Consider the following 57,671-nt stretch of genomic DNA (forward strand, 5'->3'; position numbering starts at 1 on the left):
CACTCGATGACGCCGTCGTCCTCGACCTGCGCGGGGTCACCGACAAGACCGCCTTCATGGACCGCTGCGTCCGGACCCTGCCGTTGCCCGTCCGCTTCGGGCGCAACTGGGACGCCCTCGCCGACTCCCTCGCCGATCTGCGCGAACCCATGGCGATCGTGGTGACCGGCTGGCACGCTTATGCCGAGGCCGAACCGGACGACTGGGCCGTCGCGCAGGAGGTCTTCTCCGCGGCTGCCGCCACCAGCCGTCAGGGTCTCGCGGTCCTCCTCTCGCTCGGTGGTTGGGAGGATCGCACAAGCGACACCACGCAAGGCTCGGACGATCCGACCGCACCGTCCCACGCCTCCGACGTGGGAGAATGAACTACGTGCTTTTTCCCCTGGCTGAAATGCCTAGGGGCCGATCCGAACGACTGGGATGTCAGCACGTGCGTTTCCTCAATGACGTCAAGCCGCCGTACGACCTCACGTACGACGATGTGTTCATGGTGCCGAGCCGGTCGGCCGTCGGCTCCCGACAGGCCGTGGACCTCTCCGCGCCGGACGGCACCGGCACGACGATCCCGCTGGTCGTCGCCAACATGACCGCGATCGCCGGCCGCCGCATGGCCGAGACCGTCGCCCGCCGGGGCGGCCTCGTCGTCATCCCCCAGGACATCCCGATCGAGGTCGTCACCGAGGTCATCTCCTGGGTGAAGGGCCGCCACCTGGTCCTCGACACCCCCATCGTGCTGGAGCCCCACCAGACCGTCGCCGACGCCCTCGCCCTGCTGCCCAAGCGGGCCCACGACGCCGGTGTCGTCGTCGACGAGCACCGCCGTCCCGTCGGCGTCGTCACCGACGCCGACCTCAGCGGCGTCGACCGCTTCACCCAGCTCTCCGAGGTCATGTCCAAGGACCTCCTCCTGCTGGACGCGGACATCGACCCCCGCGAGGCCTTCAATACCCTCGACGGCGCCAACCGCCGCTACGCCCCCGCGGTCGACGCGGACGGCAAGCTGGTCGGCATCCTCACCCGCAAGGGCGCCCTGCGCGCCACCCTGTACACCCCGGCCGTGGACGCGAACGGCCGGCTGCGGATCGCCGCCGCCGTCGGCATCAACGGCGACGTGGCCGGCAAGGCCAAGCAGCTGCTCGACGCGGGCGTCGACACCCTCGTCATCGACACCGCCCACGGGCACCAGGAGTCGATGATCTCCGCCATCCGGACCGTCCGGGCGCTCGACCCGCAGGTCCCGATCGTCGCCGGCAACATCGTCGCCGCCGAGGGCGTCAAGGACCTCATCGAGGCCGGCGCCGACATCATCAAGGTCGGCGTGGGCCCCGGCGCCATGTGCACCACCCGCATGATGACCGGTGTCGGCCGCCCGCAGTTCTCGGCCGTCCTGGAGTGCGCCGCCGAGGCGAAGAAGTACGGCAAGCACGTCTGGGCCGACGGCGGCGTCCGGCACCCGCGCGACGTCGCCATGGCGCTCGCCGCCGGCGCGTCCAACGTGATGATCGGCTCCTGGTTCGCCGGGACGTACGAGTCCCCCGGCGACCTCCACGAGGACGCCCAGGGCCGCGCCTACAAGGAGTCCTTCGGCATGGCGTCCGCCCGTGCCGTGCGCAACCGCACCTCGGACGAGTCCTCCTACGACCGCGCCCGCAAGGCGCTCTTCGAGGAGGGCATCTCGACTTCGCGGATGTTCCTCGACCCGCAGCGCCCCGGCGTCGAGGACCTGATTGACTCGATCATCGCCGGTGTCCGCTCCTCCTGCACCTACGCCGGTGCGGGCTCGCTCGCCGAGTTCGAGGAGAAGGCCGTCGTGGGCATCCAGTCCGCCGCCGGCTACGCCGAGGGCAAGCCGCTGCACGCCAGCTGGAGCTGACCCCTCGCCGCACGCGTGAGAGAGAGCCCCCGGGAGCGCCGCTCCCGGGGGCTCTCGGCGTCTCCCGGCGGGGCCGTGGGGTCAGGCGCGCGGCACTGCCCGCGCGGCCCCCAGCGCCGCCGCCACCGCCCCCGCCATCCGGGCGTGCCCCTCGTCGTTCGGATGGAGGCCGTCGGCCAGGTGCTCCGGGCCGAGCAGCGGACGCCCGGGGAGCAGCAGGAGGCGGGGATCGGCCGCCGCGAGGTCGCGGACCGCGCACTCCATGGCCCGCCGCAGCTCGGTGAGGGTCGCGCCGAGGGCGTTGCGGGTGTGCTCGGCGGCGGGACGGAGCACCGGGGAGACGAGGAGCAGCGGCGTACGGGGGTGGCCCCGCCGGATCAGGCCCACATAGGCCCGCACGGTGGCGTGCAGCCACTCCGGGGTGGCCGGCGCCCGGTCCCAGCAGTTGGTGCCGAACGCGAGAGTGATCAGCTCGCCCGGGAGCCGGGACAGCTGCTCCGCCAGGGGGAGCTCGCCGCGCGCCCCGCCGGCGTAGCCGAGGTTGACGGGATCGAGGCCCAGCGCGCGGCCCGCGACGGAGGGCCAGGAGCGGGCGGGCCGGGTGGACCACCAGCCCTCGGTGATCGAGTCGCCCTGGACCAGCCAGCGGGGCCGCGGCGGGGCGGGGGAGAGGGCCCCGTCCACGGCGCGCAGGGCGCGCACGACGGGCGCCTGGCCCTCCGGCAGGTGGACGGTGAACTCTCCGCCGCCCGGCGGGAGCCGGAGCCGCACCACGGCCTCCGCCGCCGGCTCCGCGAAGACCTCGGCGATCCACCGCCGGCCCCGCCAGAGCTCGAACGCGTGCCGCAGCGACCGCAGTTCGTCGTCGGCCGGCGGCACGGCCGCCCGGTAGCGCAGCTCCACCGCCGTCGTGCCGGGCGCGGCGCGGAACTCGACCCGCACCCCGATCGGCAGCGCCGCCCGCTCCGCGATGTCCCACGGCAGGCGTGCCAGGTCGGCGGGGTCGGCCCGGACCGGCCGGTCGCCGTCCCGCCAGGCCGTGCCGCGCAGAAAGGGTTCGGGCTCCAGCCAGCTCACTGTGCACCTCCGGTCGGCCGCGTGCAGGGTGGTCCACGGGGATCGAGGAGTCAAGGCACGCGCACCGCACTCCTCACCGCCCCCGATGTGTCGATTCATGCGGGGGCGCGCAATGTTTCCCCGTCCGCGCCCCAAGTGCGCAATGATCATCTGCCACTGCGCAACAACACTGCATTACGGATGCGAATCGGGGCGCTAGGCTCATCCCTCGTACCAGGAGTGGCGGGGACCGCCTGCTCGGCGGACTTCCTGCCCCCGTGGGCTGCTTCGGCATGCCCGCGGACCCGGCACGCGGCCGTCGCGGTCCCCGTCGTACCGACAGGCAGCGATAAGGAGCCCCCCGCAGTGCTGGACCACGGCGCAGCCCCACCGGTCGAGTCCCCGACCGCCCGCAAGACCACCCTCCTGACCTCCCTCACCCGCCGCAAGCCGGTGGAACGCCTGGTCGCGGAGGGTGGGCAGGGCGAGGGCGGCACCCTCCGCCGCTCGCTCTCCATGTGGCAGCTGACCATGATCAGCATCGGCGCCACCCTCGGTACCGGCATCTTCGTCGTCCTCGGCGAGGCCGTCCCCGAGGCCGGCCCGGCTGTGACGCTGGCCTTCGTCTTCGCCGGTCTCACCGCGCTCTTCTCGGCCCTCTCGTACGCCGAGCTGGCCGGCACCATCCCGGTCGCGGGCTCCTCCTATTCGTATGCGTACGCAACGCTGGGCGAGCTCGTCGCCTGGGTGTGCGGCTGGTGCCTGATGCTGGAGTACGGCGTCTCGGTCGCCGCCGTGGCCGTCGGCTGGGGCGAGTACCTGAACGAACTGCTTGACGGCACGATCGGCGTCACGCTCCCGGACGCGCTCAGCGCGCCGCCCGGTGACGGCGGCTACTTCAACCTGCCGGCGCTGATAGTCGTCGTCCTCGCCATGCTCTTCCTGCTCGGCGGTGCCAAGGAGTCGGCCCGCGCGAACACGATCATGGTCGTGGTGAAGATCGCCGCCCTGGTGCTCTTCTGCGCCGTCGGCTTCATGGGCTTCAAGTCCGGCAACTACTCCGACTTCATGCCGCTCGGCATCGGGAGCGTCGGCGCCGCCGGGGCCATCCTCTTCTTCTCGTACATCGGCTTCGACGCCGCCTCCACGGCCGGCGAGGAGGCCAAGAACCCCAAGCGCGACCTGCCCCGGGCGATCATGCTCTCGCTCGTCATCGTGACCGCGCTGTACGTCCTCGTCGCGGCCGTCGCCGTCGGCGCCTGGGACTGGAAGAAGTTCGCGGGCACCGACGCCACCCTCGCCGCGATCATGAACGACGTCACCGGCCAGAGCTTCTGGGGCACCCTGCTCGCCGCCGGCGCCGTCATCTCCATCGCCAGCGTCGTCCTCACCGTCCTCTACGGCCAGACCCGCATCCTCTTCGCGATGTCCCGCGACGGCCTCGTCCCCAAGGTCTTCGGCAAGGTCGACGCGAAGACCGGCACCCCGCGCACCAACACCCTCATCGTCTCGCTGCTCTGCGGCGGCCTCGCGGCCGTCGTCCCGCTCGGCGAGCTGGTCAACGCCACCAGCATCGGCACGCTCTTCGCGTTCGCCCTGGTCAACGTCGCCGTCGTGGTGCTCCGCTTCACCCGCCCCGACATGGAGCGCTCCTTCAAGGTCCCCTTCGGTCCGGTCTTCGCCGTCCTCGGCTTCCTCTGCTGCGGATACAGCATGTACAGCCTCGACCTGATCACCTGGGCGTACTTCGGTGCCTGGATGGCCGTGGGCCTCGTGTTCTACTTCCTGTACGGCATGCACCGCTCCCGACTGGCCACCGACGCAGAGAAGTGATCCACCCGTAGTGCGACTCAACGACCTCGACGAACGCATCGTCCACGCCCTCGCGGAGGACGCCCGCCGCAGCTACGCCGACATCGGCGCTCTCGTCGGGCTCTCCGCGCCCGCCGTGAAGCGGCGCGTGGACCGGCTCCGGGCCGAGGGCGCCATCACCGGCTTCACCGTACGGGTGGATCCGGCGGCGCTCGGCTGGGAGACGGAGGGGTTCGTCGAGATCTACTGCCGCCACAACACCTCGCCGGACGACATCCGGCGAGGTCTGGAGCGGTATCCGGAGGTGGTGTCCGCGTCGACCGTCACCGGTGACGCGGACGCCGTCGTCCAGGTCTTCGCCTCCGACATGCGCCACTTCGAGCGCGTGCTGGAGCGGATCGCGGGCGAGCCCTTCGTCGAGCGCACCAAGTCCGTCCTGGTGCTCTCGCCGCTGCTGCGGCGCTTCTCCTCGGGCTCGCCCGCCTGACGGGCTAGTCCGCCATGCCGTCGTAGACCCACGGCAGCACCCGGAAGTCCCCGCCGCCCCGCACGACCTTCTCGTGCGGGGCGGCGGCGTTGCACGGCGGCACGTCGTCCGTCTGCGGCGTGGAGGCCAGCCAGCTGTAGCCCAGCCGGTCGCGCTTCCCGTCGTCGAGCACCGACACCCCGACGCGCTTCCCGTCGAGCCCCGGCACGTTCGTCTCCCGGACGATCCCGGTGACGGTCGCCACGGGGCCGCCGGTGGCGAGGCAGTCGACCTCCACCACGGCGGTGAAGGTCTCGTCGCCGACGGAGTGCTCGTACCGGAAGGTCCCGGTCGCGGCGAGCGGATCGTTGCGGTCGGCCCGGGCCAGGTGCGCGTCGAAGGCGAAGCGCACCTTCTGCCGGGTGGCCGGGTCGCGGTCCAGCCAGGCGGACCCGGTCAGTGCCGCGGCCTCGCGCGGCACCCCGCCCCGGCCCTCCCCGGCGGTGGCGAGGGTGGCGGCCGGGGAGCCCGAGGCCCCGGCGGAGGCGGTCGCGGAGCCGGCGGCCCCGGCGGTGACGAGCAGGGCGGCGGCGACGGCGACGATCTTCGTACGGCGGTTCACGGCGGTCCTTCCGGCAGGTCGATCGGACGTCCCCCACTCTTCCGCCCGGGCCCCGCCGGGTCGTCGCGCCGGCGGACGATCCGGGGGTACGCCGCCGGTCGCGCGGCGCGTACGACCACGGTCGGATGGCCGCGCAACGAATCGCCGCCAGGGTCGTACATCGCGCAACGGTTCGACGGTCGGTCCGCAACGGTCCCGTCTTGTCCGTGGAGCGCCCGGAACCGTACCGTTTTGAACGTCTCCCCGAGACCCCCTCCCTCCCCTCCGCCCCCACGAGGACTCACCATGCCCGCGTTGCGCACCGCCCTGCTCCAGAGCTCCGGCCGGCTCGGTGACGTGACCGCCAACCTGCGGATCCTGGACGAGGCGGCCGGCCGCGCCGCCGCCGCCGGGGCGGGCGTGCTGCTCGCCCCCGAGCTCTTCCTCACCGGCTACGCGATCGGCGCCGACATCGCCCGCCTGGCCGAGCCGGCCGACGGCCCCTCCGCCCGCGAGGTCGCCGCCATCGCCGCCCGTCACGGCCTGGCCGTCGGCTACGGCTACCCGGAGCGCGACGCCGAGCGGCACGGCGTGATCTACAACGCCGCCGCGCTCTTCGGCGCCGACGGCGAGCCGCTCGCGCACTACCGCAAGACCCACCTCTTCGGCGACTTCGAGCTGAAGTGGTTCACCCCGGGCGACGAGCCCCTGGTCCAGGCCCGCATCGGCGACCTCACCGTCGGCCTGATGATCTGCTACGACGTCGAGTTCCCCGAGAACGTCCGGGCGCAGGCGCTGGCCGGCACGGACCTCCTCCTCGTGCCGACCGCGCTGATGCACCCCGCCGAGATCGTGCCGCTGTCCGTGGTCCCGGTCCGCGCCTTCGAGAACCAGCTGTACATCGCCTACGCCAACCGGGCCGGCGCCGAGGGCGACTTCGAGTTCGTCGGCCTCTCGGTGCTCGCGGGCCCCGACGGCACCGCACGGACCCGCGCCGGGCGGAGCGCCGACCTCGTCCTCGGCGACGTCGACCCCGACGTCCTGGCGGCGTCCCGCGCGGAGAACCCGTACCTCCGCGACCGCAGGCCGGGCCTGTACGGCTCGCTCGTCTGAGCCGTCCCCGCCGCGCCCCCTCGATCTTCCCGCCCCACCCCCGTGCAAGGAGTCCGTACCCCATGACGTCCACCGTGCCCAACGCCGTCGAGCACGCCGACGAGCAGCAGCCGCCGATCACCATGTTCGGCCCGGACTTCCCGTACGCCTACGACGACTTCCTGGCGCACCCGGCCGGCCTCGGCCAGATACCCGCGACCGAGCACGGCACCGAGGTCGCGGTCGTCGGCGGCGGCCTGTCCGGCATCATCGCCGCGTACGAGCTGATGAAGATGGGCCTCAAGCCCGTCGTCTACGAGGCCGACCAGATCGGCGGCCGGCTGCGCACGGTCGGTTTCGAGGGGCCGGAGACCGAGGGCCTGACGGCGGAGATGGGCGCCATGCGCTTCCCGCCCTCCTCCACCGCCCTCCAGCACTACATCGACCTCGTCGGCCTGACGACCTCGCCGTTCCCGAACCCGCTGGCCGAGGCCACCCCCTCGACCGTCGTCGACCTCAAGGGCGAGTCGCACTACGCCGAGACCGTCGACGACCTGCCGCAGGTCTACCGCGACGTCGCCGCCGCCTGGAACAAGTGCCTCGACGAGGGCGCCGACTTCTCCGACATGAACCGGGCGATGCGCGAGCGCGACGTCCCCCGGATCCGCGAGATCTGGGCGAAGCTGGTCGAGAAGCTCGACAACCAGACCTTCTACGGCTTCCTCTGCGAGTCCGAGGCGTTCAAGTCCTTCCGGCACCGCGAGATCTTCGGCCAGGTCGGCTTCGGCACCGGCGGCTGGGACACCGACTTCCCCAACTCCATCCTGGAGATCCTCCGGGTCGTCTACACCGAGGCCGACGACCACCACCGCGGCATCGTCGGCGGCTCGCAGCAGCTGCCGCTGCGCCTGTGGGAGCGCGAGCCGGAGAAGATCATCCACTGGGCGCAGGGCACCTCGCTGGCCTCCCTGCACGACGGCGGCCTGCCGAAGCCGGCCGTCACCCGGCTGAACCGCACGGCGGGCAACCGGATCACCGTCACCGACTCCTCCGGCGACATCCGCACCTACCAGGCGGCGATCTTCACCGCCCAGTCGTGGATGCTGCTCTCCAAGATCGCCTGTGACGACTCGCTCTTCCCGATCGACCACTGGACGGCGATCGAGCGCACCCACTACATGGAGTCCTCGAAGCTCTTCGTCCCCGTGGACCGGCCGTTCTGGCTGGACAAGGACGAGGAGACCGGCCGGGACGTCATGTCGATGACGCTGACCGACCGGATGACCCGCGGCACCTACCTCCTGGACGACGGCCCGGACAAGCCGGCCACCATCTGCCTCTCGTACACGTGGTGCGACGACAGCCTGAAGTGGCTGCCGCTCTCCGCGAAGGAGCGGATGGAGGTCATGCTGAAGTCGCTCGGCGAGATCTACCCCAAGGTCGACATCCGGAAGCACATCATCGGCAACCCGGTGACGGTCTCCTGGGAGAACGAGCCCTACTTCATGGGCGCCTTCAAGGCCAACCTGCCGGGCCACTACCGCTACCAGCGGCGCCTCTTCACCCACTTCATGCAGGACCGCCTGCCCGAGGACAAGCGGGGCATCTTCCTCGCGGGCGACGACATCTCGTGGACGGCCGGCTGGGCCGAGGGCGCGGTGCAGACGGCGCTCAACGCGGTGTGGGGCGTGATGCACCACTTCGGTGGCGCGACCGACGGCACCAACCCGGGCCCGGGCGACGTCTACGACGAGATCGCCCCGGTCGAGCTGCCGGAGGACTGAGTCCGTACGGCGCTCAGGGCCTGGCCAGGGGCGTGAGCAGCATCCGTCCCACCAGGCCCACCGAGCGGTCGAGCCGCTCGGTGAACTCGCCCGCGAGTCCGGGCATCGCCCGCAGCTGCCACAGCGAGCGGGCGGCCAGCCAGGCCCCGTCGCGGGCCCGGTCCAGGCTCCAGCAGCCGAGCAGATGCGTCAGCGGGTCCGCGATCTCCAGGAGGTCCGGGCCCGGCATCAGTTCCTCGCGGATCCGCTCCTCCAGCAGGACGAGGACGTCGCCGACCCGGTCGAACTCGTCCTCCAGGTCCGCGGGACCGCACTCCAGCGTGGAGCAGGCGTCCACCACGGCGAGCGCCAGGTCGTGCCCGATGTGGGCGTTGATCCCGGCGAGCGCGAACTGCAGCGGGGTCACTCCGGGGTGGCGGCGGTAGTGGAAGAGGGGCCGCCAGCAGGCCGGCCCGGGGACGCCGGAGGTGTGGGCGTCGACGGCGGCGAGATACCGCTCGGCGAACCGCACGTCCAGGGTGGCGGCCGCGCGCCGGTCCTCGAAGGCGCCCGCCGCGAGGGCGTGGCCGATCTCCTCGGTGACGGTGAGGTACACCCGGTTGAAGACGGCGACGCCGTCGGCCGGGTGCCAGGCCGCCCGCAGCGACCGCATCCGGTCCACGACGGGGTCGACCGCCACGAACTGCCCGATCCGTTCATCCGTCCACTGGGTCTGCGCCATGGGGGCAGACTCCCAGGCGCGGGGCCCGGGAGGGAGCCTCCCGGGCCCGGCTTCGCCGGAACGGGCGAATACCTCGGCTCTTCGCCGTGTCGCCGGGGTCCTTCTCGTACGGTCGATTCTCGGGCGGCTGTTTCTCGTACGATCGTCTCTCGTACGGCCCTCTCTCCGTACGGCGGCGGTCAGCGGGACCGGACACCGCGCAGCGCGTGCTCGAGGAGCTCCCAGGGGTCGGCGGGGTCGAGCTCGCCCCGGGCCGCCCGGTCCAGGAGCCCGGCGAAGCAGGCCAGGTAGACGGCCTGCCGGTCCTGGACGCCGGTCTCCTTCTCCAGACGCCGCGCCACACCGTCCTGGAGGCCGCCGCCGTGGTGGACGGCGATCTTCTTGCGCCACGCGATCGGCTCGGAGACACGGCGGCCCATCGCGGTGCGCAGGTGGTACTTCTCCCGGCCTTCGCGGACCTTGCACTCGGGGGTGGTCTCCAGCGCGACCCGCATCACCGGCCAGGACCAGAAGGGGTGATGGGTGGTCGTGCCGTACGCCAGCGGCATCCGGTTGGACAGCTCGTTGCTGCGCCGGGTGCGGTCGACGGCCGAGAGGACCTGCTCGATCAGGTCGTCGCGGTGGTCGAAGGGCCGGTAGAGGCCGGCGTTGACGAGGTCGCTGCCGTAGCCGGTCAGCAGGACCTCGTCCGCGGGGACGGCGCCGAGCCGCTGCACCGTCGTGGCGGTCAGCGCGACCTCGACGACCTCGGAGTCGGCGAGCCCCAGCCAGCGGACCGTCTCCGGTATGGAGGCGATGATCTGGTCCTCGGTCAGATGGACGGGCTCCAGACCGATGCCGAGTTCCGCGCAGAGCTCGGCCGCGTCGTCGAGCTCGTCGCCCCACGGGCTCGCCACGCTGTACGGGGTGACGGGGAGGCCGGCGCGGGCCGCCAGGTACGTCACGGTCCCGGAGTCGATGCCCCCGGACAGGAGCGTGGCGTAGCCGGTGCCCTCCGGAGCGGTCGCGTCGACGCGTGCGATCTCCGAGGCGAGCGCCTCCAGTTGAGCCTCGCCGGCGGCCAGCGGGTCGTCCCGGTGCGGAGTGCGGAAGTCGCCCAGGACGTCGTGCTCGTCGCCCGCCTCCGTGAGCCAGCGCCCGCCGGTACGACGGGTCCGCCGCACGGTGGCGTGCCGCAGCCGGCTCACGTCGGCCACCAGCGTGCCGGACTCGTGGCCCGGGGCGCTGCCCTGGAAGCGGACGGCCAGGCCGAGGGCGGGGAGCACCAGCGGGGCGAGGAGCAGGTCCGTGAAGTAGGCGAAGAGACCCCGCGAACGGTTGACCGCGTAGTAGACGGGGTTCTCGTTGAGCGCCGAGACCCGGGCGGTGACGCCGTCCGGCTCGATGCGCAGGGTCGAGGCGGCACCGCCGGGGGAGGGCGGGGCCAGCGTGGCGACGTCGACGGTGAACGGGGGGTTCTCGGGCAGGCGTACCCCCTCCGGACCGCGGTAGTGGACCTTCAGGTCGCCGAGGTCGGCGGTCTGGGTGGCGAGGTGTCCCAGGTCGGGCAGGGAGGCGTTGGTGACGACGCACCACTTGCTGACGGGAGTCATGTTCGGGCCTTTCCGGTGAGGCGGCGGGGGGCGGGGCGGCGGCGAGGGGGCCGGCGGCCCGCCCCGGTCGTGTGGGCGGCGCGAGGGGCGCGGGTGCGGGGGAGCTCGGGGGAGCGGAGGCCCGGGCCGAGGGCGCGGCCGTGGGAGTCGACGGGGGCCTCTCGTGGGCCTTGTGGTGAGCCGGTCTGCGGCCCCGGGACGAGCCGGTCACGGGGCCTGGGGTGCGGGGTCCGCGGGTGAGCCGGTCCGCCCCCCGGGCGTCGGCTCGCGGCTCAGTGCCCCGGCGGGCCGGGGGTGGTCTCAGCCGTCCAGGCGACGACGCCGCCCTGGAGGTGCACGGCGTCGGTGAAGCCCGCCTCGTGGACGGCGGCCAGGACCGCTCGCGTACGCACGCCCGTCCGGCAGTAGAAGACGGGCAGGCGGTCCGCCCGCAGGGTCGGCAGCGCCGAGCCGTCGAGCCAGGAAGCCTGGGGCACCAGCCGGGCCCCGGGAATGCGGACGAGCTCCCACTCGTGGGGTTCCCGGACGTCGATGAGATCGAGTGGGGCCCGGCGGTCGAGCAGTTCCCTGAGCGCCGCGGGGGTGAGGGCGGCGGAGTCCCCGGGCTCCGGCGGGCCGTCGCTCATACCTCGCCCCGGGCCGGGTACTCGTTCTCGTTGATCCACCGGACGGTCTCGACCACCTCGTCCAGGTGGGGGCGGAGGAACGGCATGGACGTGCGCACCGCCGCGTACAGGGTGCCGTCGGGGCGGACGAGGAAGAGGCCGGGCTCGCCGAACTCGTCCGGGTTGCCTTCGTTGATGGCCTTCGAGACGTACAGGCCCCACTCCCGCATCGACTCCAGGCTCAGCCCGTACCCGACGGGCACCCGGGTGAGGTCCCACTCCTCGACGGCCCGCCGGGCGCGGTCGATCCCGTCGCCGCTCACCGCCACCACCGAGGTCACCCCGACCTCGGCCAGTGCGGGCACGAGGGAGTCGAGGTGCGTCACGTGGGTGCGGCACAGCGGGCAGTGCACGCCCCGGTAGAAGACCACGAGGGTGAAGCTCTCGGGGCGCTGGTCGGCGAGGACCCAGCGTCCGCCGCCGACCAGCGGGACGTCGAGGGCGGGCACGGGCTGTCTGGGCTTGAGCATCGCGGACTCCTGTACGGGACGGGTGGGAAGGGACGGCGTCTTCGGCGGTGTGCCGGCGCGGGAGGCCGGTTCAGGGCGCGGTCCGGCCGGGCGGACGGGACGGGGCGGGGACGGGGGAGGCGGCGGGCAGGGAGACGGCCGTGAGCAGCAGGCCCCGCCGCACGGTCCACAGCCCCCGGAAACCGTTCGGGAGCGGCGGACCCGCCGGCGGACCCGGCCGTGCCGGGTCCGCCGTGAAGGACCGGGAGGGCACGTCGAAGGTCACCGTGACGTCCTCGAACCCGAGCCAGCCGCCGGTGAGGGGATGCCACGCCTTGTAGACGCTCTCCTTCGCGCTGAACAACAGCCGGTCCCAGCAGACGCCGAGGTGGAGGGCGGACAACTCGGCGAGATGGCAGCGCTCCTGACGGTTCGTGATCATCCTGAGGGCTCCGCCGCCGCCGATCGGGAGGTTCGGCTCCGCGTCCAGGCCGACGGCTCGCACCGCCTCGGAGCGGGCCACCACGGCGGCCCGGTAGCCGGCGCAGTGCGTCATGCTGCCGACCGTCGACGGCGGCCACACCGGGGCTCCCCGGGGTCCGCGCGGTATCGGCCCGGGAACCTCGCCGAGCCCCGCCAGGGCGGCCCGCGCACAGGCGCGAGTGGTGGCGAACTCGCGGCGCCTCCCGGGTACGGCCCCGGCCACGCACCGCTCCTCCTCCTCGAAGAGCGGCACAGGGCGGGCCGGGTCGCCGAAGGACTCGGCGACCCGGTGCGGCGCGGGCAGCAGTTCCCCGATCAGCGCCACGCCCCCGGGCGCCCCGCCGCCCGGTCCGGGCGCGTTCGCGGTCTGATCCACGGGACGGCCGGTCGCTAGGCCGCGTCGGACAGCGTCAGCTGGCCGCGGAAGAGCACCCGGGTGCCGCCCTCCCCGATGGCGGTGCGCCCGTGCAGCGTGCGCTGGTTGTCGATGACCAGCAGGTCACCGACCTGCCAGCGGTGGGTGTAGGCGTAGCGCTCGGAGCGCAGGAAGGCGTCGAGCTCCGCGAAGAAGCGGTCGGAGTCGGCCGGTGCCATGCCCTTCACCCGGATCTCCCAGGACCGCTGCTCCACGTCGCGGGGGAAGGCGGTCGTGAGGTTCAGGGACCTCACCCGGCCGTAGTCACGGGTCGTCGGGATCGTGTACCAGTCGACGGGGACGGTCGGGAAGTAGCCCCGCTCCCTCACCAGGTACTCGAACTCGTGCTCGTCGAGGACGCGGCGGAGGTGCTCGGGCATCTCCCGCCAGGCCGTCAGCTGATCGCTGACGTAGGTCTCGCCGGAACCCGGGGCGTCCGAGAACTCCGCCGCGTACAGCACGATCAGGTCGACCTGCTCGCCGACGAGGAGGCCGTCCGTGTGCAGCGGCAGCGGGCCGCGGCCCGTCACCACCTTCCCCTTCTCGCGGGAGGCGTCCAGCTTGAGGAGGTCGGCCTGCCCCTCGCCGAACTTGTGGTCGACCGTGTCGCCGAGGGAGCGCACGAAGAGCCTGAAGGCGTCCTCGTCCAGCTCGACGCCCCGGACCAGGACGCAGCCGCTCGTCAGCGCGGCCTTCCTGGCGCGGGCCGCCAGGTCGCCGACGGCGCCGCCGGAGGTCCAGGGGACGAGCGCGCCCATCCCCGAAGGGGTCAGCCGCTGGTAGTCATCGGTCGAGGGCATCGTGGGTTCCTTCCGTGGATGTGGTGCCGGCCGTTCCGGCGGCGCGCGTGATCTCCGCCTCCAGGCGGGACACCGTGACCGGGGCGGCGAACAGCGCCTCCAGGTCCAGGTCGACGTCGAACCGGTCCTCCAGCGCGGACAGGATCTGGATCAGGGCGGCGGAATTGACGCCGTGGCCGACCAGATCCGTGCCGGGCCCGGCGAGCGGGGGGTAGCCGTGGGCGTCCAGCTCCGCGAGGACGGCCGTGCGGACGTCAGAACCGGTCATCGCTCTTCACTCCTTCGATCGCGTTCCGTACCTGCCGGGTGTTGGCGCCGTCGAACACGGCGAAGTGGCCGCCGGCCAGCACCCGGCTCTCCTCGCGCCGGGCGAACCGGCCCCAGGCGCCGGGGTCGACCTCGGCGGGCCCGTCCTGGGCGCGGAACTCCACCAGGGGGACGGAGACGGGCGTCGGGGTCCAGCGGCGCAGCAGGGTCATGTTCCGCCGGTAGACCGCGAACCTGGTGGCGAGCACCGGGTCCGTGGACACCTGCCCGGCGTCGAGCCGTACGCCGCCGGTCTCCCGGATGTCCCTGAGGAACCCGTCGAGGAGCGCCTCCTCAGGCCCGGCGGCCGTTCCGGCGCCGCGTGACCCGGGGGAGACGGGCGTGTCGACGACGACCACGCGCGCCACGGGCGTCTCGGAGACCCGCGCCGCCTCATGGGCCAGCGCGCCGCCGAACGACCATCCCGCGAACACCAGGGGCACCGCGTCGGACGGCACCCGGCCGTCGAGCTGCGCGAGACAGCGCCGGGCGAGCCGGGACAGCGCCTCGCCGCCGGCGGCCTCCTCGTCCATCGGCGCGTCGAGGCCCACCAGGTGCACGTCGATGTCGTCGGAGAGCTCCCGGACCAGGCCCGCGTAGCAGGACACCCCGCCTCCCACCGGCGGGAAGAGGACCAGCCGCAGACGCGGCGCGGCGCTGGACCGGGGCTGGTACGCCCAGATCCCGGAGCCCCCCGAGGCGCGGGGCCGGCGGCAGAGGGCGGCGAGGCCCGTGACGGTCGGGGCGGTCATGAACTCCCCGAACGGCACGTCGTGGCCGTACCGGCTCCGCAGGACCGAGAGGAGACGGATCGCGTCGTACGAGCTCCCGCCGGCGGCGAAGAACGACGCTCCGCGCGGAGCCTCGCCCAGCACCTCCTCCCAGCAGGCCGAGACCTCCTGGCACAGCACGTCCCGCTCCGCCGCCGGAGCGTCGGCCGCCGCGGTGTTCTCCCAGGGGAGCCCTTCGAGCCGGCGCCGGTCCAGCTTCCCGTTGCCGTTCAGCGGCAGTTCGTCCAGCCGCAGCAGCGCCTCGGGGATCATGTAGGACGGTACGGCGTTCCCGAGCGCCGCGAGCACGTCCCGCTTCCAGCCGGCCGACGCCCCCTCGGTGAGGGTGACGCAGGCGACGAGCTGCTTGCGCCGGCCGCTGTCCCGGACGGCCACGGCGCACCTGCCGACACCGGGCACCTTCTCGATCAGGTGCTCGATCTCGCCGAGTTCCACGCGGTGCCCGTTGAGCTTCACCTGGCTGTCGGTGCGTCCCAGGAACTCCACGACCCCGCCCGGGTGCCGGCGGCCGCGGTCACCGGTGCGGTAGAGCCGCCCGTACACGGGGTCGTCGTGGAACGCGGCGGCGGTCTTCACCGGATCGTTCGCGTAGCCGTCGGCCACGCCGAGGCCGGCGATGTGGATCTCACCGATCTGCCAGTCCGGGCAGGCGTCGCGCTCGGCGTCGAGGACGAGGATCTCCTGACCGGGCAGAGCCCTGCCGTACGGGATCGACCGCCCGGCGCCGTCCGCTTCCCCGACGCGGTGGAAGACGGACCAGATCGACCCCTCGGTCGCACCGCCGAGGGAGACGACCCCGGCCTCCGGCGCCAGGCCGCGCAGGACCGCCGGCAGCGTCAGGGGGATCCAGTCGCCGCTGAGCAGGAAGGCCCGTACCGACGGGACGGCGGTCCGCTCCTCCGCCAGCAGGGACGCCAGCGCCGGGGCGGAGTTCCACAGGGTCACTCCGTGGCGGCCGATCAGCTCCGCCCACCGGGCGGGGCTCTTGGCGCTCTCCTCCGAGAGCATCACCACGGACCCGCCGCACACCAGCGGGCCGAAGACGTCGTACACGGAGAGGTCGAAGCCGATCGAGGAGACGGAGAGCACCCGGTCCGCCTCGGTGACACCGAACTCCGCGTTCACCGCGTCGATCGTGTTGAGGACCGCCGTGTGGGAGATCACCACGCCCTTCGGCTCACCGGTCGAGCCCGAGGTGAAGATGACGTAGGCGGTGGGGTCCGCCGCGACGGCGGGGCGCGGGGCCTCGGGTCCCGGCCCGTGGGCGGGCAGCGTCAGCGGGCGCACCCCGCGCTCCGACCAGCGCGCGTCCGCCGCGGGCAGGCCCGCGGTGACCGCGAAGCGCACGGCTCCCCGGCGGGCGATGCTGTCGAGGCGCCCGTCCGGGGTGCCGTGGTCCAGCGGGACGTACGTACAGCCGGCGAGCAGGCCGCCGAGCATCGCGACGACCTGGCCGCGTCCCCGGGGCAGGTGGACGGCGACCCGGTCGCCGGTGCGCGCCCCGGCGTCCAGGAGCGACTCCGCCACGGCGCGGGCCTGGCCGACCAGCTCCGCGTAGCTGAGGGTGCCCTCCTCGTCGTGGACGGCGGGGGCCTCGGGACGGTCGGCCGCGCACCGCAGCACACGCTGGTGGAGGGTGTCGGCGGAGGAGGACCCGGCGGGGGTGCGCGGTGACGGGGGTGCGGGGGAGCGGGCCGGTCGGCGGGTCCAGTGCTCGGCCGACGCGGCGAGTTCGCGGACGAACTCCTCGCACCGGGCCACGAAGTCCTCGGCGAAGCCGGCGTCGAAGGCGTCCGTCCGCCAGTCGAAGCCCAGCCGCACGGTGCCGTCGGACTCCTTGACGACCTGGTGGTCCATCAGGACCTGCGGTACGCGGAGCTGGACGTCGTCCCAGCGGCGGCGCAGCCCCAGGGCGGCCTCGCGCACGCTGTCCACGTCGAGTGCCGTGAACGCGAAGGGGTGGGCGAGCCGCCGCAGGTCGGCGGCGGGGTCGGCGAGCCGGGCGATCTCGGCGCCGCTCAGCGAGCCGTGCATGGCCTGGGCGAGGTACCGGCTCTGGACCGTCCGGGCGAGGTCGGCGAAGCTCTGTCCGGTCGTCCCCGGTATCTCCAGCGGCATGGTGCTGCCCCGGTTGCCGAGGGCGGTGGGGGCCACGGGGACGGTGTGCCGGCTGTGCAGGACGGTGACGGTGTGGGCCGCGCCGCCGCCGAGGCGGCCGAGGACGGCGCCGTAGGCCGCGAGGTAGACCATCGAGGGGGTGAGCGCGTGGCTGCTCGCGAGCGCGTCGATCCGGGCCGCCGTGGCCGGGGCGAGGGTCACCATGCGATGGGAGACCGCCGGGCCGGCGGACCGCCACTCGGGCCGCAGCGGCAACTCGGCGGCGTCGGGAAGCGCCGCCGCCCGCGCGCGCCAGAACCGCTCGTCGCGTGCGGAACGGTCACGGCGGGGCGCGGCGGGCACACCGGCCGGGACCCGGCGCGCGGGGTCCGCCTCCCCGCCGTCCCGGTCCGCCACCAGTTCGGCGAGGAAGACACCCAGCGACGCCGCGTCCATCAGCCACAGGGCGTAGACCAGATGCAGCCGGGCACGGTCGGCCGAGCGCACCACCGTCACCTCGAACTGCGGCCAGTCGCCGAACGCGAAGGAGTCGGAGGTACAGGCACGGCGCACCTCGTCGTCGGCCGCGTCGAAGTCGGCGTCGTCGACCCAGCGGAGGCCGGCGTCCACGCCGCGCGCGACGTCCTCGCCCAGCGTCGTGAGGGAGAGGTCGGCGGCCTTGCGCAGGCGCAGGACGCTGTTGTCCCGGACCAGCCGGCGCAGCCGGGCCCCGATCCCGGCCGCCTTGTCGGGGCTCAGGTCGCAGCTCAGGTGGTAGCGGGCCGGACCGTTGAGTTCGAGGCCGTCCTGGCCGCCGACCAGATAGGCCCGCTGGATCGGGCTCAGGGGCTCCCGCGCGCGGCCGCCGGGTTCCCGCGGAGTGGTGTCGGTCATGTCAGAAAACGATCTCTCTCACCTTGTCGCGGCTCAGGAAGCCACCGGGGCTGAAGCTCGGTCCGTACGCGCCCACGCCGGCGAACAGCAGAAGGTCGCCGGGCTCCACCTCGGGCAGCTCGATGTCCTCGGCCAGCACGTCGAGCTGGGAGCAGAGCGGACCCGTCACGTGGACGCGGGGGACCGTCGGGCGGCCCGCCCCGCCCACCACCCGGACCCTGAGCTCCCCCCGGTCGCCCCCGGACAGCAGACGGCTGGCGAGGAGGACGTCGTTCATCCCGGCGTCGACGACGACGTACTTGCGGTCGCCGATCGTCTTGGTGTCGAGGACGGTGGTCAGCAGGCTGCCCGCCGGTCCCGCGACGGACCGGCCGTACTCGCAGACGAGCGGCAGCCGGCCGCCCTCCGCCGGGAGGGCGTCCGCGGCCTCGGACAGCCGGGCCCAGTCGACGGAGGGGTCGCGGTCGCGCCACGGCATCGCGATGCCGCCGCCGATCGAGACGAGCCCGAGGGACAGCCCGAACCGTTCCGCACACTCCCTCGCCCGCTCCGTCACCTCCTTCCGCGTGGCCAGGACGACCTCGGGATCGCTGTACTGGGAGCCCCAGAACAGCTGGAGTCCGTGGACCGACAGCGGGGAGGCGCGCAGGACGCCGATCACCTCGGCCAGGTCCTCCTCGGCCACGCCGAACTGGTTCGGCGAGGGGGCGGCGCCCGGAGTCCGGGCCGGATAGGCCATGTTGAGCCGGATCACGCCGAGCCCGGTCACCCCGAGTCCGCGGGCCACCTCGGCGAACAGGACGGCCTGGCGGGGCGATTCGACCGTCACCGCGACCCCGGTGGCCAGGGCCGCCGCCGCCTCCGTACGGGACTTCGCCGGACCGGTGAACAGCACCTTCTCCGGCGGTGTGCCCGCGTTCAGCGCGGTCTCCATCTCGGCGGGCGAGCAGACGTCGAAGCCGTCGACCAGCGGAGCCAGCGCGTTGACGACCCCGGGATACGGATTGGCCTTCAGCGAGTAGTAGAGGCCGGCGTCCGCGGGTGAGGCCGCGCGGACCCGCGCGACCGCGTCGCGCAGCGCCGACCTGCTGTACGCGTACACCGGCGTCCGGCCCGCCCGGTGGACGAGGAGCCGGGCCTCGGCGTCGGTGGGTACGGCCGTCTCATCGCTCATGCGTGTCTCCCCCTGCTTCGCGCAGTGCCGCGAGGACGTCCGCGTGGACCCGGTCGATCACATCGGGCCGGGCCACGGCGATCCCCCGCCGGTAGTAGTAGGTCAGCGCCATCTCGCCCGCCGACATCTGGAGTTCGCCCTGGAGCTGGTAGCGCAGGGACCTGCCCAGCGACCGGGGCCGCCAGGCCCCGAGGTCGCGGGCACGCAGCCCCCGGGGCCCGGGGTGCTGGTTGAAGAGCACGGTCGACAGGGGGAAGCACTCCGCGTCGGCGAGACCCAGCTCCTCGGCCCGCTGGTCGAACTCCCAGGCGCTGTGGCCGGCGCCCGCCTCCAGCTGCCGGGCGAACCCGCCCGCGCGCTCCGCGAGGTCCCCCGTGCCCCGGCCGCGGACGACGAGCTGGCTCGTGAACATCCCGGCGGTGCCGCTCCGCACGCCCTCCCGTACCTGGACGGGGACGACGAGGGTCAGCGGGCCGAGTCCGAAGGTCGTGGACACGGCCTGCTCGAAGGCGGCCAGCACCACCGCGAAGACCGAGACGCCGTGGGCCTCCGCGATCCGGTGGGCGGCCCGCGTACCGGTGACGCCGAAGGGGCGCGAGACCAGCTCGCCGGCGCGCGCCTCCTCGCCGGCGGCCTCCGGCAGCTCGATCTGGCCGGTGCCCGCGAGGAGCTCCCTCCAGTAGGCGGCCTCGGGGCCCCGCGCGTCCGCGACGCGCTCGGTCGCCCGGCAGTAGTCCCGGAAGCCGTGGGGCGCCGGGGCGGGGCCGAGGGGTTCCGACGAGAGCAGGGAGCGGATCTCGGCGGTGATCAGGTCCAGACTCAGTCCGTCGACGAAGAGGTGGTGGGCGACGACGAGGACGGAGGCCGTGTCGTCCCCCGGGACGACGACCACCCTGAGCGGCGGGGGCGCGGTGGGGTCGATCAGCTCCGACACCGCCCGGACGCGGGCCTCCTGGACCCGTGCGCGATGCCCGCCCCCGGCGGGGTCGCCGCCGGCACCGGTGGGCTCGTGGACCGTGACGGGGCAGCGCACCTCGGCCGCCTCGCGGTGGAGCTGGTGGCGCCCGTCCGCCGTGAGCGAGAGCCTGAGGACGTCGTGGCGGGCGACGACGGCCTCGACCGCCTTCTCCACGTCCGCGCGGGACACGGTCGCCGCGACCCGGATCTCCCGGGAGATGTTGCACCAGTCGGCGTTGCCGTCCGCCATGCAGAGCGCCATGTAGGCCCGCTGACGGGTCGACAGCGGAAGGATGCCGGATCCGTCGGGGGCGTCGGGGCGGGGTTCCGGTTCCGCCGCTACGGCGGGTACGACCGGACCGCGGGCACGCTCGATCGCCCGGCTCAGGGAGTCGACGTCCCGGTGGGCGAAGCAGTCGCGGACCGAGAGGTCCACGCCGAACCGCCGGTTGACCTCCAGGACGAACTCCATCATGTCGAGCGAGGTCAGCCCCGCGTCGACGAAGGAGACAGGGGAGGCGGGGGAGGAGGCGGAGTCGGCGTCGAGGCGCAGGAGTTCGCGCAGCGTCCGGGCGACGTCCTCGTCTCCGCCCGAGGCCGGACTGCCGGTGCCCGGGGCGGTGGTGCCCGGAGCGCCCGTGTCCGGAGCGGCGGACACCGACGCGGCCAGCGCCATCCGGTCGACCTTCCCGCTCCGCAACAGCGGGAAGGCGCCGCGCAGATGGACGGCGGGCCGGGGGAGTCGCAGCCTCCGGGCCGTCTCCTCCACCGTGGCGCGCAGCGCCTCGGTCCCGGGGGCCGTGGGGTCGTCGACGGCGAGGAAGGCGATCGGGCCCTGCCGGTCGACCACCACGCACTGCCGTACGCCGGGCAGTTCCTCGACCTCGTCGGCGAAGCGGTGGTACGAGACCCTTCTGCCCGAGACCTTCAGGTCGTTCCCGAGCCGGCCGGTCACCACCAACCGGCCGCGAGCGGTGAGGTATCCGCTGTCGCCGGTGCGCAGCACCGGTTCCATCGGGGCGACCCGGAAGGTCCCCGGCTCCCCGCCGGGGCCCTCGGCGAGGGTGCCCAGCGCCGGAGCCGCCGAGGTGATGAGCACCTCGCCGCGTCCGTCGGTGTCGGGCCGGTCGATGGTGACGGAGACGCCCGGTCGGGCGGATCCGACCGGCACGCCTTCCTGGGTCGTGTCCCCCGCGGCCCGGACGCCCCGCAGGAACAGCTGCGCGAGGGTGCCCTCGGTCAGCCCGTACAGGTTCACGAACTCGGCCCCGGGGGCGAGCGCGCTCCACTCCCGGGCCACCCGCCCCGGCAGCACCTCGCCGGCGAAGAACCCCAGGCGCAGCCGGTCGAGGCCCGCGGACCTCGCCGCCAGGACGCCGGCGATCCGCCGCGCGAGCGAGGGGACGAGGAAGCAGACGGTGGCGCGGCTGTTCACCAGATGGTCCGCGAGCGCACCCAGGTCCAGCTGGGCGTCCGCCTCGGGCAGCGCGAGCCGGCCGCCGACGGCGAGGACGGCCAGCAGTTCGCGCAGCGAGGGGTCGAAGTTCACCCGGGTCACGGCGGCGCAGACGTCCGTGCTCCGGAGGCCGAACTCCGTCACGAACCACGACAGGAAGGCGCCGAGCCCGGCGCGGCTGCCCACGACCGCCTTCGGGGCGCCGGTGGAACCGGAGGTGGGGACCAGGTAGCCGGCGTCGCGGTCCGCGTGGCGCCGGACGGGCCCGGTGCGGCCCCGGGCGGGGAGGTCGAGGAGGACACGGCCGGTGGACGCCTCCAGCACCCACTCGTCCGGGGCGCCGGCGCCCCGGTAGTGGGACGCGGGGGAGACGTCGCTGCTCAGGACGGCGGAGGGCGCCGCGATCCGCTCGACCCACGCGTACTGGCCGGCCTCCATGCCGGCGTCGACCGGGACCGGGACGGCGCCGCTGCGCAGCGCCGCCAGGAGCCCGACGACGTAGGCCGGGCTCAGCGGGCCGAGCACCAGCACATGGGTGCCCGCCGCGCCGCGCTCCCCGAGGGCGCGCGCCAGGACGTCGACGGCGGCGGCGAGCTCGGCGTACGTCAGCCGCTCCCCGCACCAGTCGACGGCGATCCGGTCGCTCGCGGGGAGGGCGAGCAGCCGGCCGAGCCGGTCCCCGCCGCTCATGAGACCGGACGATCCGGACCGTGGGTGGGCGGGGTGAGGGTCAGCCGCGCCAGTTCGTGGCGGGCGCTGTCGTCGGCGGCCCGCAGCGCGTCGGCCAGGCTCTCCCCGCCGCCCTTGCCCTGGTTCAGCCGGAAGCACGAGGTGAGGCGGAGGTCGAGCAGGCGGTAGCCGACGATGTGCTTCAGGTACTCCTCGGAGAGGTGCGCCGGGATCTCGTCCAGGGTCCAGGTCGAGCCCTCGACCGTGCGCTTCTGGAGCCGGTCGATCAGCACCTCGACGTCGGCGCGCTTGCGGGTGTCGTCGCTGAGTTCGAGCCGGCCGGAGATCTCGACCGCGCAGTAGAGCCAGGTGGGGATGCGGCTGCGGGTGCCGAACCACTCGGCCGGGACGTAGGTGTCCGGGCCGAGCACGGTGATCGTGGCGGGGGCCCCGGTCCCGAAGACGTCCGACATGCCGTTGGCCCGGGCCACGTGGCCCGCGACGAAGAGCTCGCCGTCCTCGGTCTCGCGCAGGTCGATCGGGAGCGGCGAGGTGAAGATCTCGCCGGCGTGGTGGGTGGCCAGCACTCCGAACGAGCGGGCACGGACGAAGTCGCGCATGGCCGCCGGGGGGAGGCTGAACTGCTCTTTGGTGTACACGGTCAGTCGCGGTCCTTCACGTCGGGGTGCAGGGACTCCAGGCCGATGCCGTCGCGGGCGCCGCGCTGCGGCGGGTGGAACGCGAGGGCGTTCAGACCGCCGGCGAGGAGGGTGTGGAAGGAGGTGCGGGCGAAGGCCGCGCCGCCCGCGGCCCGCAGCAGCAGGCCGCCGATGCCGCCGATCGCGTCCTCGACCCGGTCGCGTGCCGCCACGGCCAGGTTGAGCCGCTGCTCGGCCGGGGCCCCGTCGTCGGTCGCGCGGGCCGCTTCGAGCAGGACGGACTCCAGGGCGCGGAGCTCCGCCGTCGCTCCGGTCCAGCGGCGCGAGCCGAGTCGCCGGCCCTCGGGCGTGGCCTCCGCCAGGCAGTGGGCGACCCCGAGGTACGAGGCGCTGATCAGCAGCTGGAACCAGCTGTAGCAGTCGGTGGCGAAGCGCCGGCCGGTCTCGCCCCGCAGCGGGAAGACCCGCTCCCCGGGCACCCGCACGTCCGACAGGTGCACCGCGTGGCTCTCCGCCGCGAGGAACAGGGGGCTCTGCCAGAACGGCTCGCGCTCCAGTCCCTCGGCGTCGGCGTCCACGAACGCCTGGGCGAAGCCGTCGGGCGTTCCGTCCTCCGCGCGCAGCTCGACCATCAGCGACAGCACGTCCATGCCGGAGGACAGGGAGCAGGGCCGCTTGAGTCCGCTGACGCGGTAGCCGTCGGCGTCGCGCACCGCCCGGCTGCCGAGGTTCCCGAGGTCGCGGCCGGGGGTCGACTCGGCGCCGCCGGAGGCGACGAGCCGGGCGTCACGGGCGATGCCCCGGAGGATGGTCCGGGCGCCCTCGTCGCCGGTGGCGGCCACCTGGCCGAGCGCGGCGATCTTGTAGTGGTGCATGGTCGTCGCGAGGGCGGCGGAGGGGGCCGACCGGCCGAGCGCGACCTGGAAGCGGACCGCCGCCTCGGCCGTGATCCCCTTGCCGCCGCAGTCCTCGGGGACGAGCATCGTCGTGGCGCGGGTCCGCTTCAGGAGGGCGAACACCGGTCCCGCGTCCCGCTCGTGCTCCTCCGCCGGGCCGGCCGTCAGCGCGGCGTGGAGTCCCTCCGCCACGGCGTCGAGCCGTTCCCGCGCGTCCGGGAGGACGCTCTCCTCGATCAGGCCGGTGGTCATTCGGCGTTCCTCTCCTCGGTGCGCATGAGCTCCCTCACGGCGGCGTAGTCGGTCTTGCCGAGCGGTGTACGGGGCAGCGCGGCGGCGCGTTCGTACCGCTGCGGCAGCTGGTGGGGGAGCAGCCGCCGGCCGAGCTGGCGTCGTACCGCGTCCAGGTCGGCGTCACGGTCGACGACGAGCAGGGCCGCGATCCGCTCGGTGGTCCGGGGATCGGGGACGCCGACCACCGCGCTCTCCAGCACCCCGGGGCACTCGCGCAGCGCGGCCTCGACCTCCAGCGGGCCGACCTTGTGCCCGGCGACGTTGATGAAGCCCGACCGGCGGCCGAGGACGTACCAGCCGTCCTCGTCGGCCCGGACGAGGTCGTGGGTCCGCAGCCAGCCGTCCTCGAACATCTCGGCGGTCTGGGCGGGGTCCCGGTAGTAGCCGCGGGCGAGCGCGGGGCCGCGCACCCAGAGTTCGCGGAGGTCCTCGGTGCCGGTGCCCCCGCCGTCCACCGGTTCGAGCCGGTGCTCCACCCCGGCGATGGGCGTGCCGATGGAGTTCTGGCCGACGTAGCCCCTGTCGAAGCAGATGGCGCCGATCTCGGAGAGCCCGTACACCTGCCGCAGCGGCAGGCCGTAGCGCTCCAGGAACGCCTCCTGGGTGCTCGTCCCGAGCGGCGCGCTGCCGGAGACCGCCAGCCGGAGGGGCCGGAGCGCCGCCGCGGGCACCCCGCGCGCCGAGGTGAGCATCCGGTACATGACCGGCAGCCCGCTCACCACCGTGACGCCCCGCGTCTCGACGAGCCGGGCGATGCCCCGTCCCGTCAGCCGGTCGCCCCGGGCGAAGACCACCGTCGCCCCGTTCAGAAGGCCGGGCAGCGTCAGGATGTCGATGCCGTGGCAGTGCGACAGCGGGAGCGCGCACAGCACCACGTCCGAGGCGGTCAGCGCCAGTTCGCCGCTCCACAGCCGGACCCGGGCCGCGACGGCCGCCTGGCTCATGACGATGCCCTTCGGCTCGCCGGTCGAGCCGGACGTGCAGTGCACGACGAAGTCCCCGGGCAGATAGCCCTCCCCGGTCCCTCCGCGGGGCCCGGTGGCGTCGGGGACGGGATCGAGGCGGAAGGCGCCCGGCCCGCCGTCCGGGCCGGGCGCGTCCACGGCCAGCCGGGTCAGGTCGAACCGGGCGCTGCTCCGCTCCCGCTCCCGCTCGGACAGCCGGCTGTCGAGGAGGACCGTGACCACGTGGAGCTTCGCCGCGGCCAGGTAGAGCGCGACGAAGACGACCGGATCGCCGACGGCGAGACCGAGGACGTCCCCCTCGCCGAGCTCGGCCGCGAGCCGGTCGGCGGCGGTCTCCACCGCGTCGAGCAGGGTCGCGTACGACGACACCGCCCCGTCGAGGCCGACCACGGCGGGCGCGTGCGGAGCGGCGAGCGCCGCGGCCAGGAAGGTGGTGTACAGCGCGCCGTGGTCTTCCGGGGCGCTCTCGACGCCCACGGCCGGGGCTCGCTGGGACACGGTGGACTTCCTCCAGGTCGGGACGCGCCGGGGCGGACGGCGGTGTGAATGGACGGCGCCGCGCCGGCGCCGGGCGCGGTCGGCGGTTCATCCGCCGGTAAAACGGATCACCCCCGCGGAAATGGGATTTCGCGCGGAGGGATTTCGAAGAAGTGGACGCGCGGTGTCACTCGCGGACACCGCCCGGGCCGGCCGTCGCGACTTCCGGTACGGGATCGGCGGGCGATGTGACGAAATCACAGGGAAGTCGGCCGGACAAGGCCGGTCCACATGGCGAGACATGCAGGTGAGCGGGGTCAACACCCCTTCTGGCAGCGGGAATCGGGCCGAAACCGAAGGTCGCCCGCATGCCGGATCCCGCGCGCCGGGCTGTCCGTTTCCGGTCACGACCCGACGCGGCCAGGCAAGGCCCATGGACAGTTCTTCGGGTGCCGTCTGATGATCGAAATTCGCCGCCGACGGACGAGAAATGCGGCTGCATCAGGCCCGGAGCAAAGGAAGAGAACTTTCATGACCGACAAGTTGTGGGGCGGCCGTTTCGACGAGGACATCACGCCCGATGTTCTCGACTACACGCTCACGACGGACGTCGACGTCCGTCTCGTCTTCGCCGATCTCTGGCAGGACATGGCGCACGTGCTGATGCTCGGCCGCCAGGGCGTCGTCCCCGAGGAGACCGCGCGCGCGATCCTCGGCTCCCTGCTGGGGCTCTGGGAGCGCCACGAGCGCGGCGAGCTGACGCTCCGTCCGGAGCTGGAGGACGTCCACTTCAACATCGAGCAGATGGTGATCGAGGACCTCGGCCGCGAGGTCGGCGGCCACATGCACACCGCGCGCTCCCGCAACGACCAGGTCTCCACCGACGCCCGCATGTACCTGCGCCGCGCCCAGCTCGACGCCGTCGCCGCGAACCTCGCCCTGATCGAGGAACTGCTCTCCTTCCCGGAGGAGGAGCTGCTCTCGATCCTCCCGGGCTACACGCACAGCCAGGCCGCGCAGCCGGTCTCCGTCGGATTCTGGAAGACCGCCCACGCCAGCATGCTGCTGCGCGACGTCCGCCGCCTGCGCGGCGCGTTCGAGCGGACCGACGAAGCACCCCTCGGCGCCTGCGCCCTGGCCGGCACGTCCTTCCCGCTGGACCGCGAACTCACCGCGCGCCTGCTGGGCTTCGGCAGCGTCCTGAGCCACGCCCTGGACGCCACCAGCGCCCGCGACTACCTCATCGAGACCGCCTCGGCCTTCGCGCTCGGAGGGAACAACCTCTCCCGCATGGCCGAGGAGATCGTGATGTGGAGCGGGCACGAGTACAGCCTGGTCGAGGTCTCCGACGCGTACGCCACCGGCAGCTCGATCATGCCGCAGAAGAAGAACCCGGTCGTCGCCGAACTGACCCGCGGCCGTTCCGGCCGGACCGTCGGCACCCTCGTCCAGCTGCTCACCATGGCCAAGGGCGTGACGCTCGGCTACAGCTGCGACCTCCAGGACGACAAGCCGTTCCTGTGGAACGCCATCGACACCTACCTGTCGACCCTGCGGATCGTCGTGGGCCAGACCCGGGGCCTGCGGTTCGACAGCGAGCGCGGCGAGAGCCTGTGCTGGGACAACTTCTCCACCGCCACCGAGCTCGCCAACTACCTGGTCTCCGACCGCGGGATCCCCTTCCGCGAGGCCCACCACATCACCGGCACCCTCGTCTCGACCCTGATCAAGGGCGGTTCGACGCTGCGCGACACCGCCTCCGGCGCGCGGATCCTCGCCGAGCTCGGCCACCCCGTCGAGGAGTCGGTGCTGGCGCACATCTTCGCCCCCCGCACCGCCGTGACCAGCTACACCAGCCCCGGCGGCACCTCCCCGCAGAGCGTGGAGGCCGTCCGCGCCGAGCTGCGCGCCGCGGTGGAGGGCCACGCCGCCTGGCTGGAGACCACTCGCCGCACGCTCGGCACCGCGCACGAGGCCACCCTGCGGGCCGCCCGCGAGGTCGCCGGCGGCGCGGAGATCAGCAAGGTCCTCGACACCGTGCTGGCCGAGCTGCCCGCCCCGGCGCCGCGCTGACCCCGACGGCACCGTTCCCCGTCCGCCACAGCACCCTGGAGAACCCATGAAGATCGTGCTCGCGTACTCCGGAGGACTCGACACCTCCGTCGCCCTGCACTGGCTGAAGCAGCGCTACGACGCCGAGGTCATCGCCTTCTGCGCGGACATCGGCCAGATGGAGTCGCTGGAGGTCGTCAAGGAGCGGGCCCTGCGCACCGGCGCTTCGAAGGTCTACATGGAGCCGCTCTCCGAGCGCTTCCTGAAGGACTTCGCCCTGCCGGCCCTGCAGGCGCACGCCCGCTACGAGAACAAGTACCTGGTGGCGGCGCCGCTCTCCCGGCCGCTGATCGCCCAGCGGATGGTCGAGATCGCGCACGCCGAGGGCGCCGACGCGGTCGCCCACGGCGCCACCGGCAAGGGCAACGACCAGGTGCGCTTCCACACCAGCGTCACCGCGCTCGACCCGAAGCTGAAGGTGCTGGCCCCGGTCATCGACTGGGAGCTGACCACCCGCGAGTCGGAGCTCGCCTACGCCCGGGAGCACGGCATCGAGGTGTCGGTGACCAAGGAGAACCCGTACAGCATCGACACCAACATCTGGGGCACCAGCATCGAGTGCGGTGAACTGGACGACGTCGAGCAGCCCCCGCCGGCCCGCGCCTGGCAGCTCACCACCGACCCCAAGGCGGCCCCGGACCAGGCCGAGCGGGTCACCATCGGCTTCGCCGCCGGCGTGCCCGTCACCCTCGACGGCGAGAAGCTGGAACTCACCGCGCTGGTCGACCGGCTGAACACGACCGCGGCCCGCCACGGCGTCGGCCGCGTCGACATCGTCGAGAGCCGCGTCGTCGGCTTCAAGACCCGGGGCATCTACGAGGCGCCCGCCGCGACCGTGCTGATGGCGGCGCACGAGGAGCTCGAAGCGCTCGTCCTGGACCGCGAGACGCTCCACCACAAGCAGGGACTCGCCCTGCGCTACTCCGAACTCGCCTACTACGGCTACTGGTTCTCCGACCTGCGCCGCGCCCTGGACGGCTTCGTCGCCACGCTCCAGCCGCAGGTCAACGGCGAGATCACCATGGAGCTCCACAAGGGCTCCTGCACGGTGGTCAGCCGGAAGTCCCCGAACTCCCGTTACAGCGGTGCGCTCGCCACGTACGAGGCCGGCGACACCTTCGACCACAAGGCGGGCGCCGGCTTCGCCTACGTATGGTCCCTGCCGCTGACGCGGCCGTGACCGGAAGGGCCACACGCATGCGCGTCGTCTTCATGGGCTACCAGACCTGGGGTCACCGGGTCCTGGAAGCACTCCTGGAGTCCGAGCACGAGGTTCCGCTCGTCATCACCCACCCGGCGAGCGGCCACGCCTACGAAACCATCTGGAACGACTCGGTCGTCGCCCTCGCGGAACGCCACGGCATCCCCGTGCTGACCCGCAAGTACGCCAACGACGAGGAGGTCGCCGAGCGGCTCCGGGAGCTGGAGCCCGACCTCCTGGTCTCCTCGGACTGGCGCAGCTGGGTCGCCCCGGAGATCTACGCCCTCGCCACCTACGGCGCCATCAACATCCATGACGCCCTGCTGCCCCGGTACGGCGGCTTCGCCCCGCTCAACTGGGCGCTCATCAACGGCGAGTCCGAGGTCGGCGTCACCGTGCACTTCATGGACGAGAACTTCGACCTCGGCGACATCGTGGTGCAGAAGCGCGTGGCGGTGGAGGACAAGGACACCGTCACGGACCTCTTCCACAAGACCATCGACCTCTTCGCGCCCGCCGTGCTGGAGTCGCTGGAGCTGATCGGGTCGGGCCGCACCGACTGGACCCCGCAGGACCCGGCGCAGGCCACCTTCTTCCACAAGCGGTCCGTCGAGGACAGCAGGGTCGACTGGAACTGGACGGCGCAGGACATCGCCAACCTGGTGCGGGCCCAGGTCGACCCGTACCCGAACGCCTTCGCCTACTACAAGGGCGAGCGCGTCCGCATCCTGTCCGCCTCGATCTCGCCCATGCGGCTCGGCGGCACCGTCGGCCGGGTGTTCCGCCCCGTGGGCGAGGGGGTCGCCATCGTCTGCGGTCCCGGCGCGCGCCGCGGCACCGAGCACGGCCTGGTGGTGGAGCGGGTGCGCACCGACGACGGCGTCGAGCACCGCGGGGTCGACTTCTTCCGGACCATGGGCGGCTATCTGACCAGCCGTCCGTAGCGCGTCCCGGATCCACACCGGGGGCGGCCTTCCACGGCCGCCCCCGGCTTCTTCGCACAAGGAGTAACTGGTGAACCTGTTCCTGGCGCTCGCCTCGGCGATGGTGCTCGGCGCCGGCGACTTCGTCGGCGGACTCGCGGCCAAGACGGCCCGTGCCGTCATCGTGGTCGTCTGGTCGAACGCCGCCGGGCTCGCCACGGCACTCGTCCTCGTCGGCCTGCTCTCCCGGTCGGGCAGCAGCTGGAACGAGGTCTTCTGGGGCGCGCTCGCCGGGCTGTGCGGCAGCGCGGGCGCGGTCCTGCTCTACCGGGCCCTGGCCAGCGGCGTGATGAGCCTGGTCGCCCCGACCACCGCCGCCGCGGCGGCGGCGCTGCCCGTCGTCGCGGGCGTCCTGACCGGCGACCGGCTCTCCGCCCTGGCCGTCATCGGCGTCGTGTGCGCGATCGCCGCCGTGCTCCTCGTCTCCCTCAGCGGCGACGGCACGGGGGAGGACGCCGACCGGCGGGCGATGCTGCGCAGTCTGGCCCTGGCCCTGCTCGCCGGCGCCGGATTCGGCGCCTTCTTCGTCCTCCTGGCCCACACGTCGAGCGAGACCAGCCTGTGGCCCCTGGTGTGGGCCCGCTGCGCCTCGCTCAGCGCGATCCTGCTCTTCATCCTGGTACGGCGGACCTCGCCGGCGCTCTCCGCCCGGCCCGCCCGGCTCGCCCTGCTCTCCGGCGTGCTCGACATGGGGTCCAGCGCGCTCTTCCTCGTCGCGGTCCGGGACGGCAGCCTCGCCGTGATCGGGCTGCTGGCGTCGCTGTACCCGATCAGCACCGTGCTGCTGGCGCGGATGGTCCTCAAGGAGCGCATCCGGGGGATCCAGCACGTCGGCGTGGCCCTGGCCGTGGGCAGCGTCGTGCTGCTCGCCTGGAACTGACCCCGTCGCCCGGAACCGACCCGTCGCCCGGAACCCGACCGGCCGGGCCCGGCCCCGCACCTCGTCCGCCCGCTTCTCCCGACCGGAGGTCCCCGTGCCCGCCACCGACCCCATCCTGCCCGCGACGAACGGAGTGATCAGAAGGAGCGGCTGCACCGGTGCCGACTCCGCCGCGGGCACCGGGACGGTCTCCCTCGACGTGCTCGCCGCCCGCCGTGCCCGCTCACTCCCGCCCGGTGTCCGCTACGAGCTCAAGGGGCTGGCGTTCACGCTGCCTCCCGTGCGGGCGCTCCCCGTCGACCTGCCCGAGAGCAGCGGCGGGGACACGGCGGAGCTGCTGCGGCTGGTCCTGGGCGAGGCCATGATCGGGCGGATGGCCGCAGCGGGCTTCACCCTCGGCGACTTCGAGCTCATCTGCGAGGACTGGCGGCGTCGCAACGGTCTGGTGGACGGGACCGCCCGGCTCCTGCCGGCCGGGGGCCGTTCCGGAGGGTCCCGGTGACCCGGCTGCGTGCCTGGAAGGAGTTCGTCCTGGGGCGCCTCGGCCGCCAGGACCGCGGACGGAGCGCGGAGAACCGCCGGGCGCAGGGCGGCGAGGGCCGCCGGGACACCGGGGCCGGCGGGTGGTCGGCGTACCTGCCGGGGCCGGACGGTGCGGCGATGACCCGGGACCGCGCCCGGGAAGAGCGTCCCCGCTCCTCCGGGTCCGGTGGGTGACGGCGGAACCCGTGGACGCCTGTGCCCGCCGCTCCTCGGGAGCGGCGGGCACGAAGGCGTCCTCCACCGGGGCGGTGTCAGGCCTTTCCGATGATCCGCCGCATCCGCTGCTGTGCCTCGCCGGCGGAGAAGGCCGTGCGGTGGGACCGCTTGCCCTCCTCGCACACCCGCTGGAGGCCCCGCACGAAGGGGCCGTTCACGCGGGACCGGGTCGACCTGACGGCCGCCGCGGTGTAGCCGGCGATGCGGTTCGCCCGGTCGAGGGCCCGGTCCAGGAGTTCCTCGGGAGCGGTCACCTCGTGCAGCAGCCGGTCGCCGAGGGCCCGCTCGGCCGGCCACTCGTCGCAGGAGTAGAGCATGTCCTGCATGACGCTGCGGCCGACCACCGTCTCCAGCATGTAGCCGCCGAAGTTGCAGGCGATCCCGACCCGGAACTCGGGCATCACGAGCTTGGCCGAGCGGCTGCCGATCCGCAGGTCGCAGCAGAGGGCGATCTGGAGCCCGACGCCGATCGCGTAGCCGTCGATGGCGGCCACGACGGGCTTCGAGATGCCGGCGACGGTGCTGTACAGGGTGGTGATGTCGTCGATCCAGGCGTCGACCTCGTCGCCGCCGTGGAACTCCGACACCTCGTGGAAGTCGCCGCCCGCCCCGAAGGAGCGGTCGGGCCCGCCGTACAGGACCACACAGCCCACGGCGTCGTCGGCGTCCAGGTCCAGCATGAGCCGCGTGAGTTCACGCATCCGCGCCCTGCTGAACGGATTCTGTTCGTGCGCGTGCGAGAACTCGACGAGGGCGACCCCGCCGGCCAGCACCTCGCACTTCATGCTCGCCGTCGTCGTACTGGTGGATGACACGCGGCAGCCCTCCCGGGTCGATCGGAATGTCGTGGCCTCGGACAGCGAGGCGTGGTGACGTGGACCGTCACGGGGACGAGCGGGCGGGCGCCCGTCAGCCCCAGGCGAAGTCCTCTTCCGTCGCGCCGAGTTCACCGCTCTGCAGACCGAGCGCGGGGCGGGACTCGCCGGACGCGAGGACGGCCGGCACCGCGGCCGCCAGTCCGGCCGCGGCCACGACGGCCGCCGCGATCGTGGCCGAGTTGCGGCACACGCGGGCCCAGCCCGTACAGACACCCACCGACATATGACGTGCACTCACGTGAATCGAATCTCCCAGGAAGGTCGACATCCGGCCGGATCGTTGGAGTTGTCCGGCGGTCGTCCCCAGCATGCTCAGGCGGCGGACGGCGGTACAGGGGCGCCAGGTGTCCACGAGAGGACATGACAGAAAGCGGACATGGACGAATTCTTCTCGGATGGCGAGACGATGGAGGAACAGGGGAGAACCGCCCCGCAGCCTCGAAGAATCGGAGGCGGCCGAGGTGTCCACCGAAGATCCTGGAGTCGCATATCGCCTGAGGGATGCCGAACGAGGGCGAAAGCGGAAATCTCCTCGATTCGAGTGAACGCGGCATCATGAAACATGACCTTGCGTGCATATATATGCCTCGCGCAGGATCCCCCTGTCAGGCTCGGCGCGAGTGGGGGAGTTGTTGACTGATGAACGTGGGGACCGATGCTGTTCACGAATTGTTCCGGTTTCTGGTTACCGCACCCGGTTCGACCTTGAGGGACGCCCAGGAGCACCTTCGGGCGGAACCGCAGGCACTCAGCTCCGCGATGGACTTCCTCGCGGACAGCGGTCTGGTGCGTTCGAACGCGGCGCTGCCGACGCCCGCTTCGCCCGAGGTCGCCCTCGCCCGGGTGCTCGAACGCGAGGAGGTGTCGCTGCGGCGGCGCCTGGAGGAGCTGCACCGGGGGAGGGTCGTCCTCGCGGCGCTGAGCGAGAACCTGATGGCCATCCAGGCCACCGACCGGGGTGCCTTCGGCGTGACCCTCCTGGAGAACGAGGCCGAGGTGGTCTCCGCCCTGGAGGGGGCGGCCGCCCGGGCGCGCAAGGAGGTCCTCAGCATGCACCCGGGCGCACCGCTCTCGGCCACCATGCTCGCGGACAGCATGGAGCGGAACCAGCAGGTCCTGGAGCGCGGTGTGACGATGCGCTCGATCCACCTCGACTGCATGCTGCGCATCCCCTACGGGCGGGCGCATCTGATGAACCTGCAGGAAGCGGGGGGTGAGGTGCGGGTGGCCTCGGTCCTGCCGCTCCGGCTGATCGTGGTGGACGGCGTGCTCGGGTACGCCTCGACCCTGCCGCGCGAAGGGCGGTTCGCCGCGCTGGAGTTCAAGGGTCCCGAGCTCGTTCACGTCCTCGTCCGGATCTTCGAGCACTGCTGGGTGCACGGAGCGGTCGTGCCGCCGCTCGGGGAGCCGGTGAACCGCGGGTCCCGGGAGGGGGCCGACGTGGCCGGCTCCGTGCTCGACGAGCGGGAGCGGGCCCTGGTGCGGATGCTGGCCGAGGGGCACAAGGACGAGGCGATCGCGCGGTGTCTCGGGGTGTCCTCCCGCACGCTGCGCCGGTTGATGACCGACGTGATGGAGCGGCTCGAAGCGGACAGCCGCTTCCAGGCGGGCGCCAGGGCGATGGCCAGGGGCTGGCTCGACAACCCCTGAGGCTGGGCGGGACCGGCATGGATTTTATGCACGCCAGGGGGACTACCGCCCTCTGGCGCGCCGCACGCCTCCGTCCGCCATGTCCGTACGTGTGAAGGGCGTTGGCAGGTCATCTGTACGTTCCGTGTGTGGTTCCATGGCACCCTGTAGCAAGTAAATATGCTGCCCTCAGAATTTTGATGCGGCAGCCGGTCTGAGTCGAACCGAGTGAGAGAAGGCAATCGATCATGGAGCTGGCCGTTCCGCGGGGATTCCGCTCGTACACCGCCAACATGGGTCTCAAGGACATCGCGCACGACTTCGCGGTGGTGGTGTCCGAGGTGTCGGCCGTCTCCGCGGCCGTCTTCACCAAGTCGCGCTTCGCCGGCCCCAGCGTCGTCCTCAGCCGTGAGGACACCGCCCGGCACCGGAGCCGCGGCATGGTCGTCGTCTCCCGCAACGCCAACGTCGCGACCGGCAAGGTCGGCGCCGCGCACGCGGAGGAAGTGCGCAGGCTCGCCGCCGAGAAGGCCGGCGTCCTGCCCGAGGAGCTGGTGATCGGCTCCACCGGTGTGATCGGGCGTCCCTACCCCATCGAGGGCATTCGCGAGGGCATCGCCAAGATCCCGCAGCCCCTGCCCGCCGCCGACTTCGAGGCGGCGGCCGCCGCCATCATGACCACCGACACCCGTGCCAAGTCCGTCCACCTGCGCTGTGGCGACGCGGTGGTCGTGGGCATCGCGAAGGGGGTCGGCATGATCGAGCCCAACATGGCGACGCTGCTGACCTTCTTCTTCACCGACGCCCAGCTCGACGCGGACCGGCTCGACGCCGTCTTCCGGCGCGTCACCGACAGGACGTTCAACGCCCTCAGCATCGACACCGACACCTCGACCAGCGACACCGCCGCCGTGTTCGCCAACGGTCTGGCGGGGCCCGTGGACGAGGCCGAGTTCGAGGAGGTGCTGTACCAGGCCGCCCTGGCGCTGGTCCGGGACATCGCCTCGGACGGCGAGGGCGCCGGCAAGCTGCTGGAGGTGCGGGTCACCGGCGCCAGGGACACGGCCCAGGCCAAGCGGGCGGGCAAGGCGGTGGTCAACTCCCCGCTGGTCAAGACCTCCGTGCACGGCGCGGACCCGAACTGGGGACGCGTGGCGATGGCCGTCGGCAAGCTCGACGACGACCACGACATCGAGCCGGCCCGGGTGCGGATCCACTACGGCGACCTGGAGATGTTCCCGGAGGAGCCGGACGACGCCATGCTGGAGCGCGCCCGCGCGTACCTCTCGGGGGACGAGGTCGTGATCCGGATCGACCTCGGCATCGCCGACGGAGAGTTCACCGTCTACGGCTGCGACCTGACCGAGGGCTACGTCGAGCTCAACTCCGGCTACACCACCTGACCGGCCCGGCCGCGGTACGGCGCGTACGACCCCTCCCGGGTGTCCCGGGCGGGGCCGTACGCGGGCGGGGCTCACCCGCTCACAGCTCGCCTTCCTCACGCTCACCACTCGCTCCGGCCAGGCCCGCGATGTGTCCGGCCAATCCGGAAAGGGTGGGGTTCTCGGCCACGGCGACGATGCCGACCGTCACCCGGAACTCCTCGGACGCGGCCACGGCCATCCGCATGGCCAGCAGCGAAGAGGCGCCCAGCGCGAAGAAGTCGTCGTCCTCGCGGATCCGCATATCGGCTTCTCCGAAAAGATCCCGCCAGATCGCCGACAGCCTTTCCTGGACGTCCTCGGGGGAGGGGGAGAGAGCGGAATCAATTGCTCCGGGCATGGCTTCAGTGCGCCTTTCGGGTGGAGGGCTGAAAAGGTGGCTGGATCGAGGGCTACATAGGTGGCTGGAAAGAAAGCCTTCCGGCGTTGTGGGATTCCATGCGGTCCGCGACGGCGGAAGCCGCGGCCGCCGCCTCGGCGGCGCGGGCACGGAAAGAGGAGATCTGGGCCCTGACGTCCTCGGGCTCCTTGTTCTGGCCGAACTTCACGATTCCGTCCAGCCGGTCCAGGGGCAGCTCGAAGGCGACGATCCCGCTCCGGAAGCCCTCGACGAGCTCACCGGGAGCCCGGTCCAGGGTCCAGGGCTCCTTCGGCAGGAACCGCGCCTCCTCGTGCGCGATCAGGTCCGCCAGCTGCCGCAGCTCCTCCTCCCCCTCCATCACCCGCGGCCGGCCGTACGCGTGGACGGCCGCGTAGTTCCACGTGGGGAAGTGCGGCTCGGAGGCGTAGTCGTCCGGGCGGATGTAGGAGTGCGGACCGACGAAGGCGACCATCATCTCCTCGCCGGCGCGGAGCGCCGCGACCACCGGATTCGCCCTGGAGAGGTGGCCACGCAGCCGTCCGTTCGGGCCGTGCTCCGGCTCCTTGTCGAGGACGAACGGGATGTGCGTGCCGTGGATGCGGCCGTCCACCACGGCCGTCAGCATCCCGAACGGATGACCCTCGATCACCTCGTGGTGGAGCGCCGTCTCCTGGGCGCGGTACAGATCGGGTACGTACACGGGAGCTCCTTGGAACGGGAACGGACGGCGGTCAGCGCCCGCACAGCCAGCGGGCGAGGGTTCCGGTGCCGAAACCCGTGGCGCCGGCGTTGTAGTAGCCGTCGATCCGGGGCGACCAGGCGGGCTCGGTGATCTCCACGTGCGCCCAGGAGGCGGGCGCGAACCGGTGGAGGAAGGCCGCCGCCGTGGCGCCGTCCCCGCTGCGCGGACCGGCGACCCTGCTGTTGGCGAACGGGGCCCACAGCTCGTCCCCGTACTCCTCCACCAGGGGCAGCGGCCAGAGCAGTTCGCCCGCCGCCCGGCCCGCCACGGTCAGCTGCGCGGTGAGGTCCACGTCGGTGCTCCACACCCCCGCCGCCTTGGGGCCGAGCGCGGCGGCGACCGGCAGCCCGAGCGCCGAGACGCTCACGGTGGACCGGGCGCCGAGGCGGCCCGCCAGGTGCAGCGCGTCCGCCAGCATCAGCCGGCCGTGCCCGTCCTCGTGGTTCACCTCCACCGTCGCACCGGACGCGGTCGTGACGAGATCCCCCGTGCGCAGGGCGCCGGGTCCCTCCGCCTTGGCCGCGGCCGGCAGGATCAGATGCGTCTCACGGCGCCCGCCGAGCGCCGCGAGCGCCGCCGCGGCGCCGAGCACGGCCCCGGCCCCGGCCATGTACTTCTTCGCGCCCTCGACGGCGCCGGCGGAGCGGGCCACACCCCGGTCGTCGTACGTGAGCCCGAGACCGATCACGGCGACCGGGGGCAGGTCGGCGGCCTCGGGACGGTAGCCGATCCGGACGAGGCGGGCCGGATCGGCGCTGCCGGCGACGGCGGCGGAGAAGCCGGTCAGACCGTGCGCGTGCGCCTCGGCCGCGTCCCACACCTCGACCTCGAAGCCCTCGTGCGCGGCCAGCGCCGACGCCTCCCGGGCGAGCCGGTCCGGGGTGATGATGTTGGCGGGCGCGGCGACGTACTCGCGCGCCCGGACGACGGCGTCGGTGAAGGCGTCCGAGGCGCGGAGCACCGCGTCGGTGATCCCGCTGCCGAGCAGCTCGACGGTCTTCGGCTCCCGCGGCAGGTCGGAGCCGTAGTCCGCGCGGAAGCGGTCCCCGAGGACGTTCCACCTGCCGCAGTGCACGGCGAGGCTCAGCCCCTCCGCCAGATGCTCGGCCACCTCCAGCTCACCGGCGCGCCACGACGGCAGCGTGACGGCGACCCGCTCGTTGGGGCCGGTCGTCAGGGTCCGGGCCACGGCCGCGCCCGCCCGCCGCACGGTGTGGGGAGTGGCCTCCCGGGGGCGGCCCAGACCGAACAGGACGAGCCGCTCGCACCGTCCGGGCGCCCCCGGTCCGACGACCAGCTCGTCCCTGCCGCCGCCGAAGGAGTCGTACGAGAGCAGTCGCCCCAGCGCCCCGCCGAGGGCCCGGTCGAGCGCGCGCGCCCACGGCCGGTCGAGCAGGGGGGCGTCCTCGGCGAAGACGCCCACCGCGAGCACGTCGCCGGTCCAGTCGGCGGCGGTCGTCGGGGAGTCGGTGATGTCCATGGTCTTCCTCTCGGCCGGTGCGGTCCGGTCAGGCTCGGGTGATGCGCAGGCCGTCCAGGTACAGGACGTCGAGCTCGGTCTTGAGGAAGAGGGCGAGCGCCTCCTCCGGCAGTTCGACGATCGGTTCCCCCGGCCCGTTGAAGGAGGTGTTCATCACCACCGGCACCCCGGTGCGGTCGTGGAAGGCCGCGATCACCGCGTGGTACATCCCGGCGGACGCGTCGACCGTCTGGATGCGCGCCGTCCCGTCCACGTGCGTGACGGCCGGGATCTCGGCGCGCCGCACGGTCGCGTTGAAGAGCATGTACGGGGAGGGCAGCGGCACGTCCCGGAACCAGTCGGCCGCGTGCTCGGCGAGCACCGCCGGCGCGAACGGACGCCACGCCTCGCGGTCCTTGATCCTGTTCACCCGCTCCCAGTTCGCGGCGTCCCGGGGGTCGGCCATGAGCGAACGGTGGCCCAGCGCGCGCGGCCCCGCCTCGCTGCCCCCCTCGAACCAGGCCACCACGCGGTTGGCGACGAGATCCTCCGCCGCCCGCTCCGCGACCTGCCCGGGCCCCGCCAGGCGTTCGACCACGACGGCGTCCCCGACGGCACGCAGGGCGGCCTCCACGGCCTCGGACGACGCCGGCCCGCCCAGGTACGGCGAGGGGAACGCCGGTCCGGGACCGGCCTCCTCCGCCCGCGGGTTGCCGAGGATCGAGTGGTGGACGGCGAGGGCGGCGCCTATGGCGATGCCGCCGTCGTCGCAGGCGGGCTCGACGAAGACCCGGCGGAACGGGCCCTCCTGCGCCACCTGGCTGTTGGACGGGCAGTTGAGCGCCGTGCCACCGGACAGGCACAGATCGGGGACGGTCAGCCCCGCCGCGCCCAGGGACGCGTGCAGGGTGCGGACGGCCTCCATGCGCACCTCCTCGAACAGCTTCTGGGTGCTCGCGGCGATGTCCGCGTTGACCGGCGCCGTGGCCTGCCGGGGGTCGCCGTACGGGGCCAGGTCGTAGCCGAGTCGCTCCGCCTCGCGGCGGCAGTGGCGCAGCCACGCCGTGGCCACGTCCGTGCGCAGCCGTCCCCGCAGGTCGTGGTGGTTGCCGAGGAAGCGCGACGAGTAGAACCGCGGGCGCCCGTAGGCGGCGAGCCCCATGAGCTTGCCGGCCGGTCCGACGACCCCGAGGCCCAGCGCGGCGCCGACCCGGTCGTACAGACCGCCCAGACCCAGGTGGTGCGGGGCGAGCGGGTACAGCGCCTCGTCCCGGCCCAGGTAGTACATGCCGCTGTGGTAGTTCTCGCCCTCCGCGTAGCCGTCGTGGGTGAGGACGGCGGCCTCCCGGAACCCGGAGGCGTAGTACACCGATCCCGCGTGCGCGAGGTGGTGGTGGACGGCGTACCCCGGGACCGTGACGCCGTCGAAGCTCACCCGTACGGGCAGGTGGAAGCCGTACCGCAGGCGGTCCTGGGGGGACGTGGGCGCCGCCGCGATCTCGGCGAGACCCCGGCCGTCGGCCCAGGACGGGTCGGTGACGTAGTCGTCGATCCACGGCGTCGCACGGATCGCGGACCGCTCCAGGCCGGTGTGCTCGGGGAAGAGCTTGGCGTACGACCGGCTCAGCCAGGTCGCGGACAGGTCCGCGTCGTAGAGGAAGTCGAGGAACTCCCCGCCGCCGCGCCGGGAGGCGGCGTCCGGCTCCTCCTCCAGGAGGGTGCAGGGCCGGCCGAAGGGGTCCGTCGTGGCGTACTCGACCGACAGCGCCGCCGGGTCGTCGGCGATCAGCTCGACGCCCTGGGTGGAACAGACGGCCACCGCGTCCACGTCGGCGGCGCCGACACCGGCGGTGGCCAGCGCCCGGCGGACCGTGGCCACGTCGAGCGTCGCCGCGTGCTTGACGCGGGTGTGCCGCTCGCGCAGCACGTACGAGGCGATCGCCCCGTCGCGCAGAACGCTGACGGCGGCGTCGTGGCCGAAGTGAAGGCCGAGGACGATCATCGGGTCTCCTCATGCGGCGCCTGCCGAGGCGCCTCGCGGGGGCGGGAAGGAAGGGGGGAGGGGCGGACGTCCGGGCGGGCGGTCACACGAGGGTGAGACCGCCGCCGCGGAGCCAGAGGTCCAGACGGTCGCGCACGGCCGTCTCGGCCGGCGGATGGAAGGTCAGCGCGCGGCTGGCCAGCAGCAGTTCGGACCCCGGCCCGCCCGACACGAACGGCATGCCGCCCTCCAGCTCCAGGGCGCGGTCGGTGGCCTCCGCGATCGCGCGCTGCGCCGTGTACCGGACCAGCAGCGCGCGGCCCAGCGCGTCGTCGCCGCCGGGGTCGCCGTCGGGGGCCGCGCCCTGGTCCCCGCAGGCGTCGAGGTCCGAGGCCAGTGAGTCCAGGGCCGCCGCGGCCGTCTCCAGCGGGGCCAGGGCCGCGACACGGTCGCCCGGCGCGCCGCGCTCCCCGGTGAAGAGACGCTCCACGTGCCCGGTGGCGATGCCGAGGTAGGCGGCGGTGATCAGCAGCTGGAACCAGAGCAGGTTGGAGGTGAAACGCCAGGGCGAGGCCGAGGGGTCGCCGAGGGGAATGATCATCTCCTCGGGGACGAACGCCCGGTCGAGGGCGAGGGCGTCGGTCTCCGTCGCCCGCAGCACGCGGTTGCCCCAGAAGGGCCGCCGCTCGACCCCCGCCGTGACGGGGAGCATCAGCATGAGCAGCTGTCCCTGGTACGGGCCTTCGGCCGGGCCGGCGGCCGACAGCGACATCAGCCCCAGGGAACGGGTCAGGGAGCAGGGCTGCTTGGTCCCGGAGACCAGCAGCCCGCCCGGCGCCGCCACGACCTCGATGCCGGGCGTGAACACGCTCTTGCCGAGCGTCCCTTCGGCGCCGCAGGAGGCGACCAGGAGCCGCTCCGCCGCGATCCGCCGCAGGACGGCCTCCGAGGCGGTCCGGCCGCCGCAGCGCGCCAGCCACGCCACCTTGTAGTGGTGCATGGTCGAGGCGACGGCCAGGGACGGCGCCCTGCTGCCGACGGCCCGCTGGAGGCGGACGCCGTCGCGGCAGCCCAGGCCGGCACCGCCCAGGGCGGCGGGGATCAGCAGATTGCCGCCCCCCGCGGTCCGGAAGGCGTCGACCGCCCCGGTGCGCGGGTCCTCGGCGGCCGCGGTGCCCCAGTCCGCCAGCTTCGCGTCGAAGCCCGGCAGTGCCTGGTCGAGCAGTGCTCGCTCGGTCGAGAGCAGTCTCATGCGTGGTCCTGGTCGGGAGTCGGGTCGGACGGGCCGTGGGCCCCGGTCACCGAGGCGATGCGACGGGCGACGTACGCCGCCCCCGCCCCTCGTACGACGGAGAAGTGGTCCTCCGCCAGGACGTCGGGCCGCCCGGCGCCCGGCAGCGCCTCGTCGAGGGGCCGGAGCGAGGGGAACGCGTCCCGCGCGGTGCGCTCGGCACGGATCAGCAGCCAGGCCGGGGAAGGCCGGCCGGTGCCGGGCGCGCCGGCGGTCGGCCAGACGGCCGGCGTGTGCCGCTCCAGCAGTTCGGAGTTGTTGCGGTAGACGGCGAAGAGACGGTTCAGCTCCTCGGCCTCCAGGGGGCGTTCCAGGATTCCGGCGGCCACCAGCGCGTCGTGGGCGGCCGCGGGACGCCGCTCCTCGGACCCGTCCTCCGTCGGGGGGACGAGCCGCAGCGGGTCGGGCCGCCCCGTCAGGTCGGCGAAGAAGCCGCCGAGGCGTGTCGTCAGGTCGGGGAGGGGGCCGTCGCCGCGTCCGGTGAAGGAGTCGACCGTGGTCAGCGACGTGACGGCGCGGCCCGCCCGTTCGAGCAGCCCGGCCATGTGGAGGGCGATCGTCCCGCCCATCGACCAGCCCACGAGGTGCAGGGGGCCGTCCGGCAGCTCCTCCAGGAGCGTGCGCGCGTACTGCTCGGCCATGGTGTCGAGGCCGGTCGCGAGCGGCTCGTCCGGGTGCAGTCCGGAAGCCCGGACGCCGTACAGGGTGGCGCGGCCGGCCCCTCCCTCGCCGCCCGTCACGGCGTCCACGATCTCCTGGTAGCACAGCACGTCGCCGCCGACCGGGTGGACGAACACCACCCGGCCCTCGCCGCTTCCGCCGAGCACCGTGAGCAGCCCGCTCCCCCCGGCCCGAGGGGCCGTGTCGGCCAGCAGCGCCGCCTGGGCCCGTACCGTCCGGTGGCGGAAGAGGGAACTCAGCGGAAGCCGGTGGCCGAAGGCGGCCTCGACGGCGCGGAACAGCCGTACCGCCGTCAGGGAGTTGCCGCCGCGGGCGAAGAAGTCGTCCTCGACGCCGCGGGCGGCCGGTCCGAGCAGCTCCTGCCAGAGGCCGAGGAGCCGCTTCTCCAGCGGCGTGGCCGGCTCCTCGGCCGGGGCCGGGGTGCCGGAGTCCGACAGCGGCCCGTCGGCGCGGCCCTTCTCCCCGAGGACGGCGAGGAGGGCCTTGCGGTCCACCTTCCCGTTGCCGCTGAGCGGCAGTTCGGGGATCTCCAGGACGACGGCGGGCACCATGTACGGGGGAAGGACCTCGCCGAGCCGTTCCAGGAGCTCCGCCTGGTCGGCGGCGACGGCGACGGCCGGGCCGTGCTCTCCGCTGGGGGCCTCCTCGGCCGCCGGCCGGACGACGAAGGCGGCGAGGGACGGCTCGCCGCGCGAGGTGTCGACCAGCGCGACGGCGGACTCCACCGCCGCGGCGCGGGCCAACTGGGTCTCGATCTCGCCGAGTTCGACGCGGTATCCGTTGATCTTGACCTGATGGTCGGCGCGCCCGAGGAACTCCAGGACGCCCCCGGCGCGGTACCGGGCCCGATCGCCCGTCCGGTAGAGGGGCTCACCCGTGACGGGGTGGGGGAAGAACGACGCGGCGGTGCGCTCGGGGTCGCCGAGATAACCCGCGGCCACGCCCGCGCCGCCGATGTGGAGGTCGCCGGCGACCCAGGACGGCGTGTCCGTGAGCTCGCGGTCCAGGACGTGCATGGTCTGGTTCGCCAGGGGGGTCCCGTAGGGGACGCTCCGCCAGTCCTCGGGCTGCTCCGAGGTCCGGAACCAGTTCGACCAGATGGACGCCTCGGTGGCGCCGCCCATCGCGATCACCTCGGCGTCCGGGCAGACCTCGGCCAGCCGCTCGACGAGGGGGAGCGGCACCCAGTCGCCGCTGAGCATCACCAGGCGCAGGGACGCGAGCAGTTCGCGCGCCCGCTCCCCGAGGTACTCCAGGGTGAGCGCCAGCAGGGCCGGGACGGAGTTCCACACGGTCACCCCGTGCCGGTGCACGCTCGCGGCCCATGCCTCCGGGTCGGGTACGGGGCTGTCCGGCGGGCACACGACGGTGCCGCCGCAGCCGAGCAGCGCGAACTGGTCGAAGACGGAGAGGTCGAACGCGAGCGAGGAGACGGCCAGCACCTTGTCGCGCGCGGTCAGGGCGAAGCGACCGGTGAGGTCGCGGAGGGTGTTGACGGCGGCGGCGTGCGGGATGACCACGCCCTTCGGCGTACCGGTCGAGCCCGAGGTGTAGATGACGTAGGCGGTGCGGTCGAGCGGCCCGCCGGTGCGGTCGGTGTCCGCCGCCCGCTCGTTCGGTCCGCCGGTGTCCGCTGCCTGCCCGGACGTGCGGTCGGCCTGTGCCGCCGTCGCTTCGGACGGGTCGGCGGCGCGGGCGTCGGGCTCCGGCCAGGGGACCACCTCGACCCCCTCGGGCACGGCTTCCGCCGTGTCCTGCCAGGGGGCGGTGATCAGCGCCCGCGCGCCGCTGTGACGCAGTACGGTGCGGACGCGCGCCGCCGGCCAGGACGGGTCGAGGGGGACGTACGCGCCCCCCGCCCGCAGGATGGCGAGCACGGCGATCGACTGGGCCCGGCCGCGCGGGACGCGGACGCCGACGAGCGCGGGCTCACCGGTCCCGCCGGTGGCGCCCACGGCGGCGAGACGGCGGGCGAGCCGCCCCGACGCCCGATCGAGCCCGGCACGGTCGACCGTCCCCTCCGCGTCGTGCACGGCGGGCGTGTCCGGGGCCGTGCGGCAGCGCTCCAGGACGAACGAGTGGAGCGTCCCCGAGGGCAGGTCCTCGGAGGTCGCGTTGGCCTGCCGCCGCGCCTCCAGGTGGCCGGAGGGGAGCGGTACCGGCCCCGTGGCGTGCCAGGCCGCCGTCCCCTCGGCGAGCGCCTGGAGACGGGCGCGGTGATAGGCGGTCAGCTGGTCGATCATGCCGGGCGGGTAGGCGTGCTCGGCGTAGTCGAAGTTGCAGACCAGCTCGCCCGCCTCCTCGTAGACCTGGTGGTCGAGCAGCACCTGCGGCGTGCTGATGGAGCTGTGGACGAGGCGGGCCCCGGGCAGCGGGAGCAGGAAGCCGCCGGGGGCGCCGTCGACCAGATCGAGGCCGCTGGTGAACACCACCGGGAACGGGCTCCCGCCCCCGGCGCCGCCGGCGAGGGCGCGGCCCACCTCGACCCCCGAGATCTCCAGCGCGGCGAGATCGGCGTAGAGGCCGCCCCGGGATCCGCGACATCGCTCGACGAAGGAGGTGCCGGGCTCGGCGGCGCCGTAGCCGACCAGCACGGTGGTGCTGGCGTTGCCCCAGACCCGCTGGAGACCGGGATCGGTGCCGGGGCGGTGCGAGGCGAGCACGGTGAGCGTGCCGGCGGCCCCGTCCGACCAGCGGTGGAGCGCTTCGGTGAAGAGCGAGAAGAGCGCGGTGCCGGCGGGCAGTCCGGAGGCGGACGCGTGGTCGCGGAAGCGGGCCCAGGCGGCCGCGTCGAGCCGCGTGCTGAGCCGCGCGAGCGGGGCGCCCCCGTGCTCGGCGCCCGCGGCCCGTCCGGTGCCGTGCGGGCGGGTGGGCAGCGCGGGAGCCGGCGGCAGCTCACGGGAGCGGCGCTCCCAGTAGCGGCGGGCCGCGAGATGGGCCCGCGTGGCGCGCCGCTCCTCCAGCCCGGTGACGTAGTCCCGGAACGACAGGGGCACGGCCCGCGGCGTGTGGCCGGGATCGGCGCAGCACCGGGCGAGCTCGGTGAAGAAGAGCTGCGTCGTCACGCCGTCGAAGGCGATCAGCCGCAGCGCGATCTGGAGCCTGGCCGTGCCGTCGGGCAGCGTGACGTGGCGGATCAGGTACGGACGGCCCGCCCCGTGGTCGGGGAGGTCCGCGGCGAGACGCGCGCGCAGCGCGAGCAGCTCCTCCTCCGCGGCCGCTGCGGCCAGGCCGGACAGGTCCCTGCGGTCGACCACGGGCGCGACGGGCCCGTCCGGGGCGGGCAGGATGCGCTGGGTCCCGTCGGGGGACACCGCGAGCCGCAGGGAGCCGTGGGCCCGCGCCAGCAGGTTCAGTGCCGTGTCGAGGGTGTCGGCGTCGGGCACCGATCCGGCGGGGAAGGCGTACTCGTGGACGAAGACGGCGGGCGCCGGGTGGTCGTAGAAGTCCTGTTCCCCGACGAGATAGCCCTGCTGGAGTCCGGTCAGGGGGAAGGGGGCGCCGGCCGCCTCCGGATCGGCGGTGAACCGCCAGCCGTCCTCCGGTCCGTCCTCCGGTCCGGCCTCCTGGGTACGCAGCAGCTCCACGAGGCCGTCGCGGCAGCCCCGGGCGGCGGCGCGGAGGTCCGGGGTGAGCGCCCCGGGCGGAGCCGAGTAGCGCAGCGCCCCGTCCTCCAGGCTGAGGACGACTCCTGCGGCGCACAGTCTGTCGTGGACCTCGGCTGCCGCGGACAGCGGTGAGCCCAGCATAGTGAATCTCCAGAGACCGTCGGGGGCGAAGGAATGTCGAGAAAGAGAGGGGAGAGGAGAAGGGGGAGGGAGGAGTGCACCGCGGAACTCGGACGGTGATGCCGGAACTCGGGCAGGGATCTCCGGAACGTGGGTGAGGATCCCCGTGACCCGGTCGGGGACGGCGGGTTCGAGGGTTTCCCGGCCGCCCCGATATTTCCGTGAGGAGCCGGAGCTGTACAGCGCCGTTCCTTGTCCGCCAGTGGACATGTCCGCAACCGGAATGCGGTCCGGAGGAGGCCGTCCGCTCCTGTGGTAGCTTCCCGGGCATGTCCCAAATGACGCTGAGCGGAATCAAGTTGAGGCATCCGGTCGCCGACGACCACCCGCAGGTTCTCCGCGTTCTCGATCGCTGGTGGGGCGAGTTCGAGGGGAGTGCGGGGAGTGTGCAGCGCGCCCTGCTGCTGCCCCGGCTCTACTTTCAGCACTTCACGTCGAGCAGTTTCGTGGCCGAGGAGAACGGGGAGATGGTGGGATTCCTCATCGGATTCCACTCCCAGTCGAGCGCCGACGAGAGTTACATCCATTTCGTGGGGGTCGCGCCCGAGTGGCAGGGCCGTGGACTGGGCCGGCACCTCTACGGGAAATTCTTCGAGCTGAGTCGCGACCGGGGTAGCAGCGTGGTGCGCGCGGTGACGTCCGCGGCGAATTCCGGGTCCTACCGTTTCCATACGCGCATGGGATTCACGGCGGAACCCGGCCCGAAGGAACTCGACGGCCGGCCGCTCCAGCCCGACTACGACGGTCCCGGCCTCGACCGCGTCGCGTTCGTCCGAGCCATCTGACCCCGCACCGTCCCGAGCCGCGCCACCCGACACCGTGCCCCCGCGCCACGCGCCCCCGCACCGCGCGGACGGCATCACGGGCCTCCGGACGGGAGTTCAGCCCCGCAGGTCCGGGTGGACCATGCCGAGGACGGCGGTGTCGTACCGGACGCCCTTGACGTCCTCGTAGGCGCGGAGCACCCCCTCGGGGACGAAACCGGCCGCCGCCATCGCGCGGCGGCCGGTCGCGTTCCCGCTCAGGCAGAGTGCCGCGATGCGCAGCAGGCCCAGCTCGCGGAACCCCCACGCGGTCATCAGGGCGATGGCCCGGCGACCGGTCCCCGAACCTCGGGCGCCGGCGGCGAGCCAGATGCCGAGCTCGGCCCGCCGCTGCCCGGCGTCGAGGTCGTGCAGACCGATCCAGCCCAGCACCTCGGCGCCGTCCTCGCGGTCCGTCACCACCCAGTCCACCGTCTCCCGGGCCGAACGGGAGCCGATCCACGCCTCGGCGTCCCGCTCCGTGAAGGGAGAGGGGAACGGCGTCCAGCGGGCCACCTCCGGGTCGTCGCCCGCGCGGGCCACGGCGGGGGCGTCGGAGACCCGTACGGGCCGCAGATGGACGACGCCGTCGGTGAGCGGTGGCGCGACGGCCGGCAGGCGGACCGGTGGCGGTGCGGAATCGATGGTCATGAGGCCCCCAAGGTGTCGTGCCGGCCGGGAGACGCCATTCCAGTGCGCGCCCCGGAGGCTGTCCAGGCCGGAAGGCTGTCCGGCCCGGGCCATTGCCGCACCCGGACAGGCCGCCGGGCGCCCAACCCCTGCCCGCCCGGACCGCACCCGCACCCGGACAGGTCGTCGGGCGCCCAACCCCCGTCCGTCTGGGCCACAGCCGCACCCGGACAGGCCGTCGGGCGCCCAACCCCTGCCCGCCCGGACCGCACCCGCACCCGGACGGGCCGCCGGCGCCCAGCCTCTCCACAGGCCGCCGGGCGGCGACCGCAGCACGCTCCCGTCAGCCCTCTCGACCCGGATCCGGCCCGCCCGGTCTCCCCGGCGGCGATGGGTCCGGAGTACGGACCGGCCCCGTGTCACATCGTGGTACGCGGACCTGAGGTGTCCACCAGGAAGACAGCCGCGTGTCACATCGTGAGACGTCGATCGGACTGTCCGTAACGGGACACGGCACCAGACGGCCATCCGATTGCCCTGTGGAAGACCGCTTCCGGCATGGCAGCTTGATCGCCGCCACCACCGTCAACCCGTCCGGCAGCCAAGGAGTCGCTCGTGCCAGAGGTCCAGGAGTTCGCCATGCCGGCCACGATATCGGCGAATCTCGAAGTGGACGGCGGCCGGGTCGTACGGGGCGGCGCACCGTTCACGGCGCGAGTCCCCGGCGACAAGTCGGTGACCCATCGCGCGCTGCTCGCCGCGATGCTGCCCGGAGCCCCCGACACCGTCACGATCCGCAACGCGAACCTCGGCGGTGCCGTCCGCGCGCTCCTCCCCGCCATGCGGGCCCTCGGCCTGGCCGTCGAGACCGACGGCACGGCCGCAGGCGGTGGCGTCCTGACGGTTCGGCGGGGCGCGGCTCCCGTTCCCCAGCCCAGGCGCGAGCACCACGGCGTCACCGGCTGGCCCCAGGACGTGCCCTACCTCCAGACGGAGGGTTCGAGCGCGGCCGCCCGGCTGCTCGTCGGCCTCCTCGCGGGCACCGGCACCCGGGCCGTCGTCGACGGCGACGAAGTGCTGCGGCACCGGCCGATGGAGTGGCTCGTCGAACCCCTCGTCGCGCTCGGAGCGGACATCCGCCACCTGGGCGACCCCGGCCGGCTGCCCGTCCTGGTCGAGAGTCCCGTCCACCGGCCCGGCACCGTCGACCTCAAGGTCGGCAGCGCACAGGCCCGTTCCGCCGTGGTGCTCGCCGCGGTGGCGGCCCGCCTGCCGGTGACGGTCCGGCACCCGGTCCGGTCCCGCGACCACACCGAGCGCATGCTCGCCGCGTTCGGGGCGGGCCTGACCGAACTGGAGCGGACCGTCGTCTGCGACGGGGGCGGCTACACGGTGCCCCCGGTCATCGACGTCCCCGGCGACCCCTCGCTCGCCGCCTACCCCCTCGCCGCGCACCTGCTCTGGGGCGACGGCAGCGAACTGCGGCTGCCGGACGTCGGCCTCAACCCCACCCGGCTGGGCTTCTTCGACGTCCTGCGCACCGCCGGCGCCGACATCGCCTACGCGGACCGCCGCCTCACCTCGGGCGGCGAACCCGTCGGCACGATCGTCGCCCGCGGCGGCCTCGACGGCGTCACCGCCCTCGACGTGGACGAACCCGCCCTCCTCCACGCCCTGATCGACGAGGTCCCCCTGCTCGCGATGGTCGCCGCCGCCCTCCCGGGCACCTCCCGGATCGGCTGCGCCGCGGAACTCCGCTTCAAGGAGACCGACCGCCTGGCCACCACGGCCCGTCTGGGCGCCGCCTTCGGCGCGCGGGTCGACGTCGTCGACGACGGTCTGCTCGTCCGCGGCGGAGCCCCCCTCACCGCCGGCCCGGTCCCCGCCCACGAGGACCACCGGCTGGCCATGGCCGCCGCCACCCTCGCGGTGAGCCTGCCGGGCCGGACCACGGTCCTGGGCGGCGGCTGCCACCGCACCTCCTTCCCCGACTTCGCCGACGTGCAGCGCGCCGTCGGCGCCAGGATCCACGAGGACACAGAGCGATGACCCAAGTGAAGACCGCCCCGGCGGCCGAGGCACGCTCCACCGGCACCGTGCTCGGACCGGAGTTCGCCACCGGATCGGGCCCCTGGCTGTACACCGCCGGAGGAACGCCCTGGTTCGACGCCACCTCCGGCAGCGGCGCGGCGACCCTCGGACACCAGCACCCCGCGGTCACGGCCGCCGCCGCCGACCAGCTGGCACGGCTGACCCACACCGGATGCAAGCTCTCCTCCGACGCCCGCACGCGCATGGTCTCCCGGATCGCGGAGCTGAGCCCCTACCGGGACGCGGCGGTGCTCCCCACCGCCACGGGCGGCGAGGCCGTCGAGTCGGCGCTCAAGATCGCCCGCGCGGCCACCGGACACCGGGCCGTCGTCACCTTCCGCCACGGCTACCACGGCAAGACCGCCGGCGCGCTCGCGCTGACCTGGAGGCCGGAGTTCAAGTCGTACAGCGACCTGTCCGACACCTCCGTCGTCACGGCCGAGCTGCCCGACCCGCGGACACCGCGCGAGGACGACGCCGAGCGGTTCGCCGCCGGGCTCGCGCAGGCGCTCGACCGGGCGGACCGGCTCGGCGGCACGGCCGCCGTCGTCCTCGAACCCGTCCAGGTCACCGAAGGCGTCCTCCCCGTCGCCCCGGCCCTCCTCGACGAGATCGCCCGGCAGGCCCACGCCCGCGGCGCGCTGCTGATCCTCGACGAGATCTACACCGGACTCGGCCGCGCGGGCCGCCTGTTCACCGCCGAGCTGATGACCGAGCGCCCCGACCTCACCCTGCTCGGCAAGACCCTCGGCAACGGCTTCCCGGTGGGAGCCGTCGTGGGCGAACGGCACGTCGTCGACGCGCTGCCGGCCGGCGTGCAGACCTCCACCTTCTCCGGCCACCCCGTCTCCTGCGCCGCCGCGGCCGCGGTGCTCGACGTCGTCACCGACGTGGACCTCGCCGCCCGCGCCCGGGAGCTCGGCGCACGCCTGGAGCACGACCTGACCGCGCTGGCCGCGCGCCACCCCTGGATGGCGTCGGTACGCACCGCGGGCGCCCTGGCCGCCTTCGACTGCCTACGCGACGGAGCCCCCGACCCGGTCCGCGCCCGTGCCGTGACCGGGCAGGCCCTGCTCGGGCGGCTGCTCCTGTTCGGCGGCGGCCCCGAGGGAGCCACCGTGAAGATCGTCCCGCCGGCGCTCCTCGACGAACCGGACGTCCGCCTGCTGACCGAGGGACTCACCGCCGCGGTGTCCGCCGCCGATACCGCCACGGAGGGCTGACCGGCATGACGTTCCAGCAGCTTGAGCAGGACGTGCTCCGACCCGACCTGTGCACCGTGTGCGGCGCCTGCCAACTGGCCTGCCCCGCCGGGGTGATCGGCTTCGACGGACTCACCCCCGTCCTCACCGCCGACTCCTGGACCGCGTCGGACTGCGGCGAGTGCAACGACTGCCTCACCGTCTGTCCCGGCGCCGACCCCGGCACCCCCGCGACCGAGGAGCGGCTCTTCGGCCGCACCCGCACGCCGGCCGAACGGTGGACCGGCGTCTTCGACGAGGTCGTCGCCGGCCACTCCCTCGACCCGGTCGTCTTCGAGGCGTCCGCCAGCGGCGGAAGCCTCACCGCCCTCCTCCAGACGGCCATGGCCGCCTTCGGCGTGACCGTCGTCCTCTCGATGGGCAGGGACGAGGACGAACCCTGGCGGGCGGCCCCCGCCCTCGTCCGCGACCCGGCCGCGCTCGCCGGGACGTCCCAGTCCACGTACCAGCTCGCCCCCTACCTCGGCGCGCTGCGCCAGGTCATGCTCCACGAACCCGACGCCAAGGTCGCGATGTCCGGAGTGGCCTGCCACATCCAGGCCATGCGCAAGCTCCAGGCCATGGACACGGAAGCCGGCCGCTGGGCCCGCGACCACGTGGTCCTGCTCGTCGAACCCGCCTGCTCCTCCAGCACCCGCCCCGAGGGCACAGCCGCCGTCATCACCCGGCGCGCCGAGGTCCCCCTCGAATCGGTGGTGCGGCTGCGGTACCGCGAAGGCGACTACCCGGGCGACATCGGCATCCGCACGGACGACGGCAAGGAGCACCGCGTCGCCTTCTGGCAGGCCGTCAGGGACTTCGCGGGCAACAAGACCCACCGCTGCCTCTCCTGCGGCGACTGGATGTCGGGCCTGGCCGACGTGAGCGTCAGCGACGGCGACCCGAACATCTTCGCCGCCAGCGTGCAGGGATACGACCAGGACAAGCACGGGCGGGTCTTCATCCGCACCGAGACCGGCCGGAAGGCGATGGCCGAGGGGTTCGCCCGCGGCCTGCTGACCCACCGTCCGGTCGACCTGGCCGGCCTCAACCTCGGCCTCGAACGCAAACGCAACCGCAGGGCCTCCTACGAGGAGTCGGGCAAGCCCGTCCCGCTCGGACCCATGCCGCACTACCGCGAGGAGCTGGACATCATCCCCGACGAACAACTGATCGCCGCGCCGGCCGAAGAGGAGAAGGCGTGACCCCGCCGCAGGCCGCCCTCGCCACGCGGGAGCTCGTCGCCGCCGGCGCGGCGCTCCCCGTCGTACGGGAGGCGGTCAGGCCCGCGCCCGGCCCCGGAGAGCTCCGGCTCCGCACCCGGTGGACCATGATCAGCCCCGGCACCGAACTCCACTACCTGGACCGTTCCGCGCGCACCGGCGAGCACTTCCCCCTCGGCTACTGCGCCGCCGGCACCGTCGAGTCCACCGGCCCCGGCACCCCCGGCTTCGCCCCGGGCGACCAGGTCATCGCCATGGGCTGGGGCGAGGCCGTGCACGCCGACGTCGTCACCGTCCCCCACCTGCTGTGCCGGCCGGTGCCCGCCGGGGTGGACCTGGCCGACGCCGTCGTCGCCAACCTCGCCGCCACCGCCGTGCACGCGGTGGACCGCGCGGGCCTCGCACCCGGGGACGAGGTCGCCGTCGTGGGAGCGGGCATGGTCGGCCTCCTCGTCGCCCAGACCGCCGCGGCCCTCGGCTGCCGGGTCCTCGTGCGCGACCTCCGGCAGGACCGGCTCGCCACCGCCGAGGCCCTCGGCCTCGCCGTCGCCGACGGACCCGCCCTGCCGGCCACCGCGCCCCCGGCCGGCGGCACCGGCGGACGCTGCGTCATGCTCTGCGGCACCGGCGACATGACCTCCGCCGTGACCGAGGCCGCCCGCTGGGCCGCGGCCGCCCCCGGACGGCCCCGGCTGGTCGGCGTCGGCCGGTTCTCCGCCCGGATCGACTTCAGCGTGGAACTCGGCAACCTCGACGTCCGCTACGCCGCCCGCTGCGGCGCCGGATACCGCGATCCGTCCTACGCCCGCGGCCTCACCGAAGTCGCCCCCGCCGCCGGGGAGCACACGGTCACCGAGAACCTCCAGCGGGCCCTCGACCTCGTCGCCTCCGGAGGCATCACGCCCGCCGCGATGAAACTGCCCCGCTTCACCCTCGACGAGGCCGCCGAGGCCTACACGGAGCTCAGGCGGCGGCCGCCCCACCCGGCCGCCCTCTTCCACCATCCCCCCGCCCACCCCGCCGCCGCATGGAAGGAGACGCCGTGACCGCCCCCCGCACCACAGGCCACCGCCCCTTCCCCGAGGCCGAACGGGCCGGCACCCTCGTCCACCGGTTCCTGGAGATCGCCGCCGCCCACCCCGACCGGCCCGCCGTGGTCACGCCGCAGGCCCGGTGGACCTACCGCGACACCCGGGACCGGGCCGGCCGCGTCGCCGCCGCGCTCGCCGACGCCGGCCTGAGCCCGGGCGACCGCGTGGGCCTGCTCTTCTCCCACGGCGCGGAGATGATCGCCGCGCTGCTCGGCGCCCTCCAGGCCGGACTGTCGTACGTCCCCCTCGACGCGGCCTACCCCGAGCGGCGGCTCGCCTTCATGGCCGAGGACGCCGGCGTCCGCGCGATCGTGGCGGGCGCCGACGGACTCGCCACCGCCTCCCGGCTCGCGGCGGGGCGCCCCGTCCTTCCGTACGCCGCACTCGTGGAGCACCCCGAGTCGCCGGCCACCGTCCACGCGGAGCCCCACGCGGAGGCGTACGTCCTCTACACGTCCGGCTCCACCGGCACGCCCAAACCGGTCGCCCAGCTGCACCGCAACGTCCTGCACCACACCCGCGCCTGGACCGACGGACTGGGCATCGGCCCCGAGGACAGGCTGTCCCTCCAGTCCGCGTACAGCTGGGACTCGGCCGTCCAGGACACCTTCGCCGCCCTCCTCAACGGCGCCGCCCTCTACCCGGTCGACCTCAAGGCCCTGGGCATCACCGGCCTGCTGGAGTGGATGGCCGACGAGCGGATCACCGTCTACCACTCCACCCTCCCCGTCTTCCGGGCACTCGTCCGCACCATGGCCTCGCGCGGGACCGCGCTGCCGGCCATGCGCATGCTGGCCCTCGGCGGAGACACCCTCCACCTGGCCGACCTCGACTCCTACCGCCGGATGTTCGCCCCGCACTGCCAGGTCGCCGGAGCCTACGGGTCCACCGAGTGCTCCTGCGCCCTGCTGCGCGTCGAAGGCCCCGACTACCGCCCGCCCACCGGCGTCTTCCCGCTCGGCCGCCCCGTCACCGGCACCACCGTCCGGCTCGTCGGCCCCGACGGCGAGGACGTCCAGGGGCCGGGCGAGGGCGAACTCGTCGTCACCAGCCCCTACCTGGCGCCCGCCGCCGTCACCGACGGCACCACCTACCGGACGGGCGACCTCGCCCGGCGCCTCGACGACGGCACCCTGCTGCTCGTCGGACGCCGCGACTTCCAGGTGAAGATCTCCGGGATCAGGGTCGAGACGGGCGAGGTGGAGAGCGCCCTGAAGGACCTCCCCCAGATCCGCGAAGCCGTCGTCATGCCCTTCACCGACCGCCTCGGCGAACGCCAGCTCGCCGCCCACGTCGTGCCCTCGACGGGCAGCCGGCCCGTCCCGGCCGAACTGCGGGCGGCCCTCCGCCGCACCCTGCCCGACCACGCCGTACCGACCGCGTACGTGCTCCTGGACGAGCTGCCGCTGACCGCCAACCACAAGATCGACCGGGCGGCCCTGCCGGATCCGCTCACCGCCACGCCCCCGCCCGCCGACCACGGCGTCCGGCGCGGCAACCCGATCGAGCGCGCCGTCGCCGACGCCTGGCAGGAGGTGCTCGGCATCCCCGTGACCGGTCTGGACGACAACTTCTTCGACCTCGGCGGGACCTCCCTGCGGATGGCCGCCGTCCACGAACGCCTCACCGGCGGCATCGCCCCCGGCGTACGGATGACCGACCTCTACCGGGCACCCACCGTCCGCTCCCTCGCCCGCCTGATCGGAGCCGCGCCCGGGACCGACGCCCCGGCGGCACCGGTCACCACCGCGGGCGAGGCCCGGGGCTCCCGGCGCCTCACCGCGCGGGGCCGGCGCCGCACACCGAACCGCACACCCCACCACACGAACCGTCCCGCCGCAGGCGTGGACCGGACGGCTGCCCCTGGAGAGCCCCGTGACTGATGTGAAGCACGACGACCCGGCCCTGGACGGCCTCATCGCCGTCGTCGGACTCGACTGCCGCGTGCCCGGCGCCCGCGACCACACGGAGCTCTGGCGCACCCTGCTCGACGGCACCGACCACGTCGCCGAGGTCGACGAGGACACCCTGCGCGCCGCGGGCGTCCCCGCCGCCACGCTCGCCGACCCCCGCTACGTGCGCAAGGCGGCCACCCTCGAAGGCGCCGACCTCTTCGACGCCTCCTTCTTCTACCTCAGCGCACGCGAGGCCGAGCGGATGGACCCGCAGCTGCGCCTCTTCCTCCAGTCCTCCTGGTCCGCCCTCGAACACAGCGGCCACGACTCGGAGCAGTACGCCGGACGCGTCGGCGTCTTCGCCGGAGCGCTCGCGAGCACCTACCTCCTCGACAACGTGCTCACGGGCGAGAAGGGCTTCAAGGGATCCGTCGCCCGCATGCGCGAAGACCTCGCGACGCTCATGGGCAACGACCCCAACTACCTCGCGACCAGGGTCTCGTACCACCTCAACCTCACCGGCCCCAGCATCTCCGTCCAGACGGCCTGCTCGACCTCGCTCGTCGCCGTCCACACCGCCGCCCAGAGCCTCCTGTCGGAGGAGTGCGACCTCGCGCTCGCCGGCGGTGTCGCCGTCCGCTTCCCGCAGGAGGCCGGCTACCTCCACGAGGCCGACGGCATCGCCTCCGCCACCGGCACGGTCCGCCCCTTCGACGCCGCCGCCGACGGCACCGTCTTCGGCAACGGCACCGGCGTCGTCGTGCTCAAGCGCCTCGCCGACGCCGTCGCCGAGGGCGACACCGTCTGGGCCGTGATCCGCGGCTCCGCCGTCGGCAACGACGGCGCCGACCGCGTCGGCTACACCGCCCCCGGCGTCAACGGGCAGGCCGCCGTGCTCTCCGAGGCCCTCGCCGTCGCGGGCGTGGAGCCGGCCGACGTCAGCTACCTGGAGGCCCACGGCACCGGCACCCGGATGGGCGACCCCATCGAACTGGCCGCCGCCGCACAGGTCTACGGGGCGGACGGCGCCCAGCCGCTCACGATCGGCTCGGTCAAGGCGAACCTCGGGCACCTGAGCGTCGCCGCCGGCGTCGTCGGCCTCATCAAGTGCGTCCTCATGCTCCACCACCGCACCCTGGTCGCCACCCCCCACCTCACCGAGTGGAACCCCGAACTCGGCGTCGAGGGAACCCGGTTCCGGATGAGCACCGCCACCGAACCCTGGCACGACGACAACGGCCCCCTGCGCTGCGCCGTCACCTCCACCGGCATGGGCGGCACCACCGCCCACGTGGTCCTGGAGGAGGCCCCGGCCCGGACCGCCGACGACCGCGTCCGGGCGACGCCGGTCGTGGTCCTCCCGGTCTCCGCCAAGTCGCCGGCGGCATTGGAGAAGGCCCGCACGGCCCTCGCCGACCACCTGGAGGCCACCGCCCCGCAGGAGACCGGCCCGTCGGGCGACCTCGCCCTCGGCGACACCGCCTACACCCTCGCCACCGCGCGCCGGACCTTCAACTACCGGGCCGTCGTCACGGCCCCGGACCGGGCCACCGCCGTCCGCGCCCTCAGGACCGGCGACCCGCGCCACCTCCACCAGGACTCCGGCGAGCCCGCCGACCGGCCGGTCGCCATGCTCTTCCCCGGCCAGGGCGCCCAGTACGTCGGCATGGGCCAGGACTGGTACGCGCACCTGCCCGTCTTCCGCGGCGTCCTCGACGAGTGTGCCGAACTGCTCCGCCCGCACCTGGGCCTCGACGTGCGCGACGTGCTCCACCCCGAGGCCCGCGGATACCAGGGCGAGCGGCACGACATCAACCGCACCCGGCTCACCCAGCCGGCCCTCTTCGCCGTCGAGTACGCCCTGGCCCAGCAGTGGATGGCCTGGGGCGTCAGGCCCACGGCGCTCGTCGGCCACAGCGTCGGCGAGTACGTCGCCGCGACGCTCGCCGGAGTCTTCCGCCTCCAGGACGCCCTGCGGGTCGTCGCCGAGCGCGGCCGGCTGATGGACGAGCTGCCGGGCGGCTCCATGCTCGCCGTGATGCTCACCCCCGACGAGGTCACGCGCTACCTCGACGACACCGTCGCGCTCGCCGCCGTCAACGAGCCCGCCGTCTGCACCGTCGCGGGCCCGAAGGACGCCATCCGCGAGCTCACGTCCCGCCTCACCGCCGACGGCGTCGCCCACCGCAAGGTGGTCACCTCGCACGCCTTCCACTCGGCGATGATGGACCCGGCCGTCGCCCCGCTCACCGAGGTCCTGCGGACCGTCGAACTCCGCCGCCCGCAGATCCCGTTCCTCTCCAACCGGACCGGCACCTGGATCCGCGACGACGAGGCCACCGACCCCGCCTACTGGGCCGGCCACCTCCGCGACACCGTGCGCTTCGCGCAGAACGTCGCCACCGTCCTCGCCGACGGCGACCACGCCTTCCTCGAAGTGGGCCCCGGACAGACCCTGGCCACCTTCACCCGCCGTCACCCCGACCGCGAGACGGGCGTCCCCGTCGTCACCTCCGCGGCCCGTGGCCGCGACGCCGGCGCCGACCTGACCGCGCTGCACGCCGCCCTGGGGCGCCTGTGGGCCGCCGGACTCCCCGTCGACTGGGCCGGCCACCACGCCGGGCACGGCCGCGGCCGGGTGCCGCTGCCCACGTACCCGTTCGAGGGACTGCGCTACTGGATCGAACGCGGCGCCGGCACCGTGTCCGGCACGACCGGCGCCCCGGGCACCGGCGTACCGAAGCTCCCCCTCGACGAGTGGCTGTCGGCCCCCGTCTGGCGACAGGCCGTCGGCACCCTCGACACCCCCGCCGACCCGATCACCGAGCCCGTCCTCCTCTTCGCCGACCAGGACGGAACCGCCGGCCGCCTGGCCCGGCACGCCTTCGCCGGCCGGGTGTACACCGTGCACGCCGGCGAGCGGTACGGCCGCGACGGCGACGCGTGGACGGTGAACCCCGAATCCGAGGAGGACCACGGCCGGCTCGTCGCCGACCTGCTCGGTGAGCCCGACTTCCCCGCCCGGATCGTGCACGCCTGGTCGACCGCCCCGCTGCCGCCCGAGCA

General features: G+C 73.8%; 45 protein-coding genes (3 of these 45 only partly in view). 21 read left to right on the top strand and 24 right to left on the bottom strand.

Annotated elements, in window-relative coordinates; all coding sequences use genetic code 11:
• Positions 1–10, top strand: the final stretch of a protein-coding gene (locus tag ACFYT9_RS32565) for a ribonuclease domain-containing protein (RefSeq protein WP_389169371.1). It extends 449 nt beyond the left edge of the window; only the last 10 of its 459 coding nucleotides appear in the window; its start codon lies off the left edge, out of view; the stop codon is at positions 8–10.
• A protein-coding gene (locus ACFYT9_RS32570) for a barstar family protein (protein ID WP_376605778.1) crosses the window boundary here: on the top strand, positions 1–365 show its 3' portion. Its footprint begins 4 nt before the window's first position; 365 of the gene's 369 nt are visible here — the last part of the coding sequence; its start codon lies off the left edge, out of view; its stop codon occupies positions 363–365. Before ACFYT9_RS32565 ends, ACFYT9_RS32570 begins: the two co-directional genes overlap by 14 nt.
• A 65-nt stretch (positions 366–430) precedes the next feature.
• On the top strand, positions 431–1,873 hold the full coding sequence (locus tag ACFYT9_RS32575; protein ID WP_376605776.1) for a GuaB1 family IMP dehydrogenase-related protein: 1,443 nt from the start codon (positions 431–433) through the stop codon (positions 1,871–1,873).
• Between the two features lie 81 nt (positions 1,874–1,954).
• On the opposite strand, the gene ACFYT9_RS32580 is transcribed toward ACFYT9_RS32575, so the two are convergent.
• Complete coding sequence (locus ACFYT9_RS32580) at positions 1,955–2,950, bottom strand: GDSL-type esterase/lipase family protein (protein WP_389169373.1); 996 nt, start codon at positions 2,948–2,950, stop codon at positions 1,955–1,957.
• A 345-nt stretch (positions 2,951–3,295) separates the two neighbouring features.
• Between ACFYT9_RS32580 and ACFYT9_RS32585 the strand changes: the two genes are divergently transcribed.
• Entirely contained in the window at positions 3,296–4,762 is a 1,467-nt protein-coding gene (locus ACFYT9_RS32585; RefSeq protein ID WP_389169375.1) for an amino acid permease, read from the top strand.
• A gap of 10 nt (positions 4,763–4,772) precedes the next feature.
• Positions 4,773–5,228, top strand: coding sequence for an Lrp/AsnC family transcriptional regulator (locus ACFYT9_RS32590; protein ID WP_362371903.1), 456 nt, complete (start codon positions 4,773–4,775; stop codon positions 5,226–5,228).
• A gap of 4 nt (positions 5,229–5,232) precedes the next feature.
• Here the strand turns inward: ACFYT9_RS32590 and ACFYT9_RS32595 are convergent, their stop codons facing one another.
• Positions 5,233–5,829, bottom strand: coding sequence for a Repetin (locus tag ACFYT9_RS32595; RefSeq protein WP_389169377.1), 597 nt, complete (start codon positions 5,827–5,829; stop codon positions 5,233–5,235).
• A 285-nt stretch (positions 5,830–6,114) separates the two neighbouring features.
• On the opposite strand from ACFYT9_RS32595, the gene ACFYT9_RS32600 reads away from it, so the two are divergent.
• Together ACFYT9_RS32600 and ACFYT9_RS32605 are read left to right on the top strand one after the other, a co-directional pair.
• Entirely contained in the window at positions 6,115–6,921 is an 807-nt protein-coding gene (locus ACFYT9_RS32600; protein ID WP_376604125.1) for a carbon-nitrogen hydrolase family protein, read from the top strand.
• 62 nt (positions 6,922–6,983) lie between these two features.
• On the top strand, positions 6,984–8,684 hold the full coding sequence (locus ACFYT9_RS32605) for a flavin monoamine oxidase family protein (RefSeq protein WP_387278628.1): 1,701 nt from the start codon (positions 6,984–6,986) through the stop codon (positions 8,682–8,684).
• Between the two features lie 13 nt (positions 8,685–8,697).
• Here ACFYT9_RS32605 and ACFYT9_RS32610 read toward each other — a convergent pair whose 3' ends face one another.
• The 13 genes from ACFYT9_RS32610 to ACFYT9_RS32670 all read right to left on the bottom strand — a co-directional run bounded on the left by ACFYT9_RS32610 (position 8,698) and on the right by ACFYT9_RS32670 (position 25,465).
• Positions 8,698–9,405 carry a DUF5995 family protein gene (locus ACFYT9_RS32610; protein ID WP_387278626.1) on the bottom strand — a complete coding sequence of 236 codons (708 nt, stop codon included), beginning with the start codon at positions 9,403–9,405 and terminating at the stop codon, positions 8,698–8,700.
• A 179-nt stretch (positions 9,406–9,584) separates the two neighbouring features.
• The gene (locus ACFYT9_RS32615) at positions 9,585–10,997 is read right to left on the bottom strand and encodes an asparagine synthase-related protein (protein ID WP_389169380.1); all 1,413 of its coding nucleotides are present in this window, start codon (positions 10,995–10,997) and stop codon (positions 9,585–9,587) included.
• 272 nt (positions 10,998–11,269) lie between these two features.
• Entirely contained in the window at positions 11,270–11,623 is a 354-nt protein-coding gene (locus ACFYT9_RS32620) for a rhodanese-like domain-containing protein (protein WP_389169382.1), read from the bottom strand.
• Positions 11,620–12,132 (bottom strand): peroxiredoxin-like family protein, encoded by a 513-nt coding sequence (locus ACFYT9_RS32625; protein WP_389169384.1) that lies wholly within the window; start codon positions 12,130–12,132, stop codon positions 11,620–11,622. The genes ACFYT9_RS32620 and ACFYT9_RS32625 overlap by 4 nt, the downstream gene beginning before the upstream one ends.
• 70 nt (positions 12,133–12,202) lie before the next feature.
• Complete coding sequence (locus ACFYT9_RS32630; protein WP_389169386.1) at positions 12,203–12,970, bottom strand: 4'-phosphopantetheinyl transferase; 768 nt, start codon at positions 12,968–12,970, stop codon at positions 12,203–12,205.
• Positions 12,971–12,984: 14 nt separating this feature from the next.
• On the bottom strand, positions 12,985–13,809 hold the full coding sequence (locus tag ACFYT9_RS32635; RefSeq protein ID WP_389169388.1) for a TauD/TfdA dioxygenase family protein: 825 nt from the start codon (positions 13,807–13,809) through the stop codon (positions 12,985–12,987).
• Positions 13,793–14,077 (bottom strand): acyl carrier protein, encoded by a 285-nt coding sequence (locus ACFYT9_RS32640; RefSeq protein ID WP_389169390.1) that lies wholly within the window; start codon positions 14,075–14,077, stop codon positions 13,793–13,795. Before ACFYT9_RS32640 ends, ACFYT9_RS32635 begins: the two co-directional genes overlap by 17 nt.
• Positions 14,064–17,897, bottom strand: a complete 3,834-nt coding sequence (locus ACFYT9_RS32645) for an amino acid adenylation domain-containing protein (RefSeq protein ID WP_389169392.1) — start codon at positions 17,895–17,897, stop codon at positions 14,064–14,066. The genes ACFYT9_RS32640 and ACFYT9_RS32645 overlap by 14 nt, the downstream gene beginning before the upstream one ends.
• A gap of 1 nt (position 17,898) precedes the next feature.
• The gene (locus ACFYT9_RS32650) at positions 17,899–19,071 is read right to left on the bottom strand and encodes an alanine racemase (protein ID WP_389169394.1); all 1,173 of its coding nucleotides are present in this window, start codon (positions 19,069–19,071) and stop codon (positions 17,899–17,901) included.
• The gene (locus ACFYT9_RS32655; RefSeq protein WP_389169396.1) at positions 19,061–22,174 is read right to left on the bottom strand and encodes an AMP-binding protein; all 3,114 of its coding nucleotides are present in this window, start codon (positions 22,172–22,174) and stop codon (positions 19,061–19,063) included. The genes ACFYT9_RS32650 and ACFYT9_RS32655 overlap by 11 nt, the downstream gene beginning before the upstream one ends.
• Entirely contained in the window at positions 22,171–22,812 is a 642-nt protein-coding gene (locus ACFYT9_RS32660) for an FMN-binding negative transcriptional regulator (RefSeq protein WP_387278608.1), read from the bottom strand. The genes ACFYT9_RS32655 and ACFYT9_RS32660 overlap by 4 nt, the downstream gene beginning before the upstream one ends.
• Positions 22,813–22,814: 2 nt before the next feature.
• Positions 22,815–23,960 (bottom strand): hypothetical protein, encoded by a 1,146-nt coding sequence (locus ACFYT9_RS32665; RefSeq protein ID WP_389169398.1) that lies wholly within the window; start codon positions 23,958–23,960, stop codon positions 22,815–22,817.
• Complete coding sequence (locus ACFYT9_RS32670; RefSeq protein ID WP_389169400.1) at positions 23,957–25,465, bottom strand: class I adenylate-forming enzyme family protein; 1,509 nt, start codon at positions 25,463–25,465, stop codon at positions 23,957–23,959. Before ACFYT9_RS32670 ends, ACFYT9_RS32665 begins: the two co-directional genes overlap by 4 nt.
• Before the next feature lie 510 nt (positions 25,466–25,975).
• Here ACFYT9_RS32670 and argH point away from each other — a divergent pair.
• The 5 genes from argH to ACFYT9_RS32695 all read left to right on the top strand — a co-directional run bounded on the left by argH (position 25,976) and on the right by ACFYT9_RS32695 (position 31,122).
• Positions 25,976–27,517, top strand: coding sequence for an argininosuccinate lyase (gene argH, locus ACFYT9_RS32675; protein WP_389169402.1), 1,542 nt, complete (start codon positions 25,976–25,978; stop codon positions 27,515–27,517).
• A 46-nt stretch (positions 27,518–27,563) separates the two neighbouring features.
• Entirely contained in the window at positions 27,564–28,736 is a 1,173-nt protein-coding gene (locus ACFYT9_RS32680) for an argininosuccinate synthase (protein ID WP_376597948.1), read from the top strand.
• 17 nt (positions 28,737–28,753) lie between these two features.
• Positions 28,754–29,701, top strand: coding sequence for a methionyl-tRNA formyltransferase (locus ACFYT9_RS32685; RefSeq protein ID WP_376597947.1), 948 nt, complete (start codon positions 28,754–28,756; stop codon positions 29,699–29,701).
• 70 nt (positions 29,702–29,771) lie between these two features.
• Positions 29,772–30,620: an EamA family transporter gene (locus ACFYT9_RS32690; RefSeq protein ID WP_387278599.1), complete on the top strand. Its 849-nt coding sequence runs from the start codon at positions 29,772–29,774 to the stop codon at positions 30,618–30,620.
• Positions 30,621–30,714: 94 nt separating this feature from the next.
• Positions 30,715–31,122: a hypothetical protein gene (locus tag ACFYT9_RS32695; RefSeq protein ID WP_389169406.1), complete on the top strand. Its 408-nt coding sequence runs from the start codon at positions 30,715–30,717 to the stop codon at positions 31,120–31,122.
• 292 nt (positions 31,123–31,414) lie between these two features.
• On the opposite strand, the gene ACFYT9_RS32700 is transcribed toward ACFYT9_RS32695, so the two are convergent.
• A complete protein-coding gene (locus ACFYT9_RS32700) occupies positions 31,415–32,194 on the bottom strand; it encodes an enoyl-CoA hydratase/isomerase family protein (RefSeq protein WP_376605017.1) in 780 nt (259 codons plus the stop codon).
• 94 nt (positions 32,195–32,288) lie between these two features.
• The gene (locus ACFYT9_RS32705; protein WP_389169409.1) at positions 32,289–32,495 is read right to left on the bottom strand and encodes a hypothetical protein; all 207 of its coding nucleotides are present in this window, start codon (positions 32,493–32,495) and stop codon (positions 32,289–32,291) included.
• Positions 32,496–32,962: 467 nt separating this feature from the next.
• Here ACFYT9_RS32705 and ACFYT9_RS32710 point away from each other — a divergent pair, with 467 nt between their 5' ends.
• Both ACFYT9_RS32710 and argJ read left to right on the top strand, forming a co-directional pair.
• Complete coding sequence (locus ACFYT9_RS32710) at positions 32,963–33,907, top strand: LuxR C-terminal-related transcriptional regulator (protein WP_376605013.1); 945 nt, start codon at positions 32,963–32,965, stop codon at positions 33,905–33,907.
• 227 nt (positions 33,908–34,134) lie between these two features.
• The gene (argJ, locus tag ACFYT9_RS32715) at positions 34,135–35,289 is read left to right on the top strand and encodes a bifunctional glutamate N-acetyltransferase/amino-acid acetyltransferase ArgJ (protein WP_389169412.1); all 1,155 of its coding nucleotides are present in this window, start codon (positions 34,135–34,137) and stop codon (positions 35,287–35,289) included.
• A gap of 79 nt (positions 35,290–35,368) precedes the next feature.
• On the opposite strand, the gene ACFYT9_RS32720 is transcribed toward argJ, so the two are convergent.
• From ACFYT9_RS32720 to ACFYT9_RS32745, 6 genes are all read right to left on the bottom strand, one after another.
• Complete coding sequence (locus tag ACFYT9_RS32720) at positions 35,369–35,668, bottom strand: phosphopantetheine-binding protein (protein WP_376601685.1); 300 nt, start codon at positions 35,666–35,668, stop codon at positions 35,369–35,371.
• A 52-nt stretch (positions 35,669–35,720) separates the two neighbouring features.
• A complete protein-coding gene (locus ACFYT9_RS32725) occupies positions 35,721–36,389 on the bottom strand; it encodes an FMN-binding negative transcriptional regulator (RefSeq protein WP_376601683.1) in 669 nt (222 codons plus the stop codon).
• A 31-nt stretch (positions 36,390–36,420) separates the two neighbouring features.
• Complete coding sequence (locus ACFYT9_RS32730) at positions 36,421–37,911, bottom strand: leucyl aminopeptidase family protein (RefSeq protein ID WP_389169415.1); 1,491 nt, start codon at positions 37,909–37,911, stop codon at positions 36,421–36,423.
• A 28-nt stretch (positions 37,912–37,939) separates the two neighbouring features.
• The gene (locus ACFYT9_RS32735) at positions 37,940–39,892 is read right to left on the bottom strand and encodes a carbamoyltransferase (protein WP_389169418.1); all 1,953 of its coding nucleotides are present in this window, start codon (positions 39,890–39,892) and stop codon (positions 37,940–37,942) included.
• An 82-nt stretch (positions 39,893–39,974) separates the two neighbouring features.
• A complete protein-coding gene (locus ACFYT9_RS32740; protein WP_389169421.1) occupies positions 39,975–41,123 on the bottom strand; it encodes a hypothetical protein in 1,149 nt (382 codons plus the stop codon).
• A complete protein-coding gene (locus ACFYT9_RS32745) occupies positions 41,120–45,592 on the bottom strand; it encodes an amino acid adenylation domain-containing protein (protein ID WP_389169424.1) in 4,473 nt (1,490 codons plus the stop codon). The genes ACFYT9_RS32740 and ACFYT9_RS32745 overlap by 4 nt, the downstream gene beginning before the upstream one ends.
• Before the next feature lie 308 nt (positions 45,593–45,900).
• Here ACFYT9_RS32745 and ACFYT9_RS32750 point away from each other — a divergent pair, with 308 nt between their 5' ends.
• Positions 45,901–46,416 carry a GNAT family N-acetyltransferase gene (locus ACFYT9_RS32750; RefSeq protein ID WP_387276557.1) on the top strand — a complete coding sequence of 172 codons (516 nt, stop codon included), beginning with the start codon at positions 45,901–45,903 and terminating at the stop codon, positions 46,414–46,416.
• A 96-nt stretch (positions 46,417–46,512) separates the two neighbouring features.
• Here the strand turns inward: ACFYT9_RS32750 and ACFYT9_RS32755 are convergent, their stop codons facing one another.
• Positions 46,513–47,085: a GNAT family N-acetyltransferase gene (locus ACFYT9_RS32755; RefSeq protein WP_387276559.1), complete on the bottom strand. Its 573-nt coding sequence runs from the start codon at positions 47,083–47,085 to the stop codon at positions 46,513–46,515.
• Positions 47,086–47,679: 594 nt separating this feature from the next.
• On the opposite strand from ACFYT9_RS32755, the gene ACFYT9_RS32760 reads away from it, so the two are divergent.
• The 6 genes in view from ACFYT9_RS32760 to ACFYT9_RS32785 are tightly spaced (at most 5 nt apart) and all read left to right on the top strand, a layout consistent with a single transcriptional unit that may run on beyond the window.
• Positions 47,680–49,113, top strand: a complete 1,434-nt coding sequence (locus tag ACFYT9_RS32760) for a 3-phosphoshikimate 1-carboxyvinyltransferase (RefSeq protein ID WP_389169428.1) — start codon at positions 47,680–47,682, stop codon at positions 49,111–49,113.
• Positions 49,110–50,378, top strand: coding sequence for an aminotransferase class III-fold pyridoxal phosphate-dependent enzyme (locus ACFYT9_RS32765; RefSeq protein WP_389169431.1), 1,269 nt, complete (start codon positions 49,110–49,112; stop codon positions 50,376–50,378). The genes ACFYT9_RS32760 and ACFYT9_RS32765 overlap by 4 nt, the downstream gene beginning before the upstream one ends.
• 5 nt (positions 50,379–50,383) lie before the next feature.
• Positions 50,384–51,601, top strand: a complete 1,218-nt coding sequence (locus ACFYT9_RS32770) for a Coenzyme F420 hydrogenase/dehydrogenase, beta subunit C-terminal domain (RefSeq protein ID WP_389169434.1) — start codon at positions 50,384–50,386, stop codon at positions 51,599–51,601.
• Entirely contained in the window at positions 51,598–52,665 is a 1,068-nt protein-coding gene (locus ACFYT9_RS32775; protein WP_389169437.1) for a zinc-binding alcohol dehydrogenase, read from the top strand. Before ACFYT9_RS32770 ends, ACFYT9_RS32775 begins: the two co-directional genes overlap by 4 nt.
• Positions 52,662–54,593, top strand: a complete 1,932-nt coding sequence (locus ACFYT9_RS32780; protein ID WP_389169440.1) for a non-ribosomal peptide synthetase — start codon at positions 52,662–52,664, stop codon at positions 54,591–54,593. The genes ACFYT9_RS32775 and ACFYT9_RS32780 overlap by 4 nt, the downstream gene beginning before the upstream one ends.
• Positions 54,586–57,671, top strand: the 5' portion of a protein-coding gene (locus ACFYT9_RS32785) for a beta-ketoacyl synthase N-terminal-like domain-containing protein (protein ID WP_389169443.1). It continues 1,642 nt past the right edge of the window; only the first 3,086 of its 4,728 coding nucleotides appear in the window; its start codon is at positions 54,586–54,588; its stop codon lies off the right edge, out of view. Before ACFYT9_RS32780 ends, ACFYT9_RS32785 begins: the two co-directional genes overlap by 8 nt.

The organism is Streptomyces sp. NPDC004435, from assembly GCF_042873895.1.
In the GTDB taxonomy this organism is placed as follows: Bacteria; Actinomycetota; Actinomycetes; order Streptomycetales; family Streptomycetaceae; genus Streptomyces.

What these genes read in the sequence shown, in the direction of transcription:
- ACFYT9_RS32645 (WP_389169392.1), bottom strand. Translation starts at nt 17,897, where the DNA reads ATGACCGACACCACTCCGCGGGAACCCGGCGGCCGCGCGCGGGAGCCC.
- ACFYT9_RS32765 (WP_389169431.1), top strand. Translation starts at nt 49,110, where the DNA reads ATGACCCAAGTGAAGACCGCCCCGGCGGCCGAGGCACGCTCCACCGGC.
- ACFYT9_RS32615 (WP_389169380.1), bottom strand. Translation starts at nt 10,997, where the DNA reads ATGACTCCCGTCAGCAAGTGGTGCGTCGTCACCAACGCCTCCCTGCCC.
- ACFYT9_RS32745 (WP_389169424.1), bottom strand. Translation starts at nt 45,592, where the DNA reads ATGCTGGGCTCACCGCTGTCCGCGGCAGCCGAGGTCCACGACAGACTG.
- ACFYT9_RS32655 (WP_389169396.1), bottom strand. Translation starts at nt 22,174, where the DNA reads ATGAGCGGCGGGGACCGGCTCGGCCGGCTGCTCGCCCTCCCCGCGAGC.
- ACFYT9_RS32685 (WP_376597947.1), top strand. Translation starts at nt 28,754, where the DNA reads ATGCGCGTCGTCTTCATGGGCTACCAGACCTGGGGTCACCGGGTCCTG.
- ACFYT9_RS32635 (WP_389169388.1), bottom strand. Translation starts at nt 13,809, where the DNA reads ATGCCCTCGACCGATGACTACCAGCGGCTGACCCCTTCGGGGATGGGC.
- ACFYT9_RS32750 (WP_387276557.1), top strand. Translation starts at nt 45,901, where the DNA reads ATGTCCCAAATGACGCTGAGCGGAATCAAGTTGAGGCATCCGGTCGCC.
- ACFYT9_RS32620 (WP_389169382.1), bottom strand. Translation starts at nt 11,623, where the DNA reads ATGAGCGACGGCCCGCCGGAGCCCGGGGACTCCGCCGCCCTCACCCCC.
- ACFYT9_RS32720 (WP_376601685.1), bottom strand. Translation starts at nt 35,668, where the DNA reads ATGCCCGGAGCAATTGATTCCGCTCTCTCCCCCTCCCCCGAGGACGTC.
- ACFYT9_RS32770 (WP_389169434.1), top strand. Translation starts at nt 50,384, where the DNA reads ATGACGTTCCAGCAGCTTGAGCAGGACGTGCTCCGACCCGACCTGTGC.
- ACFYT9_RS32625 (WP_389169384.1), bottom strand. Translation starts at nt 12,132, where the DNA reads ATGCTCAAGCCCAGACAGCCCGTGCCCGCCCTCGACGTCCCGCTGGTC.
- ACFYT9_RS32600 (WP_376604125.1), top strand. Translation starts at nt 6,115, where the DNA reads ATGCCCGCGTTGCGCACCGCCCTGCTCCAGAGCTCCGGCCGGCTCGGT.
- ACFYT9_RS32605 (WP_387278628.1), top strand. Translation starts at nt 6,984, where the DNA reads ATGACGTCCACCGTGCCCAACGCCGTCGAGCACGCCGACGAGCAGCAG.
- argH (WP_389169402.1), top strand. Translation starts at nt 25,976, where the DNA reads ATGACCGACAAGTTGTGGGGCGGCCGTTTCGACGAGGACATCACGCCC.
- ACFYT9_RS32640 (WP_389169390.1), bottom strand. Translation starts at nt 14,077, where the DNA reads ATGACCGGTTCTGACGTCCGCACGGCCGTCCTCGCGGAGCTGGACGCC.
- ACFYT9_RS32755 (WP_387276559.1), bottom strand. Translation starts at nt 47,085, where the DNA reads ATGACCATCGATTCCGCACCGCCACCGGTCCGCCTGCCGGCCGTCGCG.
- argJ (WP_389169412.1), top strand. Translation starts at nt 34,135, where the DNA reads ATGGAGCTGGCCGTTCCGCGGGGATTCCGCTCGTACACCGCCAACATG.
- ACFYT9_RS32665 (WP_389169398.1), bottom strand. Translation starts at nt 23,960, where the DNA reads ATGACCACCGGCCTGATCGAGGAGAGCGTCCTCCCGGACGCGCGGGAA.
- ACFYT9_RS32680 (WP_376597948.1), top strand. Translation starts at nt 27,564, where the DNA reads ATGAAGATCGTGCTCGCGTACTCCGGAGGACTCGACACCTCCGTCGCC.
- ACFYT9_RS32730 (WP_389169415.1), bottom strand. Translation starts at nt 37,911, where the DNA reads ATGGACATCACCGACTCCCCGACGACCGCCGCCGACTGGACCGGCGAC.
- ACFYT9_RS32650 (WP_389169394.1), bottom strand. Translation starts at nt 19,071, where the DNA reads ATGAGCGATGAGACGGCCGTACCCACCGACGCCGAGGCCCGGCTCCTC.
- ACFYT9_RS32740 (WP_389169421.1), bottom strand. Translation starts at nt 41,123, where the DNA reads ATGAGACTGCTCTCGACCGAGCGAGCACTGCTCGACCAGGCACTGCCG.
- ACFYT9_RS32735 (WP_389169418.1), bottom strand. Translation starts at nt 39,892, where the DNA reads ATGATCGTCCTCGGCCTTCACTTCGGCCACGACGCCGCCGTCAGCGTT.
- ACFYT9_RS32610 (WP_387278626.1), bottom strand. Translation starts at nt 9,405, where the DNA reads ATGGCGCAGACCCAGTGGACGGATGAACGGATCGGGCAGTTCGTGGCG.